Consider the following 57,671-nt stretch of genomic DNA (forward strand, 5'->3'; position numbering starts at 1 on the left):
CTGTTGTTGCGCCAGCAGCAGTGCAGGGTAGCTATGATCGGACAGGATAACCGCTGAAGGCATCTAAGCGGGAAGCCCCCCTCAAAACAAGGTATCCCTGAGGGCCGTGGAAGACCACCACGCCAATAGGCCGGAGGTGTAAGCGCAGCAATGCGTTCAGCTGACCGGTACTAATCGCCCGATAGGCTTGATTTGATCCAGTAACAGACAGTGTTACAGGAAACAGAAAGAAAACCATCCAAAACACAAAACCTGGACAACGTTGATTGTAACCGACGCAGGTTGTTCTGCCTGCCGCCAATCGGCGGTGACATAACAACCCAGCGGCAACGCGCATTTGCTTCGCAAACACGCTGCCTGCCGCTCGCCTGCCTTGCTCCGCAAGGCCGTCGGATTTGGATTTTCCTCGGTTTGGTGGCTACAGCACAAGTGAAACACCCGGTCCCATCCCGAACCCGGAAGTTAAGCACTGTCGCGCCGATGGTACTTGGGCTCAAGCCCTGGGAGAGTAGGTCACCGCCAAACCTAGTAAAATCCAAAACCTCTCTTCAACGATACAAGATTACCCGGAAAACGCGCCGATACGGCAAGTCACCGGATAATAACCGGCCTCAAGTAGCGATCCGCGCGGTAGGCCAAAAAAAGTGTCGCGGGATGGAGCAGCCAGGTAGCTCGTCAGGCTCATAACCTGAAGGTCGCAGGTTCAAATCCTGCTCCCGCAACCAACACAATTTCCTTAGAAATATCAAAGGCTTCTGGCGCGCCGCCCGAAGCCTTCTTCGTGTTCGCGCCTTCCGCACCCGTCGCCAGCCGCAGCAGTCCGGCCAGATCCCCCTCCAGGGTCAGATCCAGGCCAGTGCCGTCCGCCGTGGGCGTCAGCACGATCCGCTCAACCAGCGCCCGCAGCGCCTCCTTGGCCTCTTCCATGCCCTCGGTCGTGCCAAGGGACCTGATCAGCCGCGACACCCGTTCGCGGTAGGCCTCCGCCATCGACGGGTGAAACACCACCGGGTCCGGGGCAGGGGTGTGCGCCAGCTCCCGTTCGAGCTGCTGGCGCCGCGCGTCGAGCTCGATCATCCGGTCTTTGACCTGCTCCGCGGGCACGCCCGCGATGATCGCATCCACCAGCTTCTGATGATCCCGTTTTGCGCGGGCCAGTGCCTGTTCCTTTTCCTTGCGGCTCCCGGCGGCCGCCGCCTTCAGCCGGTTGCGCTCGGCTGTGTATTCTTCGCAGAAGACCTGCACCGCGTCCGGATCCATCAGGTGGTTCGCCAGTGCATCCAGCACCCGGGCTTCCAGGTCGGCCTGTTTGATCGTGCGCTTGTTGCTGCAGACCGCGGCCCCCTTGTTCCGCGCCGGGGAACAGCCGAAACTGTCCTTGGAGATCTTGGCAAAGCCGCCGCCGCAGCAGCCGCAGGCCATCAGGCCGGAAAACAAGGTCTTGGGGCGGCGCCGGTCCCAGACCGGCACATTGGTGCCCGCGGTCTTCAGTCCGCCCTGGCGTGCCCGGACCGCATCCCAGAGATCCTGCTCGACGATCCGCAAATGCGGAACGTCGGTGACCGTCCACTCGCTTTCCGGGTTCAGCCGCGAGATGCGCTTGCCCGTTTGGGGATCCTTCACGTAGCGCAGCCGGTTCCAGACCTGCCGGCCGATATAGAGTTCATTGTTGAGAATTCCGGTGCCGCGCTGGCGGTTGCCATGGATGGTGGAAGCGCCCCAATGGCGGCCGGACGGCGCGGGCACGCTTTCATTATTGAGCGCCTCTGCGATCTTCTTGGGGGACAATCCCTTGGCATAATCCTGGAAGATCCTGCGCACGATCTTGGCCTCTTCCGGGTGGATCTCCCGCTCGCCGCGGATCACCTCGCCGCTGGACGTGAGTTGCGGCTTCATGCGGTAGCCGTAAGCTTTGCCGCCTGCGGACTTGCCCTCCAATGCGCGCCCCTTCAGGCCGCGGTGGGTCTTCATCGCGATATCCTTGAGCTGCAGCGCATTCATCGTCCCCTTCAGCCCGATATGGATCTCTGAAATCAGCCCTTCCGAGAGGGTCTCGATGGGGAGGCCATTGAAGCAGAATTCCTGGTAGATGTGGGCGATGTCGGCTTGGTTGCGGCTTAGGCGATCGAGGGCTTCCGAGACCAGCACATCGAAGGTGCCGCCGCGCGCATCGCGGAGCAGCGACTGCATGCCGCTGCGCATAAGGCTGGCGCCCGAGATAGCGCGGTCGGAGTAGGTAGCAACGACTTCAAGCCCCTGCGCCTTGGCGTAGTCCGTGCAGCTGCGGATCTGGTCCTCGACGGAAGCGTCGCGCTGCAGATCGCTTGAATACCGGGCGTAGATGGCGGCGCGGAGTTTGGGCTGGGACATCGGTGCCTCCGAGGATTGGTTCTAATCTGGTTCTTTGCCGTCCCGGTGGTCGGCGCGGGCTGCCTCGCGGGCCAGGGCGCGCATCAACGCGTGTAGCTGCGCCTCGGTGCCGGGTACATCGGCCGGGCGGACGGTGGTTTTACCAGCGGGCGCATCGGGTGCCCGCTGGCAATTGACATAGCTCTTTTGGTCCCGTGCCATGGGCCGAGGTCTCCCGCCGCTCCCGGACACAGGCCCGGGGCGGTCTTCTGATGCTGCTGATCTGGCCGGGAACTGCCCCGGCGGCTGTTGGCTTCATCATAACGGGAGCGGGAGGGCGGCGGGCCCCGTGAAAGCGGGGAAGATGCCGACCAGGGGCGGGTTTATGTGGATAAGCCCGCTGGCGAGGCTCTTGTCTGGCGCCGCGCGGCGGTGCCGGGAGGTTTGCTTCCGGCAGGTCACCGGGCGCAAACTATTTCCGGGAAGGAGTTATCCGGAACTTGCGCCAAATGCAGTGGCTTCGTTTGAAATATCATCTCCGGTACCTTCCGGTTCATCAGCCGAAGTGCTCCTGCAGAGCAGGTCTTTGAGCCAAGACTTGATGGCTTCGCCGTCAAACTCCCTTTCCCGAACCAGAACCGAGGCCATCTCTTTGAGAAGGTTCTTGTGGGGGTACAACAAAGCACGCGCGACGTCCTCGGCATGGTCGAGCCGTTCCTGCAGGCGCTTGCGTTCTTCCGCAGTCAAACGGGCAAAGTCCGGGGTCCCAAGCCAGGCGTTGCCATGAATGCCAAGCCCGAGTTCGTAGTCCATCGCCAAGGATAGTTGCGCGGCCTGCGCGAGATCCGAGGCTGAGCCTCCGCCCGCCCCTGCGGAGATTGTCCCGAACACGAGCCGTTCCGCCGCTCGGCCTGCGAGGTGGATCGTCATCTGCCGGTCGAAATCTGCTTCCAGTCCGGTACCCGGCGGCGTTGTACGCTCGGTTAATCCTCCGGTCGGGCAGAGGCAGACACGTTTGATCTCTTCCCCGTAAAGCCATGCCGTGATGACGTGCCCGCATTCATGCACGGCAATGCGCGCGTCCAAGCGGCTTCGGTATCTCTGTCTCTGGCCGAGGATCCGCTCCAGAAATCCGGGGTCGAAGCTGCGACCCTGGCGCCGCGACTTGGCGTGAGCCTCGCGGATTTTTGCATCGATCACGGCGGGGGTTTGCCCGGCCAGTTTACGGGAAAGGGGGCGCAGATCTTGCCCGGAGTCCGGGAAGGCTTGCTCAAGCATGACCAGGATCTGTTGCCGGGTTGGAAGCGGCATCTCGTGATGCAGGTCGAAACGGCCAGGGCGCAGGATAGCCGGGTCGATTTTTCCGGGAAAATTTGTAGCGCCGATTAGCAGGATACCCTCTTCCCGGTGCAGCAGATCGATCTGCCGCAGGAACTCGTTGATCACCTGCTGGCGGTAGGCTTGGTTGCGGTCACCGGTGTCGGCGCGAGATCCGCAGCTGTCGATCTCATCAATGAACAGCACGCAAGGCTTCCGGGATTTGGCGTCCCGGAAACAGGTCAGCATGGCGGCAAGCATATCGCCAAGGTGGCCGTTGGCCTGCCAGGCGCCAAACGATCCTTGGATCAACGGGACCCCGGCTGATGCGGCGATGGCCTTGGCAAGTACGGTTTTTCCAGTTCCGGGTTCTCCGTAGATCAACAGAGATCTGGACATCTCGCTCCATTTGAGTTCACCGCGCTGCCAGCTGTGGAGATCCGCAACCAGATCTGCCGCCGCCTGGTGCGCAGGCGAGGTGCCGCCGATGTCCTTGAGGGTGAGGGCGTCGGCTCCGCCAGCGTGCCTCCTGGTCCGGGAAACTGCCGCAGCCAGGCGCTCTGCCGCGCTGCGGGCATACGGGGCGCGCAGTGCCAGCAGAAGCTCCGGGGCACCCAGTCCGGCCAGCGCACTGTTGTCAGGGAGAAGCGGTTCCACGGCCGCGCGGTCGATTTTGCCCGTGGCACTGTGACTGTGCTCCAGTTGCGTGATGAGGATGTCGCGGCTCAACGGCTCCAACTTCACTGGGTTGGGTAGGACCGTACTGAGATTGTCCGGGAGGCTTTCACCGTCCGGAAGCAAAACAAGCAGCGGGCAGGGCTGCTGCAGCGCCTCGCAAAGGTTGCGCTCCAACCGGTAGAGGTCGCCGGTTCGGGAAGACCCGGTTGACGTTGCAACTTGAAGTACCCGAAGTGTCTGATTGTGGTCCCGTCCGTCGCCCCGCGTTGTGACCTTCCAGCCCTCGGGCAAAAGACCGCAACGGCAGGCCGCCAGGATGAAATCCGCGTTTGCGGTGCGGAACCCGGAAAGGACGGTAACGGCACCCGGAGCCAACACGGTGTCCATGACATTCCGGGAGGAAATGAAGGTTGCTGCAAGCCGCAGCGCGATGAGGCTTCGGCTTCCGGGCAGGACGGTTGCAGGGCGGCTGTGCCCTTGGTCGTCCAGCGCCCATCCGTCTACTCCGCTTTCCCGGAGTTGGTCTAGCTCTGCGCTGTCCCGGTGCTGCGCTCTTGGCAGGTCGTTGAGCGCGTCCAAAAGTTTGGATTTTGGATGGTCTTGAAAAGCGGCGTCACGTTTGTTAGCGGCGCTGAGCTGATCTGAGATCATCCGGCGCAGGACCTGTTTGCCAAAGGAAACCCAGGCGGGACGGGGAGAGTGAAGCGGGAACTGTGTCATCGGTTGTCTCCGGATAAGATGCAGGCAAAGGGGCGCCGCCCTCCCCGGATTCCGGGTTCGCTGGGGCGGCACTGAGGGGGGCGGATGGAGGAGTGTCAGGCCGCGCCGTCAGTGGCGATCTCGTCCAGCATCCGGAGGATCTCCGCGGTCACGTCTGCGAAATAGATCTCGCTCCTGACATTGATGGATCCGGCGTAAAGATCGGGCGGCGCGATGCTGTCCGGGAAGGCGGTCTTGAGCCTGGTATGCAGCCGCTTCTCTGTCTGCAAGGCAAGCTGCCCGGTCGCCATCGGGACAGTCTGCAGGATCTGCGCATCCAGGTCGTGGTGCTTCAGCAGCTGATGGCGCAGGCGGGAATCCGGGTTACGGGAAAAGCCAAGCTTGACGAGGAGCAGCCCGGAGGCCAGCCGGAATTGCATGGCATAAAGATGGCTCGGTGCCGCGGGCCAGTTGTCACCGCAGTTGCCGCACCCGAAGCGGCCGGTCTGCATGTTGGCACGGGCCACCCTTTGGGTGTGCTCGCATTTAAGATGGCGGTACAGACGATAGTTCGGGTCCTCGTCCGGATCGGGGCTGATCAGCTCCCAGCCCTGGGCTTCGGCCTCGGCGTGCTCTTTCCGGCTATGGCAGAGCTCGCAGCGAACGTCGCAGATCCCCGCAGCAGCTCTCTTGACCAGTTCGAGCTGCCGCCGCAGCTGGTGACCGCAGTCTGCAATGTATAAAGCGTAGTGCCGGTCTTCCGGATCGCGGCCGACCCATTGCAGCCCGGCTGCCGCGGCGTCGGCCTGCCACCGTTCTTCAATGCAGTGCGGGCAGAGCGGCTGGTTGTTCATCAGCACAAAGAGTTTGCTTACGTGCGTTGCCCCGCACGCCCGGCACGCCAGCAGCAGGTGGTAGCGGTCCTTGACCCGCTGCAGGATGCCGAAGCCTTTGGCTTCGGCGGCCGCGCGCCAGTGGGGGTGAATGGTGAGCGGGAAGGCGGCGGGGGTGGCGGTTGATGTATGGGTCATTGAGAACTCCATTTGCGCAAAGCGGGAGAGGGGGCAGGCGCCGGATATGGGGCACCTGCCGGAAAAATCTGGAATTGGGCATGACGCGGCCGGGCGCAGGCGGAGAGATCCGCTGCGGGCCGGGTCAGGTTATGTCAGGGGGATTGGGCGGATCAGACCGGCGCGAAGTCCGGGGCTGTCACTGCCATCTCCACCACGGCGTCGACTTGCCGCGCCGCGCGGTTCAGCGCTTCGCGGACACCGGGATCATCGGTGGTGAAAAGGTCCCGGTGCTCATACATCAGATGCTGGAAGTGTAGCGCCTCGTCTGGGGTAGTGGCTTCAATGAGGAAGTGCATCAGCATGCCCATACGCTGCAGCGGCTGGTCTGATGCGGAAGAAGCCGGGGCGGAAAAGATATCGGAAGCCAAACGCAGGCAGTCTTGCCATTGGTTCTCCGCCGCCTCCGCGAAGCCGCTGCTCGAAGGATCCCAACTCATGGAATGCGACAGGTCGCGGTCCATCTCAATGGCAGCATCCACGGCTTCGATGAGCACGGTGAAAGTCCGGGAAATCGGGGTGGTACACTCCTCGGAAATCCGGCAGAGCGATGCTGGGCGCAGGTCTTTTGCCGCGCTCGAGCGCGTGATAACAGGTGCGATAGTCATGTTGGTCTCCTTAGCCGAGATCAGTGTGATTAGAGCGTAAGCAAGGGGTGGAGCCCTTGCCTACGCTCGTTATTATATGGTACCAAAAAACCAAAAATCAATACGAGATTAGCTGGCATGGCAAAAAAAACCAGAGGAAGACCGGCGGTCGATACGGAAGCTGTGAACCTGCGATTGCCGCGCGAGATGATCGAAGTTGTGGATGCTCAGAGGCGAAATGAGGAAGACCTTCCAACACGGCCAGCCATGATCCGGAGGATGCTAAAACAGTGGTGTCATGATCGTGGCATAGACGTCGAGGAATAGTCTGCCTCGGAAAAGGCGAGCGCTACATCCATCCAGATTATCGAGAAACAAAATTGCATCCACGGCCTTTGGCAGGAGGGCGTCTGGGGCAATGTCTTGTGAATGCCCGAAGGTTTTGGGCTCGTCTGGAGAAGTAAGACCAACCTTCCCGGACACCGGCAGGTGGCGGAACCAAGCCGTTCGAAACAGTCCAAATGCAAGGCCGGGAACCGGCCGCGCAAGCACCCGGAGGGCTGCTGGAGCGCCTCCCCGGCGTCAGGGGCAGACGAGGTAGCTTCAGCTACCTATAGTCTGTCCCTATGGGGAGCATCTGCGCGCGTTCGGCGCGCCATTTTATGCTGCCCCAAGTCTCAGAAAAACAATATGGCAACAGAAATCCGATGATTTACAGGGTGTTATCGGTCGGATCCGCTTTTGCGTTTTCGCTGAGGTCGCGTACTCAATGAAAAAAGGAGTACCGCGGCATGGCATATCAATTCGTCCATATCGAAACCTATTCCCGAAAGCCCCGGAAGGTGAAGGGCACGAAAGACCAGTGGAACAGCACGCAGCAGGTGTTCGAGGAAGCGCAGCGCAATCCGGACTTCTCCAAGCATGTCGAAAACCCGCGCGCGCCGTTGCCGGTTCTAAGCCGAGGGGCGATGGCCGTCAGTGATCTTCAGGCGCTGCACGATCGGCGATGCAGCGAGATCCGGGAAACCGTGACCGCGAAACCCGGAAAAACCTACAGCCGTAGCCTGCGGTCCGATGCGCCGACATTGTACACTGAGATCCACTCGCACCCGATGTCGTCGAAAAATTTCCTGGAGGATCGGGCAAAGCACAAGAAAGAGATCGCACGGTGGGCAGACCTGGTTGTGCGAGATTTCCGGAAGCGGATGCCGCAAGGGGTCGCCTTCGCTGGGGTCATTCACCTGGATGAAGCACATGTTCACATGCACATCCTTGCTGTGAATGCGGAGGACCCGCGGCTCGATGCCAACAAGCTGCACGTGGGTAAAGCGGCGGCTGCGGAATACAGGGCCGCGCATGACAAGCCGCAGACACTTTCGTCATTGCCGAAGCCTGCATTGCTGCGAAAACCGAGAAAGCCGAAGAAGCCGCGGCCCAGCAAGAACCGAGTCACCCAGAAAAAGAATATGGCAAAGCATGAAAAGGCATTGGCCGAATGGGAGGCCGCTTGCGCCGAGGTCGAGGCCGTCAATGCCAGAAAGCTCGAAGAATGGTCCGTAGATAGTGGGCGGCACCTGCATGCCGCCCGGAAGAAAAGATCCGGGAAGAACCCTGAGAAGGCTGCTTTCGCGGCGGCGATGAAAGCCTTTCAAGACCGCTACTACGAAGCGGTCGGCAGACCCTGCGGGCTTCTCCGGAAAGGGCCAGGCCACGAGCGCCTGACGACCAAGCAATACGCTGCGCGTAAAGCCGGGGCCAAAGCCCGGGCGGAGGAGCAGCTGGCCAACCTACGGTTCGAAACCAAGCTAGAGGAAAGGGAGCAGGCGCTGGAAGCGCAGGCACGCCGCGTCGCGGCGGACAAAAATTCCTTGAAGAAGAAGGAGGCAGAGGTCACGGCAAGAGAAGAAACGGTGTTGAGTAGGGAGAGGGAGGTTGAGGCGAGGGAAAGGTCATTGAAAGAAAGGGACGAACGGGCCGCGCAGCGGGAAGAACAACTGGCGGAGCGGGAAGCAGCAATTCGTGCCCGGGAAGAAGAGATCAAGTCGGCTCAGGAACGGGCAGAGGCGTTTAAACTTGGATTGGAATTGATCCGCACAGACCAGCTGCGATGGGTGCCCGATAAGAAGGACTGTAGAGGCAGGCTGGTGTATGGCCCGCGCGATGCTGCGGAACGCCCGCTGCCTCTGAAAATGCACGCCCGGCTTGAACCAGCAATGTCGCTGCTCGAAATCCTTCTGAAGATCATCGCAAAGATAATTGAGGACGCATTGCGCGAGCGCAGACGGGAAATCGCCCGGGACGCCGAGACAGTGGCGGAGTGCCGCCGCCAGCTCGGCCTTCAGAAGGATCCTCTAGTCGCCGGGATCGTGCAACGTAACAACACGGACCCAAGGTTCGACGTTTGACTTTTGCAGGCTGAATTTTGGGAGGCTAATTTGTCTCCTTACGCATGTACCCAGTTTTCAGTTCCCTGAAGCGTCACAGCTTCACCGGGTGAGGGTCACAGTTCAGACCAAGATTATCTCTGTAGAGATTGCGCCGCAATATTCCGGTACATGTCGAAGCCAGCAGCATAGGCGTCTTTCAGGTCATGGTCGGGAACAAAGGTTCTTTCGGTCTGCGGCGGCGTCAGCACCGTCTCGGCCGTGACCGCCTCGCTTGCCATCAACCCCAGACGTGCCGCGCCCAATGCCGCCCCTTGTGAGCCGCTGCCGGGCAGCTTCAGGGTGAGCCCGGTGATATCAGCGATCACCTGCAGCCAAGTCTCCGACCGGCTGCCGCCGCCTGCGACGCTGACGGTTTTGGGCAGCGAGCCCGCGGTCTCCAGCGCGGCGCAGCAATCGGCAAAAGCATATCCGACGCCTTCCATGACCGCCTGCGCCATATCGGGCAAGCCATGGTCCCTACGCAGGCCATGAAACGCCCCGACTGCATCCGGGGCGTTGTGCGGGGTTCGTTCACCCGACAGATACGGCAGGAACGTGATCGGAGACGGCGCTGTGACCGGCTCCACCATGGCTGCAAGCGCGGCCGGTGTCTTTCCGGTAATTTGACCGAACCATGCGAGAGCATCCGTGGCAGACAGGATCACTCCCATGTGATGCCAGGTACCGGGTATCGCGTGGCAAAAACTGTGAACAGCGCTTTGTGTGTTCGCCGCAAAGCGGTGGGTGACAGAGAACAAGACGCCCGACGTTCCCAAAGACAGAAATCCATCCCCCGGATTGACGGCCCCCAGCCCGCAGGCTGTTGCAGCGTTGTCGCCAGCTCCCCCGGCAACGGCAACGGACCCGACGCCCCACGCGGCCCTCAATTCGGGGCGAAGGTCACCGGCACGCGCGCTGCCTTCCACCAGACGGGGCACGTGGTCCCGGGTCAGGCCGGTGGCGGCCAAGAGCACATCTGACCAATCGCGCCGTGCAACATCCAGCCAGAGTGTGCCAGCTGCATCCGACATCTCGGACACATGCTCTCCGGTCAGCCAAAGGTTCACGTAGTCTTTCGGCAGCAAAACCTTGCGCGTGCGCGCAAAGGTGTCCGGTTCGTTCTTTTGAACCCACCTCAATTTGGGTGCAATAAAGCCCGCCATGACGATGTTGCCGCCGATTCCGCGGAAATCAGCGCGGTCTTCAAGTTCGGCACATTCCGCATGGGAGCGCCCGTCGTTCCAGAGAATGGCGGGACGCAGAGGCACGTCATTTTCGTCCAGCAAGGTAGCACCGTGCATCTGCCCTGAAACACCAATGCCGCGCAGCGCTGCAAATTCAGCGGGCGCTTGAGCGCGCACCTGTTCGATGGCCGCCGTGCAGGCGTCAATCCAGGCCTGGGGGGCCTGTTCACTCCACAACGGGCGGGGGCGGTCGGCGGTCAGCCCGCCATGGCCTTCGGCGAGGGCAGACTGTGTATCATCAATGAGGAGTGCTTTGACGCCAGAGGTCCCCAAGTCTAATCCAAGATACGTCATGGAGCCCCCGCGCAGCAAAGAATTTGGCCGTCGGCGCAATATGCCGGTGACGCGGGAAACTTAGAGCAGGCTGCCAAGATAGTAAAAGGCCAATTCGCTCTCCTGCGAGATCCGAACATAACCGTTCACAAAAGCACCAGGCTTGGGCGAGGCTCTTCATGCTGAGCGTGAGAGCTTTCAGCCCAATTTGGACGTTTGCACGATGCGCGGCGACGTCCCCGCTGCAAGAACGAAGGAACCAGCCAGATTCCACGAGAGCGGACCTTTAGGGCTGCACAGTTGACCAGGACAATGCTGCGCCCCGCTCGAAGGTCGGCGGGGCGCAGATAAATGCATTTGCAAACTCAGCCTTCTAACCATCTGAACCGGTCAATGTCACCGCGACGCAGCAAGCGTAAGCTGACATTCGCTGCAACGTACGAAACCCAGATTGAATACCGTAGCTCGTAAGCTACGTCCGAGAGGAACTACCGAGGTGTTCAAATTCGGAGAACGGTTGTCGCGGTTTGCGGTTCCAATCTCGTGTATGCGTTGAGCTTGGCTACCCTAGAACCCACGGATATTGTCTTTTACTGCGGACAAAGCCATGGATGTTCCCCTGCGATTAAGCGTCGGACCGCTTTAGCAGCCTGCTCGGGGCTGCAATCAGGAGGAGCGTTGGTTGGGTCAAACAAATCATGCGCACAATCGAAACTCGGCCCTCTGTTCGTTCGAGGCAATCCAAGCAAGTTGAGCGCCAACTCCTGCAACTGTCCATAGTCCTGAGTTTCATACACTTTGTAATCCGGTGAGAACAACTGAACCGTTGCACCATCAAGCCCGCAACAAATGTCAGATTGACTCAGCCCCTTTTTCGAGACCTGCCGCTTGATCATCTGCACGTCCAGTGGATCTCCTTCAGGGCCAAGGACATAGGATATGGTGTGGCGGAAAGTATACATATTGAAAGCGACGCCAGGCGCTCCATCTTCTAGCCAGTTGGCAAGCTCCGATAGTCGTTCAACATTCATACTGGCTCCTACCTCAACGCCCTTGCAATCCTGCCCGCACGAACTCGTAGAAATATCGCACACATTTAAGCTCTAGAGGAGCCAATCCTTTGGTCTCATGAGCGCCTGCTCGCCGCCCTGTTCGTAGAGCTCATTGAGGCGGTAGACACTATTCCGGCTGTATCCCATTACCATGTAGGCCTGCGAAACGCTGCCGAGCTGCTTGGCAAGCTCCAGCAGCTCCAGTTTCGGATTGATGATCTTATCCTGAACACTCGTCATTGATCGACACTCCTTGCTTGCGCTCCTAACGAGAAAGAATGTCAGATCAAGTCGCGTGCTCTGCATATTAGCTCACACATAGCAGACCCACGTAAAAGCACAAAATTCAGGATAGTCCCAGAAAACCAGCCTGGACCCGGACCTCGTTACCTGCACATAGGGCACTTGGCAATCGCGGCTAGCGATGCCTCTCTGGCCGCAGCGTATTTCGCAGCGAGGGCCTCGCGTTTTGCATCCTCTGCGGTTCTGCGCGCATTTTGCTCTGTCTGAACGCGCTCGAAGTGTTCACTGCTTCTGCGGTTTGCTTCCTCGGCCGCCGCCCGCTCTTCTTGACTGCAGACCCTTCGGCGGACATGATTAAGTTCTACCTCCTTACAGGCGGTTAGGCTAATAACGCCGTTGACTGATCTTTGTCTTGCGGCCTCGGCGGCATTGGCGGACGCAATGGCTTTCTGGTTCAGAACTCTGAAATATGCGTCATCCCCCATCATGCTCCGATCGAGATTTGCCATGGCAAGCTTCAGACCAGGAGAGACATTGGGCATACCTACAAGCATATTGGACATCGTGGTGGTCCCGGTGGGACTTTGCCCTGGTCCTGGCTTGTTCAGCGGATTGTCTTGGCTGAACTCATGTACCGCGATTGATGCGGCACGCGCCCAGCTTTCACGTTCTTGCTTTTGCCATCCCTTTGCTTGGCGGATCCGCGAATTGAGAACATCATCGGCTTGGGCAAAAAGCTTCATATTCCTTTCAAATTCCTTAAGCTCATGGTCAAGCGAAAGTTCTCTACGAGGCCGTTCCTCTGTGAGGAAGTTGGGGGCAAACCCGGGCGCTCGAGGCAAATTCGCCGCGACAGGCAACAACGTTCGGAGGTATTCGATTTCGGCACCGCGCCGCTCCACAAGTTCGGGTCCCGTTTTCGCCCAGCACTCCATTCTCTTTGGTGTTTCTGCCTTTGCTTTCCGGTAAAAGGAAATTGATCTCGTGTTGCTCCACTTGGGTTCCGCAAAAGGCAGCACATCTCCACATTTCGCTGCAACCCTGGAAGACAGACTATGTTCAGAGTAGTGTGGGCCATGGTCGTGTCGTTCTCTGAACACCCGAGCACCATACCCAAAGAAGTAGCGCCAAAGATCATCCGATTTCCACCGCGCAGGATTTGGGAGGTCTCCGACTTGGAAGCCCGGGCTTTCATTCCTTGTGACCGTATGAGGCAGCGTAGTCGTTTGACACGCCTGTAATATCATGGCTCCCCAAAAGGCTAGATTAAAGATAGTGGTACGCAACTCATCCTCCACTCCAAATTCGTTAGTAGACGCAGTTTTTTCACACGTCATAAATGAATAAAAATCACTACGATCCGCATAAGTTCAACCGCCAAATCTGAACCTTCTGTCTCTCAGCTTCGCTATGTCGCCCTGGGGTGGTAATCCCCCGGACCTTATGGAAATGCAGAAGTAGAGCTTTCTCGACAAGAAGACTTGTGCCATCAGCCGGGAGAGTTCCGGTGAGAACTTGCTGCGACCCTGCTATTGCAACACTGTGCCATCGAAAGGCGGCAGCCAGCCCAAAATCGGCATTCGTAACAGGCGCGGCGATGCCTCGCCACACCCGCTTCTTTAAACGAAAATGAATGCGTCTTCGCTCAAAAAGTCCGCCGAGGTTGCGTCATTGTTCAGCAACGAATCTGAATATCGAAAAGGTTGTCGTACGTATAGCGAGCCCTCAAGGCCGTTAGTACCTTTTATACGAGCTTCCAAAAAATCTCCGTCACCTCGCTCGGTATAAAATGTAATATTGTCGATACTTGTACCGGACCCCCAGACTTCCTCTTTCACTACAATGAAATCCATTTCACCATTTTGACGAAAGTCGTTCAGCCAAACAGAATTAGCTCTGTTGGTCAGAGACGGGGGATGCCATACGAAAAAATCATCTCCTGTCCCGCCGTAGACCTCGATAGCAAGACCTGGTTGAATGTCTATAATATCATCACCGCCAAAGGCCTTAATATGACCGTCGAAATATGGAGCATCTTCGCCTGCAGCCAAATTTTCCAAACCATCATTTCGAATAAAATCAGATTCGTTAGTGCCGGATAGCAAGTCATAAGAAGCCCTCCCATACCTGCCAACTTGGTACCACTCAGCAGTTGGCGTCCACTGAAGTAGTGGTAATGTACTGTCCAAATATTCGTACAGCGCTTCCGGTGTTCGGCGAGCCACGCCCTCTAATACAATCAATTCAGCATTTTCAGCTGAGTCGAACAAGATACTACGATCCCCTACTGCGTCTCCATTCAAGTCTATATCGAACCCCAAACCATCTTGACGCGACCGCATAGAAGATATGCCTCCTCCAACGAACACGTCATCCACAAAATAAGATTCAATTTCTAGTTCAGCGAGATCCAATACGTCGCCGGTTTCGACTGAACCTTTTATCTTTAGGGCTTCGCCGCCTTCCGAGCCTTTGACGATGATCGTGTCAGAGCCACGACCAGCTCTAACTATGTCACCATCAAGTCCAGCAGTAATGATATCGCTTCCCCCACCTCCGATCAGCTTGTCGCGTCCGGCACCACCAAACAGAACATCTTTGCCACTACCGCCGATAAGGTGATCTTTTCCGTCTCCGCCATAAAGAGTGTCTGCACCACCACCGCCGAAAATCGTGTCGCGCCCCGCGTCACCGTACAAGTTATCTTTACCGCCATTACCCTTCAACTGGTCTCTACCGTTCCCGCCTTTGAGAAAATCTTGTCCAACGCCGCCTCTAAGCGTGTCGTTACCCCGACCGCCAATCAATTGATCGTCTCCCGATTTCCCGATCAAAGTATCGCGGCCCATTCGACCGTCCAAGAAGTTGTCACTTGAAGAGCCAGCTAGCCTTTCGTTTGAACGGTTGCCTCGCTCCAGTGTCTCGTAACTTCCAATAATTAAACGCCAGTCTGCAGGCCCTTCGAGATCAGAATCGACTTCCAGCCATGCCGCGCCGGTATATTGTGGGCGCCAGATTGCATAGTCTGGCGCCCGTACAGTTTCCGTCGAAACTGCATTGTGAAAGCCCGCAAACATAGAAGACGGACGGCCCTCTTCATAGTCAAAGCTCGCAACATAATAACGGCCTTTTTCTACGCCGCCGACAATCTCCATCCAGTCGCGATCTCCAAATGGTTCGGCTTCGCTAATCTCATAGAATGAATCTAAAGTCCCCGAGACCCATTCCCCTATAACAACTGAACTCGGGCTAAGTCGATTGTTTCCGTGATCGTCATCAAGCGGTACGATTTCAATTTCGAACCCCCCCACCGAAAATCCACCGGTGTGATACGGGCCAACTTCCCGGTCAGGGTCAAACACGCTTTCGACTGAGACACGAACGTCAACTTCTTCACCTGGCTCAAGGTGTGGGTCTCCAAAGTTGTCTCCGATACGCACAGACGTAATTGTCTGCTCGACGTTACCGATGGACATTTGGTCAATATCAGACTCGAGGCTCCAAGAGCTTGCACCACCAACTTCACTCACGGTCACCCTGAAAGTTTCAGGAATTTCACCCGACTGCGCGCCGGTTGTGCCGCGCACTACGACGTCGTAGTGGAAACCTGCACGAAGGGTGAATATATAGTCGTCAATATCGGCGACACCGTCGAGGTCTTCGAGTTCACCAACGGTCAGAGCTGCGTTTTCGGGTGCCACAGGAACAGCGTCATTCCCAGTTCCCACTAAGTCAATTTGTTGCTTCGTCCCCGCAACATCACCTTCAACGACCCGAAGGAAAAACCTTCGATCCGAAGCGGGTAGATCTGAAAAGTCTTCGCCACTTGAATACTCTTGTGCCCAGCCGTCAAAGCGTACGGCCATGCGAACGAGGCCACCTTCGTTTAAAGTGGTTACCAGTCTATCACCTGGATCCCAATTACGTACAGAATAGCCATTTTCAAGCGTAACCATGCTTCCGGCAGGAGCTGTGAAGCCGAACTGAGAATCGTATCCCGGCCAAGTCGGCGACGGAAGCCATAGGGCTCCGTCGACCAAATCATCGCCAGCCAAGACCTGTACCGTGTAAGTTGTGAACGGCTTGGCCAAGAACTCGAAATAGTCATACTCCGGGTTGCCAAAGGTTCCTGCCGAATCAAGTTCAGCCTGTGTTAGTGAAAATTCGTGCGGGCTACCGACTTCAAGAAAAATGGCTGTTCCTGCAGTATCAGCTACCGAATCATAAATCGTTGGCATGACATTCCCTAAACAAAAAAAGACTCAACCAAGTACATCTACTATACGATATCCTCCAATTCCCCGAGCTCTTTTCTCAAGCCTAGCCTGTAAGAGTTGGACACCATACAGCCACCGGTTTGATTTACCCCATGAGCATCTACGGTTTGACTTTGGCTAGCGAAGGTCCAACCCACGACGGGGGGATCGATATTGTCAACAACGCCCGTGTCATCTCTACCTTCACAAGTGGAAAACAAGAAAATCATAGCTGGTTCCGCCATGTGGTTGCCTATTGTCTACCTACGGCAAAGCCTAGCTGCGAAGTCGCCGCGGCCCTGCTACGGCACAAACGCAAGTCAGGTCGGATCCCAAACTGTTGAATGCTGCCCTCGGCGAGAATACGTCGGGTTCCTGCGCTTAGTGGCCTCTGGTGCTGACCGTAGTGTCAGTCTAACCGACCACCGCCTGCCCGATGGCGGCTTTTGGGACGTTGGTCCACAAACGTCGCACCTGCAGCATTTCTGGCGCGAAACTCCATTTCGATGGCAGCTTCGGGCTGGCTGATGTCATCTGGCATCGGGCGCGAGGTGCAGTATCCCTGTACCCCGATGCCGCGCCGCCGAGGCGGCAGTGAGCCCATTGCGGCTACAGCCGGGGAGAACAATTTCGCGAGTACAGCAAGACGCGCATCACCTCGAACGGCCCATTTCGGTTATTCGCGACGGCTTTTTCGAACAGCTGCTATGCGGGCAAAGCCGTTATGTTGTAACTCAATCTCAATAGGCGGGAACGGTCCTACGCAGTCACTCATCTACTTTTGTCGAAAGATCCGTTTCTGTGCGAGACCTTGGGAAGCAAGTCGGGTGCAACTGCAATATTCTGTATGTCATTCGCCTTAAACAATCTTGCCCGGGTTCATGATGTTTGCGGGATCCACGGCTTGCTTAACCTTTGCCATGAGTTCGTAGGCGGCTCCGTGTTCCTCAGCCATGTACCGTTTCTTGCCAGTTCCAACACCGTGCTCACCAGTGACCGTCCCCCCGAAGGACAGGGCCGCGCGATTGACTGCAGAGGCAAGGGCCTTGGCGCGCGACATTTCTTTCTCGTTTCCTGGTTCTACGAGGATCAAAAGGTGGAAATTGCCATCACCAACATGGCCGACGATTGGCGCGATCAGCCCCGACTCAGCGATGAGTTGCTTGGTCCGGCCGATACAGCCAGCCAGCGCAGAGATCGGCACACAGCAATCGGTCACGACACCTTCACAGCCTTTGCGTAGAGACTTTCCAGCGTAATAAGCGTTGTGGCGCGCCTGCCAAAGGCGGTTGCGATCTTCAACTTTTGTGGCCCAGTCGAAATCCGAAACACCGAATTCCTCACCCACGCTTTGGAACATGTCGACCTGTTCCCTCACACTCGCCTCGGAGCCGTGGAATTCAAGGAAGAGATGCGGCTTTTCCGGCAGGTTCAGATCGGGATTGTAGATATTCATGCCCTGCATCTGCACCTCGTCAAGTAGCTCGATCCGCGCCATGGGAATGCCCATCTGGATCGCCAAGATTACGGTGTTCACTGCATCCTCGATCGTATTGAATGCACAGGTCGCGGCCAGGATCGACTCGGGCTGGCCAAACAGGCGCACTGTCAGTTCGGTGATGATGCCCAAGGTTCCTTCGGAACCGACAAACAAGTGTGTAAGGTCGTACCCTGCAGCGGATTTGCGTGCCCGTGAGCCGGTTTCTATTACTGTGCCATCCGGCAGCACGACCTCAAGCGCCAGGACGTTTTCGCGCATGGTGCCGTAGCGAACCGTGTTGGTCCCCGATGCCCGCGTCGCTGCCATCCCGCCAAGGGTTGCATCCGCGCCTGGATCAACCGTGAACATCAAGCCGGTGGCCCGCAACTCCTCGTTCAGCTGGGTGCGCGATACGCCCGGCTGCACGACGGCGTCTAGATCACTTTCGTTAACTTTGAGCACCCTGTTCATCCGGCTGGTGTCAACACTGATCCCACCATGAATCGGGATTACATGCCCCTCAAGCGAGGTGCCGATGCCGAAGGGCACAACCGGCACGTGATGCGCCGAACATATTCTCATGATGTTCGAAACTTCTTCGGTGTTTTCGGGGAAGGCGACGGCATCCGGTAATGCGGGTTCCGAGTAGGCTTCGTCCCGTCCATGGATCTCGCGTATGGAGATACCAGTGGACAGCCGGTCACCCAGCAGAGACTGCAACTCGGAAATGGCAATGGCGATGTTGTCTTGCGTCATTACAGTTCCTCAGTTCTTGTCTTGATAAAACCCACTCAGGTTTTCGGCGGGGGCGTCGAAGAGGGGGCGCCCAAGGTCGCGGCGATATCTCTGCCGCCATGGAACTCGATCAGCGCGTCCTGATCCCGGAAGGCCTGATCGTTAACGGTCTCGGGGTCACAGATTTTGCGCAGCTCGGCCTGCATCGCAGCAAGACGGTCTGCGTAGGCTGGGTTCTGTGCTTGGTTGGTGGTTTCTTCAGGGTCCGCAGCCAGATCGAAGAGCTCTGGCTCGAAGCCAACATATTCGATGAGTTTGAGATCCCCCTTACGCACCATAAAGGCTCCCGACACTGCGCCTATCGCGTGGTATTCGCTGAATACGGCACGGTCCAGGTCTTCTCGGGTCATCGCGATTTCATAGAGAGATTTTCCAGGCCGTTCTCCGGGCAGGCTGGCATCGAAATGATCGATGATCGTTTCCGAAATGTCGAGTAGACTGGCCGCGGTCCCAACCTTCTCAGGGAAGACAACCTCCGAAGATGGCGCAGGCGCCACAATGAGCGGGATCGCTGCGGATTCCTCGTACATGTTCATCTTGCCCCAGAGACCGCGAACCCCAAGGTTTTCGCCATGGTCACTGGAGTAGATAATCGTGGTGTTATCGTACTGCCCGGTTGCTTTCAGCGCTTCGACAATCCGTCCGACGTTGTGGTCCAAATAACTGGTCAGGCCATAGTAGGACGCGATGGCGACGCGGCGTTCTTCTTCGTCTTTCCAGCCTTCTTCACCCACCATCGCGTCCGCAGTTTTTTCGATCCAAGGGTGCTGTTTGTATCCATCCCGTGGCCGCAGCTTGTCTGGAGGCAATTTGTCCAGCGGGTACAGGTCGTAGAATTCTTGGGGGGCAATCAACGGGTGATGAGGAGCTACCAGTCCGACATACAGGCACCAAGGCGCCTCGCTCCCTTTGACCTCAGCAAGCCAATCACAGGTGCGATCGGTCACCGCCTGATCATAGCGCGTGTAGCTGCTTTCGCCGGGGCCGACCGTGTCTCCCATCATGCGGACATGTTTGTTGTAGACCCGTTCGCCCTCTCGGCGAATGGAGCCCCAAACCATGCCAACACCGTCCGCGACGTGCATCGGAATATGCTGAACGTCAAATCCTGTGTCATCGCCGTCGTTGCGATAATGCAGCTTACCGATGGATTCGACGCGCACCCCCTTGTCCTGCAAGGCATGCCCCCATCCGCGCGGGGTTCCCGTGTAGGGCATCGCGTTGTCCCACAGACTGATATCATGAACGTATTGCCCGGTCGCAAAGGAAGCCCGCGCCGGAACGCAGATCGGCGACGGGGTATATGCATTTGTGAAGCGCGTTCCGCGTTCAGCGAGCGCATCAAGGTTCGGGGTCCGGACGACAGGGTGACCAGCGCAGGACATAGCGCGGGCCTGGTGCTGGTCTGATAGAATGACCAGAAGGTTGGGGCGTTTGCTCATGCGTTAAATATCCTCTGGGGCTTCTGCGGATGGAGAGAAGTCGATTGTCTGCGCGGCTTTGGCCAGTGCTCTGATCGCACCGTGAATCATTTCCCTTTCTTCAGGGCTCAAAGCTCCAAGCAAGTGCTGTTGCCGCGCGTCCAGTTCAGGGCCAAGCTTGTCGTGCGCGTTATGTCCCTTATCCGTGAGTTTGATCAGATGCTGGCGCTTGTCATTAGGATAGGGCAGAACCTTGACATACCCTTCCGCGGCTAACGCGCTCAGCATTTTGCTGAACTGGCTTTTGTCCAAGCCGGCCGCCTTGCGCACCGAGGTTGTCGTGTCAGCGATTCCCCAAGCGACAAGGCGCAGGATACGCCATTGAGCAAGATTCAGGGTTCCATGCTTTGCAATGATTGCCTTGGCCTGCGCGTTTAACGCCGAATGCAACTGCGCAATCTGGAATGCCAAGGGCAGACCCAGATCAATTGCTGTATCAGCTTCGGATTTCTTCATGACATCTCCATTTCAATTTCACACTCTCAGCAAACAGGTGGAAATGTCAACCTTTTCGTTGACTTTTCCACTTACATCAGGAATCGTCATGCCTCAGAGGAGGACCAACATGCAAAGTTTCCTGAAATCCTGTGCTGTTCTGGCAGCAGCAGCGCTCGCTCCTGTTTCGGCAATGGCAGACGACTGGACGCCACCCGGACCCATCAAGCTCATGATCGGGTTTAGTGCCGGTGGCGGCGCGGACACCCAAGCGCGCCTGATTGCCGAAGCCATCGAAGACAAAACCGGCTGGAACATTCTACCTGAACAAGTCACCGGGAACAGCGGCCTTAACCTGCTTGCAGCCTTAAGCAAAGAGCCGGGGGACGGCTCCGCTATTGGCATGATCGTGTCCGAAACACTCGCCTACAACCTCGTCGCTGCACCAGAAAGCGGGCTGAAAGCCAATGACTTCACGCCATTGGCGACGACAGCGGCCTTTCAACTCGGCCTGGTGGCTATGGCCGGTGGCGAGTTCGACAGCTGGGAAAAAATTCAAACGGCAGCCGCCGCCGGAAAGACAGTGCGTTTCGGGACAGCAACTACCCGTCAAGGCGATGTGGCCTACCACCTTGGAAAAGGCGCCGGGATTGACTTCAACATCGTTTCAGTGAAGGGCGGCAAAGCGATCATGAACGGGATGCGGGCCGGCGATCTCGATATCGGCTGGGTTGCCGGAGCGCAGGCCAAACCCGTGGCGCAAGGCGAAATGGTCAACGTCGCACGCGCCATTCCGACTCCTCTTCGGGAAACGCCCGATGCACCCTCAATCACGGATCTGGGCAGCAAGTTTTATCTCGACGGCTATTTTATGTTCGTTGCTCCCCAAGGCCTTAACCCTGAGGCACGTGAAGCCATTGCCGGTGCTATCGAAGACGTTTTGAGCGATAGTGAAACCGATGCTGCCAAGTTGGTAAACCGCGCCTTCGGCGGCCCGACCGTGATTACTGGTGATGACTTGGACGCCATGCTTGCCAAGGCGGCCGAAGACTCCCGAGCTCTACTTGAGGATGTGGCAGAGTAATTTTAGCAGAAAAGCTGCGGGAGGGTATTGATGGGGTTCCTTGGTAGACCGAATACCTTGATTGGCCTTCTTGCCATCGTCTTTGGCATTGTCGCCATCACCGTGTGGATCCCCTTGGACACGGGTTCAGGCATCGTCGAAAAAATGCGGGGAAAATATCGTGTGGGCGATGCCCTTGCCCCCACGATGGCCTTCGTCATGCTGATCTTTTCCGGGCTGCTGTTGCTTTTGGAATCCCGCCATACTGCCGATCAGCCGACCATTTCCCGCGGCCATCTGACTTTTGCTGCAATGGCATTTCTTGTCTTCGTCACATCCATAGTACTCATGCGATGGAGCGGCCCGGTTGCCGTCACTCTTACGGGATTCGGTACCGGGCTGGAGGTGAGTTACCGCGAATTGCGAGACACAGTGCCGTGGAAGTATCTCGGCTTCCTTTTGGGAGGAAGTTTTCTTGTCGGAACCTTCATTTGCATCTCATCGCACGAGCGCAAGGTGTTTTTCTTCGTAATCGGGTTGCTAGCCGCCCTGCTGATGATTGCACTTTATGATCTGGCCTTCGACGACCTCCTTCTTCCCCCGAATGGTGATGTATGAACGAAGCTCTTACTTATATCTGGCTTGGAGTCCTCGCTGTTTTTGATGGGCCTGCATTGTTCAGCCTTGGTGGCATCAGCATTCCTGTCGCCTTAGTCATGCTGCTGTTTGGGTTACTGACAGGGATTGCCGTTGGCGCCACCCCCGGTCTGGCCGGGCCCATGGCGATGGCCGTCTCCCTGCCAATCCTGATCTCGGTCTTCGGTGTTTCCGCCGATGCGCTGTTGCCGGTCTTTGCCTTCCTGATCGGAATTATGAAGGGTGCGACCGTAGGGGGGGCGGTCCCGGCCATTCTCTTCAATACACCGGGCACTCCGGATGCGTTCATGACCACGCTTGACGGTCACCCAATGACGCAGCGCGGCACACCCAATCGCGCATTGAAGATCGCGCATTTCTCTTCGGTTTCAGGAGACACGATTTCCGACATCGTCCTGTTTGTATGTGCCCCATTCCTTGCGGTCATGGTCGAGTCCGTATTGGACCTCCCTGAAAAAACCGCACTTATCATCCTGTCACTTTCATTCATTGCCGCGGTCATGGGCGGCTCTGTGGCAAAAGGGCTGATTTCTGTGAGCTTGGGGATGCTGGCCGCCTTTGTCGCCACCGGGCAGGATTTTCACCCGCGGTTGACGCTAGGTGTAGAGGCACTCGCCGATGGCTTCCCCCTCATTGCCGCCGTGCTTGGTGTTCTCATTCTGGGAGAGGTTTTCAAGTCGATCTATGACATGTGGCTGGGAGTTTCCAGAGATCCTTCCTCAATTGGCCCAAACGAGCATCACAAAGATGGCCTTCAGCCTGGCGACATTCGCCGCATCCTACCTGTCATCGGGCGTTCTTCTATGATCGGCTGCATAGTCGGCTCTTTGCCAGGTGTCGGCTCGACATTGGCTGCGACGCTTGGGTATTCCTTGGGTAAGCAGCGTCACGAGACAAGAAAACCGGCCGGTGCCAAATCCTTTGGCGAAGGGATCCCGGAGGGTATTGCAGCAACAGAGGCCGCGAACTCCGCGGTGTCCGGTGCAAACCTAATCCCCGTGCTTTCACTGGGAATCCCCGGAAATGCTGCGGCAGTCTTTCTGATCCTGGCAGCAGACAGCATCGGCGGGTTCAACCCCGGGCCCTCCGTTTTCAATTTCACGGCCCCTGAAATCAATCCCGAATTGGTCGTCGCGTTCGGCATCTTCACGCTGATGGCCGTTGGAAACATCCTAAACTGGACCATCGGCGGTCTGTTTATGCGCTCCATGGGCGTCATGGCCAAGGTGCCGAACAGAATTCTACTCCCCATCGTCCTTTTGGTCACGCTGACAGCAATTTACGTGCAGGAAACCAGTTTGACAGCACTATGGATCGCAATCGGCTTCGGGTTCCTGGGCTTCCTTTTTAGGGTGCTGAAAATCTCGGTTCTGCCTTTCGTGATCGCATTCATCTTGGCAGCCCCCCTTGAGAACACTGCGAGGCAAGCATTCTCGGCAGCCGGTGGAGATCCGTTTTTTCTGTTTCACAGCAAAATTGCCACCGGCATGCTGGTGGTCACGGTGATGTTGGTCATGTGGCTATCTCGAAAACGAAGAGCAACTTAGCTTGTTCCGATGGCCAGTTTTCAGGTCGATTTATCCGGAGTCGGCACCCGGAATAGAAATAGCCCCTTTCTTTCCTGAGGCAGTACAATCATGCAACCCAGCCCTTTCAACATAATGTCCAAGCCGATCGGCCCCCGTTGCAACATAGATTGCAAGTATTGCTACTACCTTGAGAAAGAGAAGCTATTCCCGAGCGAAAAAAAATTCCGCATGTCTGACGAGGTGCTGGAGAGTTATATTAGACAGACCATCGAGTGCTCTTTGATGGCTGGCATGTCCGAGGTGAGTTTCGCTTGGCAAGGCGGCGAGCCAACTATGCTCGGGGTCAACTATTTCCGGAAGATTGTTGATCTTCAAAAGCAGCTTTTGCCTTCAGGCATGAAGGCCACCAATGCCTTTCAGACAAACGGTATGCTACTCAATGATGATTGGGGGCGTTTTCTGCACGACAACCACTTTCTTGTCGGTATCAGTATCGATGGCCCCAAGAAAATCCATGATCGCTACCGAGTCGACCGGGCGGGTCGCCCCACTTATGATGCGGTGATGCGCGGGCTCGATATTCTGAAAAAGCACAATATCCAGCACAACGCTTTATGCACTGTCCACAGGGCGAATGGCGGCAAGGGCAAGGAGATCTACAAGTTTCTGACGGGGTTGGGCATCGACTTCATACAATTCATTCCAATTGCCGAGCGGAAAGGGACAGATGGGCTCGCAAGCGCACCGCAAGTGGATCAGGATCCAGGTAATAGCGTTACCGAATGGAGTGTTGCACCACGAGCCTACGGCAAGTTTCTCTGCGACGTGTTCGATACTTGGTATCGAAACGACATCGGAAAAATCTTTGTGCAGTTCTTCGATGTGCAGGTCGGTCTATGGATGGGTCGTCCATCCACCCTCTGCGTCTTCGCCGAGACCTGTGGCAATGGCCTCGCTCTGGAACACGACGGAAGTCTTTATTCCTGTGATCACTACGTCTATCCGGAATACCGCCTCGGCAACATCACCGAGGAACCGATGGAAAAGTTGCTTTGGAACGATCGACAGGAATCCTTTGGCTACGCAAAAAAAGGAGATCTCACTGCGCAGTGCCAGTCCTGCGACTTCCGTTTTGCCTGCAACGGCGGGTGCCCAAAGCACAGGTTTTCAAAGTCGAAAAACGGTGAACTCGGGCACAATTATTTCTGTGAAAGCTACACGATGTTCTTTCGCCACGCCGGCAATAGGCTGAATGACATCGCGCACCGGCTCGCCCAACAGGCCAGCCGTAAGTGATCCGCCGCACTTTCAAGAATTGACAGCACTTCAGTACCGGCCATTCGCACAAGCCTCAGCGAAAGTCTGCAATCCGCCCGCCCCCCGAGAAACCTGCGCAGACGCAGCGAAAACCAAGCAAGTGCAACGAACGGCAACAAAGGTCCACTAAGCGGACCATAGAAGTTATCGGACAGCTGCAGGTGCGGCGACCGGCGGCTTCTTTCGGTGCTCTTGCAGCGTGGGACCGCCGCCCAGTTCGTCGAAACCAAGACTTTGTAAACGCCACTAACTGCGCTCCTCCGACCTTCGAGCGGGGCGCAGCATCGTCCTGGTCAACTGTGCAGCCCTGGAGGTCTGCTCTCGGCCCATACCGGACTTTCGCCAAACTCTCAGACTCCGCACTGCAGCTTCACCGAAACGGTCATTCGCCGTAAGTGCGAGCTTGGCAACTCACGGATGGGCGCGCCGTTGGGGGCCGCTGACTTGCTCGTCTATGGCGACTTTGGGCCTAAAGGTTTTCCCACATCTGTGTATCGACCACAGGAGCACTGCTTCTGAGCCATGACACGAAGCTGTCAGCTGCCGTTCCCGCGCGTGTGCTGTTTGGTAAAGCAACCGTATACCATACGCATTCGATTTGCCGCGGATCGAGCTTTACCAGCGCTCCGGACTGTAAGGCCTTGGCGCATAAAACTTCATCCGCGAGAACTACTCCTTCACCGTCTACAGCCGCCTCAATTGCGAGTGATAAGTCAGAGTAGACCCGCCCTTCCTGCCAGCACAGGGATGACGGCTCATGCGCGGAAAACCACTTGTGCCAGATCTCCCTGCCATTGTCGTGGACCAGCGGCACACTGTTCCAGTTACAAGGCCCGTCAGCCAGCAACCGGTTGTACAGTTCGGGAGTGCAAGCTGGAAAGCCGATGATGGGAAACAACCTTAGCTGTTGCTTCTCGCCAGCCGATTGCCGCGTCTCGAAATGGATAACCACATCCGCATGGCCTTTACCCAGCTGAGGGGGCTGCCAAGCGGGGCGCAGATCAATGTCGATCTTGGGATACTCTTCGCAGAATTCAGTGATCCGCTTGCGTAACCACAATGAGGCCAACGCCGGTTCCGCACTGACTACCAGCGTGCCGCTCCGTGTCATGCGAAGCATTCCGTCGCAGGCGTCGTTCAGGATCTGAAAACCGTTGGAAACCTGCGGCAGCAAGGCACGGCCGTCCTCGCTCAATTCTACGCGGTTGCCGAGTCGGCGGAACAAGGCCGTGCTCAACCATTGTTCCAAGGTTTTGATATGCTGACTGATTACGCTGTGGCTCACGTTCAGTTCCGCGGCAGCTTTAGCAAAACTGCTGTGGCGGGCGGCGGCCTCAAAGGCGCGCAGAGCGTTCAAATGGCGGAGTGAACCAAGCATAACTCACCGTATGAAAAAGCGACGCTGAGGGCAAGATTTACCCGTTTTTCGAATTTGCCACCCGCCGCTACCGTTTTGGAACGCAAGGCACACAGAGGAAAACGGAGGGCCGCATGGCCGATCAGCAAGCAAAACTGAATACCGGCCTATCGCTTCGGGTGGCGGATCTCCACAAGTCCTACGGTGCGCTGGAAGTTCTGAAAGGTGTCTCGCTCGAGGCGCGCGAGGGCGATGTGATTTCTATGCTGGGCTCATCCGGGTCGGGCAAGAGCACTTTCCTGCGCTGCATCAACCTTTTGGAAACGCCCAATGCCGGCACGATCACCGTGCATGGCGAGGACATCAGAATGAGCACCGACCGGCACGGTGTGTTCAAGCCGACGGACGCCAAACAGGTAGAGCGCATCAGGTCGCGCCTGGCCATGGTCTTCCAATCTTTCAACCTGTGGTCGCACATGACGATACTGGAAAACGTCATCGCGGCTCCGCTCCACGTTCTGAAACAATCCCGTGCCGAAGCCACCGAAAAGGCTGAAGCCATGCTTGAACGCGTCGGCATGTATGAACGGCGCGACTACTATCCCTCACATATCTCTGGCGGCCAACGGCAGCGTGCGGCAATCGCCCGCGCCCTGGCGATGGAGCCTGAGGTGATGCTCTTCGACGAGCCGACCTCCGCATTGGACCCGGAGTTGGTAGGCGAGGTCCTAAAGGTGATCCGCTCGCTGGCGGAAGAGGGGCGCACCATGGTCGTGGTGACGCATGAGATGGCCTTTGCCCGGGATGTGTCCAAAAAGGTCATCTTTCTGCACCAAGGCCTGATCGAGGAGCAGGGCCACCCCTCCCAGATGTTCAGCAACCCGAATACGGAGCGGTTCAGAGACTTCCTCTCAAATACCCGGAATTGACTGCGCCGGAGATGCGAATTCACAACAAGCAACAGGGAACCATCCGCATGACTTTCAAGAAAACCATCCTTGCCGCTACTGCGGCAGCCATGACCCTGATGGGCAGCACTGCTATAGCCGAGGCTCTGCGCGTCGGCGTCGAAGGCGCCTACGCACCTTTCTCCAAGAAAGAAGCCGACGGAACTCTCTCCGGCTTCGATATCGACATAGCCTATGCGCTTTGCGAACAGCTGGAGCGCGAATGCGTGCTGGTTGAGCAGGAATGGGATGGCATGATCCCGGCGCTGATCGCCAACAAATACGACGCCATCGTCGCCTCAATGTCGATCACCGAGGACCGCAAGAAGAGGGTCAGCTTTTCCGAGAAATACTACGACAACCTGTCGCGCTTTGTTGCAAAGGACGGAGCCGAATTCGAAATGACCGCCGAAGGCACAAAAGACGTGAAGATCGGCGTTCTGCGCGGCACGACCCTGCAGTGCTATGTCGAAAAACATTTTCCTGAGGCTGACATCAGGCTCTACAACACGCAGGAAGACGTTTTCGCGGACCTTACTGCCGGGCGTTTAGATCTTCAGCTGAGCAACACTCTTGGCGCACTTGATGGGTTCTTGAACACTCCGCAGGGTGAAGGTTTCTCTTTCTACGGCGAAGATCTGGATGATCCAGCCTGCTTGGGTGAAGGCGTTGGTATCGCTGTGCGCAAGGGTGACCCGCTGGCAGCTGAGCTAAGTGCAGCAATCAAGGAAATCCGCGCAGACGGCACCTACAAGAGCATCAACGACAAGTACTTCCCCGTCGACATCTACGGGAACTGACCCCGCAAGGTGCGCCTTGGCGGCGGAGCCCGCGTCACCGCCGCCCTTTCAATTTCCCACTAACACCGCAAGGGACAGAGGCACATGCAGCTGATTTACGAATACCGGCAGATACTTCTGGAAGGCGCCGGCGTCACCGTCTCGCTTGCAATTCTGTCGCTGGTCTTGTCGGTGATCTGCGGACTTGCAGGCGCCTTTGCCAAGCTGTCTCAGTCCCGCGGCATCCGCCGGGCCGGCAATACTTACACCACCTTCGTGCGCAGCGTGCCGGACTTGGTGCTGATGATGCTGATTTTCTACGGTGGCCAGGTGATGCTGAACGATATCGGACGCATTACCGGCCTCTGGGGTTATGTGGACGTCAATCAGTTCATTGCGGGTGTACTGACATTGGGCTTCATCTTCGGCGCCTATATGGCCGAAACCTTCCGCGGCGCGATCCTTGCTATCCCGCGCGGGCAGATCGAAGCGGCGATGTCGGTGGGCATGAGCCCGCGCCAGATCTTCCGGCTGGTAACCTGGCCGCAGATGGTACGCTATGCTCTGCCGAGCTTCACCAACAACTGGCTGGTGCTAATCAAATCCACCGCACTGGTGTCGGTGATCGGGCTGCACGATCTGGTCTGGAACGCCTTTGCTGCGGGCCGTTCCACACACAAGCTGTTCACTTTCATGATTGCGGTGCTGGTCATCTACCTGGTGATCACCGGCATCTCCGATCTTCTGCTGCGCTGGGTCGACCGTCGCTACAGCACTGGCGTGAAAAGGGCCTGACGATATGGAAACCGAACGCACTTTCCTTGAGTACCTCCGCCACATCAGCGAGAACCGCGCGCCGCTGGATTTCCTGCTGATCTGTGACAACCTCGGTAAATTCTTCGAGGGCGCGCTGGTCACCCTGCAGCTGACATTCCTGGCGCTGTTCCTGGGCGGCCTCCTGGCAATTCCCATGGCCATTGCGCGCGCCTACCGCAAGCCGGGGTGGAGCCAGGCGATCTGGGGCTATACCTACGCTTTCCGCGGCACGCCCCTGCTGGTGCAGACATATCTTTTCTACTTTGGCCTTGGCCAGTTCGAGGTAGTACGCAACTCGTTCCTTTGGGGACCGGTCCTGAGCGATCCATGGTGGTGCGTGCTGATAGCTTTCACACTGAACACCGCCGCTTATACGACAGAGTTCCTGAAAGGTGCGATTGAAACCACCCCTGAGGGCGAGATTGAAGCCTCCAAGGCTTGCGGCATGTCCTCCTTCACCCGGATGCGGCTGGTGGTGCTGCCGAGTGCATTCCGCCGGGCGCTGCCCGCCTATTCCAACGAAGTAATCTTCACTCTGCACGGATCGGTAATTGCCAGCACCGTAACCCTTCAGGACCTTCTAGGCGTCGGACGCTGGCTGAACGGGCGCTACTACCTAGCTTACGAGGGCTTCATCACGGCGATGGTCTTCTACATGGGCATCGTCTTCCTGATCTCCCTTGCCTTCCGCATGGCTGAGAAACGCTACCTGCGCCACTTGCGTCCGCGTGAGGCCAACCCCTCAAACCAGGCCGAAGCCACCGCTTGAATTTCTCTTCTTTAGCCAAGCCCTTTCGCGCTGGCGCACCCCAAAAAAATCGACTGTCGAAAGGTACCCCGATGACTAATGCTACTCCAAAGAAACGCGAGCTGATCGAAGGCCGCGCCGCAGTGATCGTCATTGATATCCAGAAATCAACCTTCGCTCCGATCCCCGACGAAGAACGCTCCATCGCTCATATGCCTGACTATGCGGAGCGAATGGCGCGCACCAAGGCGGTGATCGACAAGGCGCGAGAAAAGGACATCCCCATTATCTTCATTCAGGAGATCCACCGCGCCAATCTGATAGATTTCGGCCGCGAGCTGGACGGGGACGAGACGGTGCATTGCCTTGACAGCAATCCGCTCACGGATTTTGCGGAAGAGGAATTGGGAATGCGCCCCGACGACTATCGCATCTCCAAGCGGCGTTACTCGGCCTTCTACGGAACCGACCTTGAAATCCTGCTGCGCGGTCTGAAAACCGAAACCCTGATCCTGACCGGCGGTCTGACGGACGTCTGCGTGCATTACACTTTCGTGGACGGTCACCAAGGCGACTACTTCTGCCGTGTGGTGGAAGATTGCGTGGCAGGATCCAGTATCGAAGCTCACAACGCTTCTCTGAAGGCGATGGAATACCTCCAGCACGGTGCGGTCCGTTCCATTGATGAGGTTCTGTGCGCCATGGATCAAGCTGGCGGCTGACCCCAGGGCAAGGACGACGAAAATGCAGACCAACAGCAACATCGCAGCCGCAGGACTGGCGATGACCGCCTCTGCCATCCTCAGCTTCATCGACAACTTCGTCATTGAGGTCGCTCAAGAGGCGGGGCTCTGGCAGTTCCAGCTGTTCCGCACTCTCTTTGCAGTGCCCATGCTAATGATCGGTGCGCATCTGCTGAGCCAGCCGCTGCGGGTGGTGAGCCTGCCGAGGCTATCGCTGCGCAGCGCGGCCGTCTCCATTGGATTGCTGATTTACTTTGCCGCCCTTGGCACACTGCCGGTTGCCCAGGCCGGTGCGGGACTGTTCAGCGCGCCGATCTGGGTTCTGCTACTGTCAGTGCTCCTGTTCGGCACGCGGCTGAGCGGTCTGCAGCTGCTGGCGATTCTGACAGGTTTCGGCGGTGCGCTTATGCTGCTTCAGCCAGACTTCGCGGCGCTGACCCCTGCTGCGCTGATGCCGCTCGCCTCGGGGCTATTCTATGGACTTGGCATGCTGCTCACCCGCCACATATGCGCAACCGAAAGCGCCCCGGCACTGGCAATGGGGATCTTCCTTTTTATCGGCGCAGCAGGCATTGTCATGCTGGCCGTCGTCAGCCTGATGCCCGATTCCGACACCACCGGGCCCTTCCTGACCCGCGCCTGGGTCACGCCCAGCACGCGCTTTCTATGGCTAACCCTGTTCCAGGCCGCCGGGGCCGTGATGGCCGTCTCGCTCATCGCGCAGGCTTACCGGATCGGCACGCCGACTTTTGTATCGGTCTTCGAATACTCCTTCCTCATCTTCGCCTGCCTCTGGGGCTTTCTGCTCTGGGGTGTGGCGGCCACCAACCTCGCTTGGGCCGGGATTGCAGTGATCATCGCCTCAGGCCTGGCCATGTCCCTCCTTCAGAAAAGAGATGCCTGATGCCCCCGCTTCCTTCAAATCTTGCCATGGTGCCGTTTGTCTCTGTTGAACACATGATGGGTCTTGTTCACCACATTGGCATCGAACGGCTGCTGCAAGAACTGGCTGCCGAGATCGAGAGCGATTTCAAACGCTGGGAGAGCTTCGACAAGACCCCGCGCGTGGCCTCCCATTCGCCCGTCGGTGTCATCGAGTTGATGCCCACATCAGACGGCGAGATGTACGGGTTCAAATACGTGAACGGCCACCCCAAGAACACCAAGGAGGGGCTGCAAACCGTCACCGCATTCGGCCTTCTGGCGGATGTCGACACTGGCTATCCGAAATTGCTGACCGAAATGACGCTGCTCACCGCGCTGCGCACTGCGGCGACCTCAGCCATGGCGGCGAAACACCTGGCCGCCGAGGGCGCGAAATGTATGGCGATGATCGGCAACGGCGCGCAAGCGGAGTTCCAGTGCCTCGCCTTTAAGGCCGTTTGCGGCATTAACACCGTGCGGCTTTACGATATCGACCCGGTCGCCACCGAAAAGGCTGTCGGCAACCTCGCGGGCAGCGGCCTCACCGTGGTTGCCTGCAAGAGCAGTGAAGAGGCAATGGAAGGTGCAGAAATCATCACCACCTGCACCGCCGACAAGCAGTATGCCACGATCCTTACCGACAACATGGTCGGCCCCGGTGTCCACATCAACGCTATCGGCGGTGACTGCCCAGGAAAGACAGAGCTGCACCGCGACATCCTGCTGCGTTCGGAAATCTTCGTAGAATACCCGCCGCAGACCTGGATCGAAGGCGAGATCCAGCAGTTGGAGCAGGGCCACCCTACCACCGAGCTGTGGCAGGTGATCACCGGCCAGCAGGAGGGCCGCAAGAACGCGCGCCAAATCACGCTGTTTGACAGTGTGGGCTTTGCGATCGAGGATTTCAGCGCTCTGCGCTATGTCCATCGCGCAATTCAAGGCACCGCGTTCTACGCTGATCTGGACCTTCTGGCCGACCCGGATGATCCCCGCGACCTGTACGGCATGCTAACCAGAGCGAAAGGATGACCCCTTTGACCTCAGTTCACGCCGGATCCTCGATCGTCTTGTAACCTTCGCTACCGTCAGCAGCGAAAGTCGCCTCGCGCAGGTAGACTTCGTCGAAGTCTACCTGCGGTCGCATGGGGTGGCGCCTGTGGGGCGCTTTGCCTCTCCCCATTGCAAAGATCGACAGCTTCCCGCTCCAATGTCGATCACCCCGGAACCAGCGGAGTGGACCTGCCGGAGTGTCCGTTTCTGAGGTGTGTTCGGGGTGCGTTCGCTCCTGCGGCGAACTTTCAAAATCCGCCCGACCTGCTGGGGGCTTCTCGTCCCGCGGTGCTAAACGAATGTCTTGTTTGGGCTGCCTCGAGCCGATCACGGTTAGCCAGGAACGCTATCGCGGCGGGCCGCTTGGTGCTGCACCGCCCCAAGGCAGCATAGAGCCCATACCTGAAGTCTGCCATAGTCACCGCATGCGCTCGCAACACAAGAACTTTGGCACGTGCTTAAGTATAGGCATTCGGATGCATCAAGAAAACCGGACATTGATAGCGGCCTCTGACCGAAGCGGTCATCTAAAAGCTCACAAACACAGCCCGCCTTTCTAGTTAGGCCGAGTCGATCAGCATCCACCATTCGAAAACGTTTCGCGCGGCTTTCGTACGTCTGGCGATTTGGATGCGGCTGCAAGCTGACAAAAAATGGCGGCTTCATACGCCATAAGGACACAACATCCGATCCGCCGCGAGGTGATCGATGAGTCGGCGTACGCGTGTCGTGAGGTGCCGGTTTTGGGGAAAGAGCGCGGCTACAACATACGGCGTAACACGGTACTCGGCGAATAGTTCGACCAGCTCACCGGATTTCAGGGCATCCGCGACTGTGTAGGCCGGGCATCGCGCGATTGCCGCGCCCGCTGCGGCGATGCGGGCGGATCCTGCCGGTGCGCTCATGCGAAAGCGCCCATTTACCTGAACTGCTGCTTCTTGGCCGTCGATGTCAAATCTCCAGACGGAGGGCTCGGTCATATTGCCATCAAGAATACACTCGTGGGTGGCTAATGTGCGGGGATGGGTGGGCGTTCCTGCGCGCTCTAGATAGGCGGGTGATGCGCAGACGACCAAAGGCATGCGCCCAAGTTGCCGCATTTTGAGTGAGCTGTCGCGCATGGGCCCGATCCGGATCGCAAGGTCGATCCCCTCTTCGACGATAGAGACCTTTCGGTCCGAGAATTGCAGATCAAGTTCCACATTCGGGTGTTTCGCGGCAAATCGTGCGAGCGAGGACGCCAGCCGTAATGTGCCGAACCCCGTCGGCGCAGAGATGTGGATCACGCCGCGCAAAGACATCTGTTCATTCCTGACGCGTTCCTCAAGCTCATCAAACCCGTCGAGGAGCGGCTCGCAAAGGGCTAAGTATGTCGCGCCCGCATCCGTCAATGCCACGCTGCGCGTTGTACGGTTGAGCAGTTGCACACCGAGAGCATTTTCCAAATCGGCCACGTATTTGCTGACCAAACGCGAAGAGCGCCCCATCCGCTGCGCCGCGACGGTGAATGACGCGTGCTTGGCGACCAACGCGAATGCGCGCATGCGATCTATCTTGTCCATGTTATTGCGCCCTTTCAGGGCCCAAACTTGCACCAAAATAGGCGATTATCGCAATCCCATGTAGCAGCTATCTCTCCCCAAGGCGCTCAAAATGACTGGAGACACCAATGCCAAACGCCGTTCGCATTCACCATTTCGCCAAATCAGGGCACGCACATCGTGCCTTGGTCTTTGCCAAACTTGCCGGGATCGCCCATGAGGCCGTGCCTGTTGATCTGGCCGCTGGCGCGCATAAGTCGCCCGAATTTCTGGCCATGAACCCGAATGGGCAGGTCCCGGTTCTGGAAGATGGCGATGTGGTTGTGCCGGATTCCAATGCGATCCTTGTCTATCTTGCGCGGGCTTACGCGCCCGACTGGATTCCCGACACGCCAATAGGCGAGGCAGAGGTTCAGCGCTGGCTTACGCTTGCGGCGGGTGAAATTGCCTTTGGGTCCTGTGCCGCGCGTTTGATCACCGTGTTTGGTGCGCCACTGGATGCGGAGTTCGCGGCCGAAACCGCTGCAAAGGCAATGCAGAAACTGGAACAGGGGCTTGAAGGGCGCGACTGGCTTGTTGGGGACCGCCCGACAATCGCCGACGTCGCGGCCTATTCCTATACCGCGCATGCGCCGGAGGGGAACGTCTCTTTGGATCCCTATCCAGACGTGCGTGCTTGGCTTGCCCGTTTCGAAGCCTTGCCCGGATTCGAGGCGATGCCAACGACCGCAGTCGGTCTGTTGGCCGAATAAGGAGGGAGCGAAATGACAGTCGACGCCCCCGCCATCCACTGCCGCCTTTCACCAAGCAAGCGGCCATCGAAAAGGTGCGCCTTGCCGAAGACGGATGGAACGGCCGTGACCCCGCCAAGGTCGCACTGGCCTATACCCCTGACAGCAAGTGGCGCAAACGGGCGGAGTTCCCACAGGGCCGCGCCCAAATCGAGTATTTTCTGACCTGCAAATGGGCCAAAGAACTGGTCTATCGGTTGATCAAAGAGTTGTGGGCCCACAACGGCAATCGCATCGCGGTGCGTTACGCCTATGAGTACCACGATCATAGCGGCAACTGGTTCGGCGCCTATGGGAATGAAAACTGGGAGTTTGACGAAAACGGGTACATGGAACGCCGCTACGCCAATATCAACGAACACCCGATCGCAGAGGCGGATCGCAAGTTCCGCTGGCCGCAGGGGCGTCGCCCGGACGACCACCCAGGCCTGAGCGACTTAGGCCTCTGATCCAGTCGTCGGGGGCATCATATCGCCCCCGACTCCAACAATAACCGCGGAAAGGTCAGTTCATGACGCAAGTTCACAGATCGCATAAGGGGGAGTTGCTGCTGCAGAAACGGCGCAATACGCCCCAAGAGCTTTCGGATGGAATTCCGCATTACATCAGCCATGACATGCCGCAGCAGCATGCGGATTTCTTCGCGGGCCTGCCCTACCTTCCTTTGGCAACGCTCGACCAGCGGGGGCGGCCTTGGGTCAGTCTTTTGGTGACGGCGTCGGAGGGTGATCCATCGCTCGGCACCACGGTGTCGGAAGGCAACACAACGGATGTCTTGGCAGAGACCAACCCGTTTGATCCGTTCGCACGGGCATTGCAGCAAGCGCCCGCGACTAGCGGTGAAAAGCGTCTATTTGCGGGGGTTGGCATTGATTTCAGCAATCGTCGGCGCAACAAGATCGCGGGTTCCATCAGCGAGGCCCGCATTGAAGAGACGGGCAAGGTCCGCCTTCGGCTTCACTCTGATCAGCACCTTGGGAATTGCCCGAAATACATTACTGTGCGCAGGTTGGCGCACATACAACGCAGGGCCGAACTGTCGTTTGACAGCTTTGATAGGATCACATCCGCCCTGCCTGGGGACGCCAAAACCGTGGTTGAGCGTGCAAGCTCCGTCTTTCTCGCCACCAAGCACATCACGCAGGGTGATGCCTCGGGCGTTCAAACCGACATGGGCGTAAACCATCGTGGCGGCGCGCCGGGCTTTACCCGCATCTACGAACAACAAGATGGCGAGCAGATCACGACCTATCTGGTTTTGCCGGATTATTCCGGCAATCGCTTCTATCAGTCTTTGGGCAATATCGAGACAGACCCGCAGGTCGGGCTCGTGTTCCCCGATTTTGCTACAGGCGATGTGCTTTACATCACTGGCGAGGCTGAAAACCTGCTCGACAATGAAGCCGAGATCCTGATGCCACGCTCCAATCTACTGACGCGTATCAAGGTGACGGGGGCAGTTCTGGTCAAAGAAGGGCTGAACCTGAAACTGACCTCCGAGGAGCAGCTCTCGCCCTATAATCCGCCCGTCAGGCTGTTGCGGCAAGAACTGGAACAGAGGGGGCACGCCCCATTAGCCGATGGCAAGTCCGCGCTCTCTGCAGCGTTCGTTTCAACGCAAACTCTTTCCGGCAGCATCAAGACATTCAACTTCAAGCTTTCTTCACCCACCAATGCGCCCTTACCCGGGGGCTTTGGTGTCTTTGATTTCTCAGGCCTGCTGAATCGCGGCTACAGCCACATGAACGAGGCCAATCCCCAGCTGGTGAACGAGGATTTCGTCCGGACATGGACGCTTTCCAGCGCGCCCAAGTTTGACCCGAATACGAACGTGTTCCGGTCAACCGACAAGGTCAGCGTAACCGTGAAACGCAAACCGGGCGGTTTATTGTCAAATGTCCTGCACGACAATGCCGGTGCGCTTGTCGCCAACAATCTGCTCGTCGCCTTCAAGGGAACCGGCGCAGGGTTCACCTGTTTCGAAGAAGGCCCTGACGGCACGGCCCCAGCTGTCCCGCCAAAGATGCTTTGGATCGCAGGTGGCGTTGGCATTACACCTTTTATGTCGATGTGGGACGGTATACTTCAAGTTGCAAAAGCACATCCGGATCAGATGTCGACCGACATCGTGCTTCTGTTTGCCGGACGTGATGACGATATCAATGTCTTGAAACACTTCGGCCTTCCTCAGGGCGCGCGGCCCGATCACGTGGCGTTTCGCATATCTGCGTTTCAGAGCGTGGGCGGACCTGCATTCGCTGCATCTACCGCGCGGGACGGTCTGCGTGAAACGCTCTCCGACAACGTGCTGAAAATCGAGGAGCGACGCATGGATATGGGTGACATATCAACCGTCTCAGACCTGAACGAACGGGAGGTGTATTTGTGCGGACCCGATGGCCTAATGAACGGAGTCGAGGCCATGCTGACCCAATTGGGCATTGAGGAAAGCCGCCGACATCGCGAGGCGTTTGCCTTTTGATATCGTTCTCTCAGGTCGCCACCCTGTCATAGGCCTCCACAATCGCAGAAGCACGAACTTCGACGTCTTGGCTCGTGAAACCTTCTGTCAATCGGCACGGAACTTTGACCCCCTGTAGGCATCCAAAATTGACCCCCTGTTTGACGTGCGGTTAGCTGGCCCGATGCGGCGCAGCCTCCACACAGCGAAGCCGTATCGGGCCAGCGTCGGCTCGACTATTCTCGGATTTTGAAGTGCCAGCTCTTGTTGCCTGTTTCGACGATGTCGCAATGGTGGGTAAGGCGTTCGAGCAGTGCAGTGGTCATTTTGGCGTCGCCGAAGACCGAGTGCCATTCGCCGAAGTCGAAGTTGGTCGTCACAATGATCGTTGTGCGCTCGTAGAGGCGACTGATGAGATGGAACATTAGCTGACCACCGGTTTGTGCGAAGGGGAGATAGCCAAGCTCGTCGAGGATCAGGAAGTCGAGGCCGCACAGCAGATCTGCCGTGCGTCCCTGTCGGTCGGTGCGGGCTTCCGTATCGAGTTTGTTCACCAGGTCCACGACGTTGAAGAAGCGCCCCCGTCTGCCGCGGCGGATGCACGCCCGGGCGATGCTGACGGCCAGGTGGGACTTACCGGTCCCTGTGCCGCCGATCAGCACGACATTGCGTTGCTGCGCCAGAAACTCTCCGGTCGCCAGATCACGGACCAGCGCCTCGTTGACCGGCGTGCCTTCGAAGTTGGACTCATCGACTTCTTTCGCCAGGGGCAGCTTGGCAATCGTCATCTGGTATTTGATCGAGCGCGCCTGCTTCTCACTGATCTCGGCGTTTAGCAGATCGCCGATGATTTGTTGCGGTTCGTGCTGAAGCTTCACCGACGTGGCGATGGTCTCATCGTAGGCGGCCTTCATGCCGTAGAGCTTCAGCTGGCTCATCGCGTCCAGCACCTGTGATCTTTCCATGGATGTGTCTCCTTAGGCTGTCCTAGCGTTTGCAGTCGGCCACAGGCTCACAGGTCAGTCGCAGCGCGTCGGGCGTATCGATGGTCAGCGGCGGCGGCGGCTCACGATGCCGGGCCAGAATGTTGATGACGACCGAGGCCGCGGGAAGCCTTTCGTTCAGCGCTTCGGCACAGGCAGCATCCACTGCATCCAGCCCATCGGTGGGGATCATGCTCAGGATCTGGACCATCTGTCGGTCGCCATTGGGCACCTTGCCCAGTTTGCGCTGAATGCGCCTGATCGCTGATGGCAGCTCCCAGTCCTTGAAGGGAGCCCCATTCTTGAGGGCGCCAGGCTTGTGGGCCAGCACCGGGATGTAGTGCAGCGGATCGTAGATGGTCTTGTCGCGCCCGAAGGCTCGATCATGCCGCCCTACGATCTTGCCGTCCTGCCAGAACTCGACCCGTTCGGCATAGGCGCGGATCTCGATTGGCCGGCCGACGGCGCGGCCATCCACCGAACAGCGGTTCTTGTCGAACCGGACGAGACAGGTCTTCGAGACTGACGCCGGAACAGCGTGGAATCCATCAAAGGGGCCGACACATGGCACCAGACTCGCCCGCTCGCCCTCGAAGACCTCCCAGATCGTGCGGTCTCGAAGCTCCTGATGCGGATGAGATTTGGCCCAAGCAACGCAGCGGTCCTCGAGCCAGGCGTTTAGTTCGGCGTAGCTCTTAAACTTGGGCCTGAGCACGAAGAAGCGACGCGGGGCAACGCCGACCTGGTTCTCGACCTGCCCTTTCTCCCAGCCAGACGCCGGTGTGCAGGCAACGGGATCGATAAGATAGTGTCCGCACATGTGCTGGAAGCGCCGATTGTAGGACCGGTCGCGGCCCACGAAGATCGTGTCTACCGCCGTCTTCGCGTCCATTGTCCTCGGATCAATGGCGGATCAATGAACGCTGTCGTAGATCCCGCGCGTGCAGGCTCCGCCGAAGAAGGCGAAGGCCTTGTCATGGGCATCGAAAACCATCTTTTGCGTCTCGCGCGGATAAGCCCGGACAAACAGCATGCGGCTGTGGCAAAGCCGGACATGCGCCACCTTCACAGTGGTGGTCGCGCCGTCGATCACCACAATCTCGTGGCTCCAATCGAATTGGTAGACCTCGCCCGGATCGAAGATCAGCGGGACATAGGTCGCCGCGGAGGCCTCTTGTTCTTCCTTGGACCACGCGGCCGCGTAACGCGGGACAGCATCATAGCCGCCGTCATATCCAAGGGCTCTCAGTTCTTCGAATATCCGGATGCAGGTTAACCGCTCGGGCTTTGGCTTCCTCGCATTCGCCGCCAACATTTCTTCGAGCTTGTCTTTCCATGGCCCGATCTTTGGCAGAGGCTGAACGCGGCGGTTGTAGGTTGCTTCCGTCACACCAGATCGGATCACCTTTCGCACCGTATTCCGCGATACCCGCAGTTCCCGGCAGATTTGCTTGATCGGCTTCCTGTCCTGAAAATACGCCCGCCGGATCTTTGCTATCGTCTCCACGACCAGCATCCCAATCTGTGCTCCCCGATAACCTCGGGGGCATGATTCACATCAGTGTAAGGGGGGCATTTTGGGACGCCTATTTCCCCGCTACGGGGTCAAAATTGCATGCTTGTTCACACAATGTATCCAGAACCTAAGGTAAACCAAATCTACAAGAAGACGGGTAACCTTCGAGCAATCCAGCTGCTGTTGGGCCACACCAAGATGAACGGCACCGTCAGATACCTAGGTGCTGAGCTTGAAGTTGCTCTGGCCATTGCCGAAGCTAGCGAAATCTAAAGGCATGGGCGTCTTCACGGACGGTCTATCCTCGCCGTTAAACTGCGGCAATGATCGCCTCGCCAGGATATGCTGCCCGCTTGCTCGCCGTCTGCTCCTTGCGCAACTCGGTCCGCGTTTTCATCCGGCATCGGGAGTGAGCGCGGGTGCATCGCCCTCTGACAGCAGGCCTGACAGCCGTAGCGCCGCGTCTTTGAGACGATCGACATGGGCGATAGCGTCGCTCATGGACAGGCGCTGCGCCGGTGCATGGAAGGACAGGGTGGACACCAACCGCCCGTTGCCGTCAAGGATTGGGACGGCCACGGCGATCATGTCTTCCATGAATTCTGCGTTGTCAGTGGAATAACCCCGTTCGCGGGCCTCAAGTGCTTCCTCAATCAATGCGTCGGGATCAGTGATCGTGGTCGGTGTGCGTGCGTCCAGTTGTGTTGCCAGCGCGTAGTTGCGCAGGTGGCGTCGGTCGAGGCTGCTGAGGTACATCTTGCCGCTGGCGGTGCAATAGAACGGCACACGGGTGCCGACGGGAAGCTGGATGCGCAGCGGCCATTTTGTTTCGACCCGATCGAGATAGACCATCGCATCACGGTCGGCGATCGCGATGTTGCTGGTTTCGCCGATATCTTCGGCCAGCTTGGCAAGGATGGCAACCCGCGCGGTCCGGATACGCAGCGATGACAGGATGCCGGTGGACATGCGGCGCATGCGACGGCCGGGGGAATAGCCCCGGCCGTCGATCTCGCGTTGGATGAAGCCCTCGTTCTCCAGCGTGGTGAACAGCCGGTGGATCGTGGGCTTGGGTAGGCCGAGGCTCTGGTTCACCTCGGTCGGGGTTACAGGCACCCCGGCCTCCGCCATTTCCTCAAGGACAAGCAGCAGCCGCAGGTTCGTCGGTATCGCGCCGTCTTTTCCCCTGTCGTCTGTCATGGATGTGCCTTGTTACCGAATCGTCATGCCACGTTTACCTGCCCGGGATCAGGAATGTCGAGAGACCAGGCACGAGTGCTACGATGATCCAGACCGACAACAACGCAAACAAGTAGGGCACCGTATAGCGCAGCAGTCGGAAATACGGTACGCCGGTCACGCCCGACGCGACATAGAGGTTGAGACCGTAGGGCGGCGTGATGAAGCCGATGGAGGCCCCGACAAGGAAGATCACTCCGAATTGCACCGGCTCGACCCCCACCGAATGCGCGATGGGCGCAAGGATCGGAGCGAGGATTATGGTCACCGGCAGGCTTTCCAGCACCATCCCGGCAACAAAGACGATGGCCATCGAGGTGAACAGTACCGCGTAGTAGCCGCCCATGCCGCGCACGAAATCGCCGATGATGTCTTGGGCACCGAGCACAGAGAGTATCTGTTGCATCACCACAGACACTGCGATCAGCGGCGCTAGGATGCCGGTAATCTGGGCGGAGCGCATGGTGATCGAAGGCAGTTCTAACGGGCCAAAGCCCTGCACCACTAGGTATTCGGAGATGCTGCGTTCACGGAATTCTCGGTCCTCTGAGGGGCGGCCCATCATGGCGTGGACCGGGAGGCTGAGAAAACCGACGATGATGCAAAAGCCCACGGTCACGCCCGCGGCTTCGGTGGGCGAGAACTTGCCTGTATAGATGCCCCAGAGCACCAGGCCGATGGCAAAGAAGCCCAGCCATGCGCCGATACCGGTTTTCACCACCCGGGCCAGCTCCAGCCGGATCAGGTGGCCCCAGCCGTTCCTCGTGCAGATGAGGAAGGCCACCAGCATCATGCCGCCGACCATCATGGCGCCGGGGATGATGCCGGCGACGAAGAGCTCAGAGATCGGCAGGTTCATGAGGAAGCCGTAAACGATGAAGATGATTGAAGGCGGGATGATTATGCCCACTGTGCCGCCTGCCGCCGCGGTAGCCGCCGAAAAGCGTTCGTCATAGCCCCCCTTGACCATCTCGGGGTGCAGCATGGAACCGATGGTCGCTGTGGTGGCCGAATTCGAGCCGGAGATCGCGGCAAACAGACCGCACGCTCCCAGCGAGGCCATCGCCAGCCCGCCGCGCAGCCAGCCCAGACAGGCGTAGGCGAAATCTGACAGCCTCCGGGCGATGCCTGATCGATTGATAAGGTCGCCGGTCAGGATGAAGAGCGGCATCGCCAGCAAGGCGAAGCCATCGGTGAACACATCCGCCAGCGCCGCGCCGGTGTTTATCAGTGGCAAGCCGAGCACAAGGCTCATGCCGATCACCCAGTAGCCGATGACCAGGAAGACAGGCACCCCCAGCATGAACAGGAAGGTGACCGCTATTGAGACGAGAATGGTCCAGGATCCGTCAGTCATATAATTTACTTCCTCAGTTCGCGCCGATGGCGACGGGCGCAATCAAATCGCCGCCTTTGCGGAAGTTTCCGAAGTCTTCCAGCCAGTTCTCCATCGCCCGCGCTGCGATCAGGAGGAAGCTAAGTGGGACGGAGACCAGGAACCACCATTGTAGCACGTTGTCGGTGCCCAGCAGGATCTGGAAGTTGGAGGCAGAGTTGGCGGCCACCTGTGTCGAGGTCACTATGATAATCCAGGAAAACCCGATCCACAGCACCGCATCCAGCGTCAAGCACAGGAACTGCAACCCACGCGGCATATTGCTGCGAAACTCGGCAAAGGCCAAGTGGGTCCGAAGCTTCACGTTATAGGCACAGCCGGCCCAGGTCATGATCAGGAACATGAACGGTGGCAGCGTGGTTGACCACGGGGCCTGGACATTCAAAACAAAGCGGCGGAATACTTCGACAAAAATGATGGCGCCGATCAACAAGTAGGTGGACACCATGACCGTGGCTTCGAACTTGCGTTCGATCCAAGGCGCGAAGTGATAGACGACAAGGAACAACGCGCCTCCCAGTAGGGTGACAACCCCGCCCAGGACCCACGCGGCCTGTGTCTTCAGGGCTTCGCTGATCATCCAGGCATCGTTGGACAGGACAGCGCTGAAAATATCGGCGATATCGCTCACAATAGTAGACATTCCGTCTCCTCCTCGGGACAGGCTTGGGCGTTCGTTTTTTGCTTTATGGGTAAAGGTCGCGACGCCCGGTAGGCAACCGGGCGTCGCGACGGCAAAGTCCTAGCCTTTCCACCAACGGCGGGGTTCGACGTTTTCGGGCTTCATGTGGGCGGGTACCTGGCGAGCGACACGATGCAGCTCGGTATAGGTGTCGATGCCACCGGCCCATTTGTTCAGCCGGTCTCGCCATTGCGCCCAGGGTTCGGGGTTGTACTCGGGCGAACACATCTCCTCGGCCATCTTGATCTGATCGTCGGCGAGGAAGGCAGGGCGCACATTGTGTTCGTCAAACAGTGTGCCGGGCAGCACCGGGTCCGAGAAACCGACCGTCTTGACCAGTGCCGCCTCGTTTGCCGCCTGAACGTGGACCTGAGCCAGGTAGGCGGATTCCATGACCGCATCTTGGAGGTGGCCGTCGAGGCTGTCAAAGACCTTGGCTGACATTGAGGTGTGCTCGGTGCCGCAGAAGAACTTCAGGTCGACCGACTGCGAGACCACGGGCGACATGTTGGCATAACCCACTGCCGATGCCCAGGTTTCCGCGCCGTCGATCAGGCCGGTCTTAAGCCCGTCGAGTGTTTCTTCCCAGGCCACGGGCACCGGGTTGAGGTTCAGCTGCTGCATCGCAATACGGCCCAGCTGGGTGCCCGTGACGCGGTTCTTGGTGCCGAAAAGCTCTTCAAGCTTGGTGACGGTCGGTCTGTCTTCGAAGGTTTTACCCATCTGCAATCCGCGCAATTCGCAGTGGCTGAACAGGAATTTCAATCCGTGTCGCTTTTCCAGCGGCTCGCGCAAGATGGCGTTGGATTCGGGGCTGTAGAGGAAGTGGTACTGCGACGCCCGCCCCGGGAAGACATAGGCATAATCCAGCACGTTCAGGTAGGGCGCACCGCCGGCTGAGTTCTGGGTCGAGGCGGCATAGATGTCGACGATGCCGTTCTGAGTCTTCTCGACACAGGAAAGCTGACCGCAAATCTGGTTGTCGCCGATGAATTCAACACGAATTTCGCCATCTGTGCGCTCTTCCAGGTCGCGGGCGAACTCAAGGCAGCCGGCGCGCTCAATCAACAGGTTACGTGCATTAAAGCCCGAAGCTCCGAACTTCAGCGTGTGTCTGGCTTCTTTTTTGTAGCGCTTCTCATAGGTCGATTCTGCCGCAGCCGCCAGCGTGGGCAGTGACACCGCCCCCGTCAGGCTTCCCAGCCCCAACACGGTCGAAGACAGGCCGTAACGCCCAGCCACCTTGAAAAAATCTCGGCGCGAAACGCCCCTTAACTTTTCGGAAATCTTCATGAACTTCTCCTCCCGTGTTCATAAATTGTCTTTTTTGAGACTTGCAGTATCATTTTTAAGATCATATGGATGTTGACGCAAGGAAAACTTGCACTCCGATTTCCTGGGACTGGGAGGACCCGCTCGATGCAGACAAAGCAGGCCGATTACATTGTTGTGGGTGGGGGGTCCGCCGGATGCGTGCTGGCGAATCGTCTGAGCAAGGACCCGGCGAATCGCGTCATCCTGCTGGAAGCCGGCCCACGCGACTGGAACCCGTGGATCCACGTGCCAGTTGGCTACTTCAAGACGATGCACAACCCGAGCGTCGATTGGTGTTACCGAACCGAGAAGGACGACGGCCTGAATGGCCGCTCGATCGACTGGCCGCGCGGAAAAGTGCTGGGCGGGTCATCTTCTCTCAACGGTTTGCTCTATGTGCGCGGTCAGGCCGAGGATTACGACCGCTGGCGCCAGATGGGTAACGAGGGCTGGGGTTGGGACGATGTCCTGCCGCTGTTCAAACGCTCCGAGAATCAGGAGCGCGGTCCAGACGAGTTTCACGGCACCGAGGGCGAGCTTTCGGTCTCGAACATGCGACTGCAACGCCCGATCTGCGATGCCTGGGTCGCGGCGGCTCAGAACGCGGGCTACCCATACAACCCCGATTACAACGGCGCGACGCAGGAGGGCGTAGGGTATTTCCAGTTGACCACACGAAATGGTCGCCGTTGCAGCTCTGCCGTGGCTTTCCTCAACCCGGCGCGCAAGCGGCCCAACCTGGAAATAATCACCAATGCCCAGGTCAGCCGCGTCGTCATCGACGAAGGCCGCGCCACCGGTGTGACCTATTTAGACGGTTCGGGGCAGGAACAGACTGTCAATTGCACCCGCGAAGTGGTGCTGTCCTCGGGTGCTATCGGCTCGCCGCAGATCCTGATGCTGTCGGGTATCGGCGAAGCCGATCAGCTGAAGGACAACGGTATCAAGGTGATCCGAGATCTGCCCGCAGTGGGCAAGAACATGCAAGACCACCTGCAGGCTCGGCTGGTCTTCAAGTGCAACGAGCCGACACTGAACGACGAGGTACGTTCGCTTTTCAACCAGGCGCGGATCGCGGCGAAATACGCGCTTTTCCGTTCCGGCCCGATGACAATGGCAGCCAGCCTCGCGGTGGGTTTCATGAAAACCGGCCCGCACGTGGAAACGCCGGACATTCAGTTCCACGTTCAGCCTTGGTCGGCGGACAGTCCCGGCGAAGGCGTACACCCCTTCTCAGCCTTCACGGTTTCAGTCTGCCAGCTCAGGCCCGAAAGCCGGGGCGAGATCGTGCTAGATGGCAATGATCCGCGCAGCCATCCGAAAATATACCCCAACTACCTCGCGACTGAATTAGACTGCCGCACTATCGTCGAAGGCGTCAAAATCGCTCGACGGATCGCGCGGGAAGAGCCGCTGAACGCCAAGATTGCCGAAGAGTTCCGCCCTACCAGGGACCTCGACCTTGACGACTACGACGGTACGCTGGATTGGGCGCGCAACCATTCATCCTCAATCTATCACCCCACCGGCACCTGCAAGATGGGACAGGGGCCGGGAACGGTGGTGGATGCGCGGCTTCGGGTGCATGGCATCCGCGGTCTGCGCGTGGCTGATTGCTCCATCATGCCTGAAATTGTCAGCGGCAATACCAACGCGCCCGCCATCATGATCGGCGAAAAAGCCAGCGACATGATCCTTGAAGATAGCGGCTAAGCCGCCCTCACACGTTCCCCCCAAACATATCACTCAGGAGAAACGCCATGAAAATGACGACTGAAGAAGCTTTCGTGAAAGTGCTGCAGATGCACGGTATCGAAAAAGCCTTTGGGATCATCGGTTCGGCCATGATGCCGATTTCCGATCTATTCCCGGCGGCTGGGATCCAGTTTTTTGACTGCGCCCACGAATGCAACGCCGGGATGATCGCCGATGGCTATACCCGGTCCACCGGTAAGATGTCGATGATGGTGGCGCAGAATGGACCCGGGATTACGTCTCTGGTGACGCCGATCAAGACGGCCTACTGGAACCACACCCCGCTTTTGATTGTGACGCCCCAGGCGGCGAACAAGACGCTTGGGCAAGGCGGTTTCCAAGAAGTTGAGCAGATGGCACTGCTAGAAGACATGGTTGCTTACCAAGAAGAGGTGCGTGATCCCTCGCGCATGGCCGAGGTTCTGAACCGTGTGATCTTGCAGGCCAAACGCGCCAGCGCTCCGGCTCAGATAAACATTCCGCGTGACTACTGGACCCAAGTGATCGACATCGACCTGCCCGCCATTGTCGAGTTCGAACGCCCCTCGGGCGGAGAGGAGGCCGTGACCCGCGCGGCGGAGCTTCTGTCTTCGGCCAAGTTCCCGGTCATATTGAACGGTGCGGGCGTGGTGATCGGTGGCGCAATCAATGACTCCAAGGCCCTGGCTGAACGGCTGGATGCCCCGGTCTGCTGTGGATACCAGCACAACGACGCTTTCCCCGGCTCGGATCCGCTGTCGGTTGGTCCGCTTGGCTACAACGGGTCGAAGGCAGCGATGGAGCTGATTGCCAAGGCCGATGTGGTGCTAGCATTGGGCACCCGGCTCAACCCGTTCTCGACCCTGCCGGGCTATGGCATCGACTACTGGCCGAAGGATGCCAAGATCATCCAGGTCGACATCAACCCCGACCGTATCGGCCTGACCAAGCCTGTTTCGGTGGGCATCGTCGGTGATGCGAAGAAGGTGGCCAACGGCATTCTTGCGCAACTGTCTGAAGACGCTGGCGATGCGGGCCGGGCCGAGCGCAAGACGCTGATTTCGGAAACCAAGTCGCGGTGGGCGCAGGAGCTAACCTCGATGGACCACGAGGAGGACGACCCGGGCACCACCTGGAACGAGCGAGCGCGCGGCCGCGAGCCCGAAAAGATGTCACCGCGCATGGCTTGGCGTGCTATCCAGCAGGCGCTACCGAAAGAGGCGATCATCTCCTCCGACATAGGTAACAACTGCGCCATCGGCAATGCTTATCCGACCTTCGAGGAAGGCCGCAAGTATCTGGCGCCGGGCCTCTTCGGGCCCTGTGGCTATGGCTTCCCGGCCATCATCGGGGCCAAGATCGGTCGCCCGGATTTACCGGTGGTGGGCTTCGCTGGTGACGGTGCTTTCGGCATTTCGATGAACGAGATGGTCTCGGTCAGCCGCGACGACTGGCCGCCGATCACCATGGTGATCTTCCGCAACTACCAGTGGGGCGCCGAAAAGCGCAACACGACGCTGTGGTTCGACGACAACTTCGTAGGCACCGAACTCGCACAGGACGTGAACTACGCGGCCATCGCCCGCGGCTGCGGCGTCGAGGGCGTGCAGGTCTCGACGATGGAGGAGCTGACTGAGGCATTAAACTCTGCCGTTCAGGCGCAGATGAAGGAGGGCAAGACGACCTTCATCGAAGTTCTGCTGAACCAGGAATTGGGTGAGCCTTTCCGCCGCGATGCGATGAAAAAGCCGGTGTCGGTAGCGGGCATCAACCGCGACGACATGCGTCCTCAGCCGATGGCCTGCTGACGAACTCGGGACCCGGGGCGCAGCTGGTGCTGTCCCGGCCTCCGCGTCCACCTAGGCTGTCCTTCCGCCCGGGTGGGCGCTTTCAGAAAGGGAATTATGATGCAAGTGACAAGCGCATCCAAACTGTCGATGGCCGGTTTGGGGGATTTCGTGCGTGGCAATGTCCAGGGTTTCTTGGTGTCCGTGGTGGTCGCCGTATCGGCACAGTTCCTGTCGGAACACTACGGCGCTCCGGCGATGCTGATGGCGCTGCTCCTAGGGATCGCGTTCCACTTCCTGTCCGAAGAAGGTGCCTGCAAGCCGGGTATCGAGTTCACTGCCCGCACCGTCCTGCGGTTCGGCGTGGCACTTTTAGGCGCCCGAATCTCGGTCGAGTTGATGGTGGGGCTTGGGCCGCAACTGGTCGTCGTTGTTATTGCCGCGGTGATTCTGACAATACTCTTTGGCTTCCTTGCTGCCCGCCTTCTGGGCCGGGGGTGGCGTTTTGGTATTCTGACCGGAGGATCTGTGGCAATCTGTGGTGCATCCGCGGCAATGGCGATCTCGGCGGTGCTGCCTAGGAATGAGCAATCCGAGCGAAACCTGATTTTCACGGTGCTCTCGGTCACCGTCTTGTCGACCTTAGCGATGATTGCCTATCCTATTCTTACCGAGGTTTTCGAATTCAACGACGAGGTGTCGGGCGTTTTCCTTGGCGGTACCATCCATGATGTGGCCCAGGTGGTCGGTGCGGGCTTTTCCGTGTCCGAGGAGGTCGGCGAGGTCGCGACTCTTGTAAAGCTGATCCGTGTGGCGATGCTGGCCCCTGTAGTGCTGGTGATCTCGGTGCTGGTGCGGCGTAACTTTGCCGACGAGATGGACGGCAAGCGGCCGCCGATCATGCCGTTCTTTGTCATCGGCTTCCTTATCTTTGCGACGTTCAATTCTTTCGGTCTTATCCCCGGCGTGATTGTCGAATTCCTGTCGTCGCTCAGCCGCTGGGCGCTGCTTATCTCAATCGCCGCGGTGGGCATGAAGACCTCGCTTAGGCGCATTCTTGACGTGGGCGGCCAAGCGATTGCGCTGATTTTAGCCGAAACCGCTTTCATAGCCGCCTTCGTTCTGTTGGGCGTTGCCTTCCTTGGTCACTGATAGGAATCGTCATGAAACCTCTTGAATTGCTTCTGCAAAACGCGGCTCGCTCGCAAAAGAAAATCGTGCTGAGCGAAGGCGATGACCCGCGTGCCGTCCAAGCCGCCATCGAAGCTCGTAGACAGGGGATCGCCCGGGTCGTGATGATCGGACCTGAAGTCGTAATCCGCGCGCGTTTCGCGGCGCTTGGCGCTGTGCCCGACGCAGGTGTCGAGATCCATGACCCCGCAACTTCGCCCCTATTCGAAGAGCTGGCCGAGGCGTTTCATCAGCGACGTAAGCACAAAGGCGTGACAGCCGAGCAGGCCCGCGAAGCCGCCCGGTCGCCTCATGTCTTCGCGGCGCTGCTGGTGCATACGGGCCATGCTCATGGCACCGTTGGCGGCGCGGCAGCGACCACAGCAGAAATCGTGCGCACCGCAATCCAGGTCATTGGCCCGGCGCCGGGGACCAGCCTGGTGTCGAGTTTCTTTCTGATGTTGTTTTGTCAGTCGCATCACATGAAGAAGGGCGCGCATGTCTTTGCCGACAGCGGCTTGGTCGTGGACCCGGATGCCGAGGAAATGGCCCGGATTGCTCTGGCTTCGGCGCGGTCCTATAACGTGTTGACCGGTGATGTGCCACGAGTGGCGATGTTGTCCTTTTCGACGCGAGGTAGCGCAAGCCATACCTCGGTGTCGAAAGTGGTGGCCGCGACCGAGATTGCCCGGGCCGCCGATCCCAAACTTTTGATTGACGGCGAGTTGCAGTTCGACGCAGCCTTCGTGCCCGATGTCGCGGCCTCAAAGGCGGGAGATTCGACGTTGGGTGGCAATGCCAATGTCTTCGTCTTCCCAAACCTCGAAAGTGGCAACATCGCCTACAAGATTGCGCAGCGCGTGGGCGGAGCGGTGGCCATCGGACCGATCCTCCAAGGCCTCGCCAAGCCGGCCAATGACCTGTCGCGAGGTTGTTCATCTGAGGACATCCTGCACATGATCGCTGTCACCGCCGCGCAGGCGGAGCATGGCATCTAAGCGATTAACTACGTGTACTATTTGCGAATTGCGGCGGCTACTGTGATCAGCTCCACCTGAGTGGTCCGGTTTGATTGTAAATGCATGGCCGACCTCTGGTCTATCGGGACGATTGTTCCCGGGGTCGGCGGGCGATAGCGCAGGGCTCTGTGTGGTCTCTTTGTGTTGTAGTGTCTCCTCCATTGTTCGATCAGGATCTGTGTCTCGCGCAGGCTGTAGAAGATTTCACCGTTGAGCAGTTTGTCCCTCGTCAGGGATTTTGGGACAGATGGCAGCCTGATCTAAGAGAGGGCTTGGCGCATCTTGTTGGTCTGATTATGCGGCGGATTTGCGGTGAAGCAACCGCCGGGTTTCGAGGGTCCTTCGTTTGATCCTTTCTCGCTGTTTCAGGATGGTCTGGCCGCGCCCGAAATAGACATCCGCCGGAGTGAGGTTTTGCAGGCTCTGGTGATAGCGCCGGTGGTTGTCGTGGTCGACAAAGGCGTCGATCTGTTGCCTGAGATCACCGGGCAGGTCGTAGTTTTCCAGCAAGATGCGGTTCTTTAGGGTCTGGTGCCATCGCTCGATCTTGCCCTGGGTTTGCGGATGATATGGGGCACCGCGGACATGATCCATCTGCGGTCTTCCAGCCAGTCGGCTAGTTCACCCGAGATGTAACTCGACCCGTTGTCCGAGAGCAGGCGCGGCTTGTGCAGGACGGTTGCCTGGTCACACCCCGAAGCCTGCAGCGCCAAGTCGAGGGTGTCGGTGACATCGCCTGACTTCATTGTCGTGCCAAGCTTCCAGGCGATGATGTAGCGGCTGTAGTCATCAAGGATGGTCGACAGATAGCACCGGCCCCAGCCGATAACCCTCAGGTAGGTGAAGTCAGTTTGCCAAAGCTGGTTCGGACGCGTTATCTTGTCTTTGAACGCGTCTGCCGCCGCCAGAACCACATAGGTCGGGCTGGTGATCAGATCGCAGGATTTGAGGATGCGGTAGACCGAAGCCTCTGACACAAAATACTTCTCCGTGTCAGTGAACTGAACGGCCAGCTCGCGCGGCGACAGATCGCTTTCCTTCAGGGTCAGATCCTTGACCTTCTCGCGAACAGGCTCGGGTATACGGTTCCAGACCCGGGACGGCTTGGGGCTGCGGTCCTCAAGCGCCTCAGGACCGCCGGATTGATACCGTTCATACCAACGATAGAAAGTGGTCCTAAGGATGCCCAGCTTGTCCAGCGTGCGTTTGGTCGGGAGATGCGACCCTTCGACGAAGCGGATAATCTCCAGTTTCTCAGATGCGGGATATCTCATTCGTCGTCGTCCCCATCCGCGATCATGCTTTTTTTGAGCAGTCGCAGTTCAAGGGCCTGCTCCGCAACCACTTCCTTCAGATCGCGTGCCTCACGGCGCAGATCTTTGACCTCGGTCGATGTCGCTGCACGCGCCGTATCACCCGCCAGGTGCTTCTTCCCAGCCTCAAGGAACTCCTTGGAGCAGCTGTAGTAGAGGTTCTGTGTGACCTGCCCCCCGCGAGTCCCTCGCTCATGACGAGAGTCTGCGGGTTTGTGCTCTGCTACCCAACCTTGGACCGCCGGAAGCTGGATTTTTCCGGCTGTTTCACGATGACGGGCTGGTGACGCCATCGGGATAGTGCATGGCGATCGGTACGTTTTATCCGATCGCACTGCGACGTCTGTCCTCGTTATAGTGTCTACGCCAAGCCTGCCGCACCCGTCTCACTCAGAAGGATTTCGCTGCATATGCGGCGTTGAGCGGGGGCCGGTTCAGCACGGGGCTTCCGGAAGGTTTACTTCAAGCCGGTCACAGGTCCGGTGCGGAAGGAAAATACTCCGGCCGGGCGCCTGCCTTGGCAAGCAGATCCATCACCTCGTTTTTCCAGCCGTCCTTGATCTGCAGCGCGAGCTGCGACAGCGGGCGGAACACCGGGGAGATGATGGTGTATTCGTAGCGGAAGCCGCCTTCCATCTGGCGGAAGACCACGCGGCCGCCGGTGATATCGACCTCGTGCTCGGTCACCGCGGTCAGCGGGTCCACAACTGACAGGCAGCGCCCGGCGCTGATGAAGGGCATCATCGGCAGAAAGAACTGGCTGTCGAGGACGACATTAGGTGTTGCGCCGACATTGCGCAGTTCGGCGACGGTTTTCTGGTGGGTGATATGGGTGCTTTGCAGCAGCCCCAGCGGCACGTTGTCGAGATCTCTCCAGGCGATTACCTGTTTTTGCGCCAAGGGGTGGTCCTGCGAGATGGCGCAAAAGCAATCGGCGGCAATGGTCTCCTGCCGGAAGGTTTGCGCCGAAGCTTCGCGGCCGATCATGTCGGCAAAGCCGAAGTCGAAGCCCTGGGTTGCGGCCAGTTCGCGGATCTGCGGAGAGGTCCGCGATGACAACGAGATGCGGATACTGGGGTTGCTGCCGACAACGCGGCTAATGTAGCGCGGGAAGAGGAAGATGGACGGTCCCGGCATCGAGGCCACGTTCAGGCTGCCGCTCTGGCCGGCGGTCAGGCTTTTCATGGTGCCTGCGACATTGCTGAGCCGGTCCAGGATGTCGCTGGTTTCGGCGTGCAGGTAATGTGCTTCGGGTACCGGCACCAGCTGGCGGCCGCGCCGTTCGAACAGCTTGAGGCCCAGCGATTCTTCCAATGACCGGACCGCCAGGCTGACGGCGGGCTGGGTGCGGCCCAATTTCTCGGCAGCGGCAGAGAGCGAAGATGCTTCCATCACCGCGCGGAACGCCGTCATTTGCGAAAGATTCATGCAGAAAAATCCCGTCTTATGAGTTCGGCTTCGCGCCTGTTATATATAAGCTCAACTTTGGATAACTGAAAGTATTAAAATTTGTATTTATTCAATATCTGCCTCATCCTCTTGCAGCAGCATTCCCCGGAGCAAAACCCGGGCCAGACCAACAGGAGAGTTAAGATGACCATGATGACACGGCTGAGCGGGGTAATCTTGGCAGCGTCGCTGGTGGCGGGTGCCGCCGCGGCCCAGAGCCCGACCTTTTTCCGCATCGGCACCGGCAGCGCCGGCGGCACCTATTTCCCGATCGGCGGCACCATTGCCAACGGCATTTCCGCGCCTCCAGGCTCGCGCCCCTGCGACGAGGGCGGCCAGTGCGGCGTGCCGGGGCTGATCGCCATCGCGCAGTCCACCACCGCGTCGGTGTTCAACAACACCGCGGTGCAGAACGGCGAGCTGGAGGCCGGCATGGCCGCTGCGGATGTCACCCGCTCGATGTACCTGGGCGAGGGCAAGTTCGACGGCAAGCCGCATGAGAAGCTGCGCATCGTTGCCAACCTCTATCCAGAAGACCTGCACCTTGTGCTACCCAAGGGCCAGTCGCTCAACGACCTTGGCGACCTTGCGGGCAAGCGGGTGGGCATTGCGCAGGCGGGCTCCGGCACCCAGGTTGCGGTGCTGCAGATGCTGGACGCCTGGGGCGTGACCCGCGACAACATGGACGAGGCCGAACTGAACAACAGCCAGTCGGCGGAGCGCCTGGCCGACGGGCAGCTTGACGGCTATTTCTACGCCGCAGGCTGGCCGGTGTCGGCGATGGTCCAGCTGGCCACCACCAAGGGCATGGAGCTGCACAGCTTCACCGACGAGGACCTGGCCAAGATCAATGAGATCATCCCGGCCTACATCCCGTCGAAAATCCCCGCCAATGTTTATGACGGCGTGGATTACGAGGTGAAGACCCCGGCGGTTTCGGCGCTGCTGGTTGTCTCCTCCGATCTGCCGGACGAACTAGTCTACGGCATCACCGAAGCGATGTGGAACAAGAACACCCGCAACCTGCTGGATAACGGCCATGCCAAGGGCAAGCAGATCACGCTAGAGACCGCGCTGGACGGGATCGGGTCGCTGGGCGTGCCGCTGCATCCCGGTGCTGAGAAGTTCTACAAGGAAGCCGGGCTTCTGAACTGATCCGGCCTCTCTCCCCCGGATCAAACCCAGCGGGCGGCCTACCAACGCGGGCACGCCGCCCGGATTGTCTTTCACGTTACTCAGAGCAGGAAGGTACGCTATGAGCGACGCGCCTCAGCAGACCAGCCCCGAACTCACGGCCGAGGAACTGGCCGCGATCGAGAAGAAATACGACGAAGGCGCCGCCACGCGCGAGGTCTCCACCCGGTTCAGCGCCTTCCTGCGCTATGTCGCGCTGGCCTTTGCAGGCTATCACTACCTCACCGCCGGCTTTGCGCTGCCGCCGGACTATTGGCACATGGGCTGGCACCTGTCGGGGCTGTTCATCCTGATCTATGCGCTGTTCCCGCATCTGAAGAGCAAGACCGCCTTTGACCTGAAAACAGGCGCCTTTCACCTGGGCGGGGTGCCGTTCCTGGATGTGCTACTGATGGTGCTGGGCACCGCCTCGGCGCTCTATCTCGGCTTTGCCTGGCACGGCATCCCGATGCTGGGCATCGAAGAGCAGACCTTCCGGATGGGAAACCCCAACAGCTATGACATGGTGTTCGGCTGCATCCTGATTGTGCTGGTGCTGGACATCGCCCGGCGCACGCTGGGCTGGATCCTGCCGCTGATCATCTGCGTGTTCATCGCCTATGCGCTGTTCGGGCCGGTGTTTCCGGGCATCCTGCAGCATCCGGGCGTCAAGTTCCGCACCTTCGTGTCGTCGATGTATTTCCCGCAGGAAGGCATCTTCGGGGTGACGCTGTGGGTGGTATCGACCATCGTCTTCCACTTCGTGCTGTTCGGCGTCATCGCGCAGCGCACCGGGCTGGGGCAGCTGTTCATCGACAACGCCACCATCTTGGCGGGCCGCTACACCGGCGGGCCGGCCAAGGTCTCGGTGGTGTCCTCTGCCTTTTTTGGTACCATTTCCGGCTCCTCGGTGGCCAACACCGTCTCTACCGGCGCGCTCACCATCCCCAACATGAAACGGCTAGGCTACCCGGGTCATTTCGCGGGCGGGGTTGAGGCGGCGGCATCGGCCGGGGGCCAGATCACCCCGCCGATCATGGGGGCCGCGGCCTTCATAATGGCGGAATTTCTGGAGGTGCCCTACACCACCATCGTGATCGCGGCGATCTTCCCGGCGCTGCTGCATTACACCGGCGTCTTTGCCGTGGTGCATCTGATGGCGCGCCGCCTGGGCCTGAAGGGCATGTCCAAGGACATGCTGCCCAAGCTGGGCGCGGTCTGGTGCGACGGCTGGGCTAACCTGGTGCCGCTGGTCGGCCTGCTGACGGTGCTGTTCTCCGGTTACACGCCCTATATGTCCGCCTTCTGCGGCATATCGCTGGCGCTGATTGCAGGCATGAGCCGGATGAAGGCGCCGCTGACCCTGGCCTATCCGACCGCCTTCATTGCCTTTGTGCTGTGGAAATACGTCGGCGGCGGTTTCGATCTGCCGATGTCGCTCTTGCTGATGGGCGGCGCGGTGCTGGCCTGTTTCAACCCGCAGGAGCGCACCACCATGCCGGAGATGGCGGACACGCTGGAGACCGGTGTTAAATACGCGTTGGCGGTCGGCGCGGCCTCGGCGGCGGTCGGCATCGTGATCGGGGTGATCAACACCACCGGCGTCGGCTTCCGCATCGGCTTCATGGTGACGCAGGCGGCGGCCAATCTGGGCGGCGATCTGCACGGTCTGTTCAGCATCGGCAGCTTCGAGCTGTTCAGCGTCGAGGACCTGACCCTGTTCATCAGCCTTGTCTTCATCGCCATCGCCTGCATCCTGATGGGGGCCGGGGTGCCGACCACGGCGCTGTACATCATGCTGGTGTCGGTGGCGCAGCCCGCGCTGGCGCAGCTCGGCATTCCGCCGATCGCCAGCCATATGTTCGTGCTCTACTACGGGGTGGTGGCGGAGATCACGCCGCCGGTCTGCACCTCGGCCTATGCGGCGGCGGCGATTGCCAACTCCAACCCGTTCCGCACCGGCCTGTCGGCGTTCTCGCTGGGGCTGGGCAAGGTGGTGGCGCCGATGGCCTTTGTCTATGCGCCGGTGCTGCTGTTCGTCTCCTCTACCGGCTTCGACTTTGTTGAGTTCACCTACACAGCGGCGAGCTGCATCGCCGGGGTGGTGGCGCTGTCGGCGGCGGTTGTCGGCTACTGGCTGGCCCCGATGGGCATGGTGTTCCGTATCCTGCTGGCGCTGGCCGGGCTGATCTTCATCGCGCCGTCTCTGCAGGCGGATTTGGCAGCGCTGGTGGTTGCCAGCCCGGCTATCATCAGCCAGCTGCTGCATGCGCTGCAGGCCAAGGCGGAGGCGGCCTGAACACCATGAATGATCAAGTCACGATCCTGGGCGCCGGTGCAGTCGGCCTCTGCACCGCGCTCTCCCTGGCCGGGCGCGGTGTGCCGGTGCGGCTCATCGACCGCGGCGAACCGGGGCAGGAAACCTCCTCGGGCAACGCGGGGGTGATCTCGCCCTGGTCCTTCATCCCGCAGTCGCTGCCGGGGATCTGGAAGAAGCTGCCGGACCTGATGTTCGGCGCCTATCAGCCGCTGAGCGTGAGGGCCGGCTATTGGCCGCGGATGGTGCCCTGGGGGCTTTCGTTCCTGCGCAACAGCTCGGCGCAGCGGGTGCAGGAGATCGCGGATGCGATGGAACCGCTGTGCATGCCCTCGGTGGATCTGTACCGGCGGCACCTGGAGGGCACCGGGCAGGAGCATCTGGTGCAGGACTGCGCCTATGTGCATGCCTACCGGAAGGACGGCAGGAATCTGCTGCAGGCGATCGACTACCGCATCCGGGCCGACAAGGGCGCCCGGCTGGAGCTGGTCGGGCAGGACGAGCTGCGGCGCATCGAGCCGGCCCTGTCGCCCGGCTTCAAGTCGGCGGTGCTGATCCACGGCCAGGCGCGGGCGCTGTCGCCAGGGCAGATCATGGCGGCGCTGGCGGCAAAGGCGGAGCGGCTGGGCATCGAGATCCTGCAGGCGCCGGTTGACGGGCTGCGGCGCGGCGAGGGCGGCTGGCGGATCACCTGCGGCGCGCAGACCTACGCGGCGCGGCGGGTGGTGGTTGCCATGGGGGCCTGGTCGGCGGAGCTGCTGAAGCCGCTGGGCATCGCGGTGCCGCTGGCCAGCGAGCGCGGCTATCACATCGAGTTTCCCGAGGCGGGCATCGAGTTGAACAATTCGGTCATGGATACGGATGCGAAATTCGTCGCCAGCTCAATGACGGGCGGGCTGCGGGTGGCCGGGCAAGCGGAGTTTGCGGCAATCGACGCGCCGCAGGACAGCCGCAAGCAGGCGCGGATGCAGGCGCAGGCCAAGGCGGCGTTTCCCGATCTGGTGACCGCGTCGCCGAAATTCTGGATGGGCCGCCGCCCGTCGTTTCCTGACACGCTGCCGATGATCGGTGAATTCGGCGGGCACGCGGGGCTTTACGCGGGTTTCGGCCATTCCCACTACGGCCTGATGATGGCCCCCAAAACCGGCGAGCTGCTGGCCGACATGCTGACCGGGCGGACCCCGAACATTGATTGCGGCCCTTATGCCACAGGGCGGTTCTGAGGTCGGAAAGGATTTTCTGTTATGATCAGTCAACCGGACAGCGCTCCCATCGGCCTTTTGTGCCTGGACACCCATTTTGCTAAGCCGCCGGGCCATATCCGCTGCACCAGCAGCCTGCCGTTCCCGGTACTTAAGGCGGTGGTCAAGGGCACCACCATCGCCGAGTTGCTGGAGCGCCCCAGCCTGGAGTTCTTTGCGCCGTTCCTGGTTGCCGCGCGGGAGTTGGAGCAAGCGGGATGCGCCGCAAT

At 58.8% G+C, this 57,671-nt stretch carries 43 protein-coding genes, 1 tRNA gene, 1 rRNA gene, 5 pseudogenes and 1 other annotated feature (1 of these 51 running past the window's edge); of the genes and pseudogenes, 26 read left to right on the forward strand and 24 right to left on the reverse strand.

From position 1 onward, the window contains the following. Window positions 1–195 (forward strand) — a sequence feature (23S ribosomal RNA rRNA prediction is too short). Window positions 196–410: 215 nt separating this feature from the next. Together rrf and ACZ52D_RS18975 are read left to right on the forward strand one after the other, a co-directional pair. Continuing rightward, a 5S ribosomal RNA gene (gene rrf, locus ACZ52D_RS18970) occupies window positions 411–525 on the forward strand. Between the two features lie 123 nt (window positions 526–648). After that, window positions 649–725, forward strand: a tRNA-Met gene (locus ACZ52D_RS18975). On the opposite strand, the gene ACZ52D_RS18980 is transcribed toward ACZ52D_RS18975, so the two are convergent. From ACZ52D_RS18980 to ACZ52D_RS19000, 5 genes are all read right to left on the reverse strand, one after another. Beyond that, window positions 682–2,370 carry a recombinase family protein gene (locus tag ACZ52D_RS18980; RefSeq protein WP_464443750.1) on the reverse strand — a complete coding sequence of 563 codons (1,689 nt, stop codon included), beginning with the start codon at window positions 2,368–2,370 and terminating at the stop codon, window positions 682–684. The genes ACZ52D_RS18975 and ACZ52D_RS18980 overlap by 44 nt on opposite strands. Window positions 2,371–2,391: 21 nt before the next feature. Then, window positions 2,392–2,571 carry a hypothetical protein gene (locus tag ACZ52D_RS18985; RefSeq protein ID WP_464443668.1) on the reverse strand — a complete coding sequence of 60 codons (180 nt, stop codon included), beginning with the start codon at window positions 2,569–2,571 and terminating at the stop codon, window positions 2,392–2,394. Between the two features lie 267 nt (window positions 2,572–2,838). Beyond that, entirely contained in the window at window positions 2,839–5,064 is a 2,226-nt protein-coding gene (locus tag ACZ52D_RS18990; RefSeq protein ID WP_464443669.1) for an AAA family ATPase, read from the reverse strand. A gap of 95 nt (window positions 5,065–5,159) precedes the next feature. Beyond that, window positions 5,160–6,074, reverse strand: coding sequence for a GIY-YIG nuclease family protein (locus ACZ52D_RS18995; protein ID WP_464443670.1), 915 nt, complete (start codon window positions 6,072–6,074; stop codon window positions 5,160–5,162). A gap of 152 nt (window positions 6,075–6,226) precedes the next feature. Continuing rightward, window positions 6,227–6,721: a hypothetical protein gene (locus tag ACZ52D_RS19000; RefSeq protein ID WP_464443671.1), complete on the reverse strand. Its 495-nt coding sequence runs from the start codon at window positions 6,719–6,721 to the stop codon at window positions 6,227–6,229. A gap of 770 nt (window positions 6,722–7,491) precedes the next feature. Here ACZ52D_RS19000 and ACZ52D_RS19005 point away from each other — a divergent pair. Beyond that, the gene (locus ACZ52D_RS19005; protein ID WP_464443672.1) at window positions 7,492–9,105 is read left to right on the forward strand and encodes a plasmid recombination protein; all 1,614 of its coding nucleotides are present in this window, start codon (window positions 7,492–7,494) and stop codon (window positions 9,103–9,105) included. 113 nt (window positions 9,106–9,218) lie between these two features. Here the strand turns inward: ACZ52D_RS19005 and xylB are convergent, their stop codons facing one another. The 8 genes and pseudogenes from xylB to ACZ52D_RS19045 all read right to left on the reverse strand — a co-directional run bounded on the left by xylB (window position 9,219) and on the right by ACZ52D_RS19045 (window position 20,406). Further along, a complete protein-coding gene (xylB, locus tag ACZ52D_RS19010) occupies window positions 9,219–10,664 on the reverse strand; it encodes a xylulokinase (RefSeq protein WP_464443673.1) in 1,446 nt (481 codons plus the stop codon). Between the two features lie 569 nt (window positions 10,665–11,233). Next, window positions 11,234–11,674 (reverse strand): hypothetical protein, encoded by a 441-nt coding sequence (locus ACZ52D_RS19015; protein ID WP_464443674.1) that lies wholly within the window; start codon window positions 11,672–11,674, stop codon window positions 11,234–11,236. A gap of 99 nt (window positions 11,675–11,773) precedes the next feature. Beyond that, a pseudogene (locus ACZ52D_RS19020) lies at window positions 11,774–11,935 on the reverse strand (helix-turn-helix domain-containing protein); the annotation flags it as partial. A 146-nt stretch (window positions 11,936–12,081) separates the two neighbouring features. Continuing rightward, a complete protein-coding gene (locus tag ACZ52D_RS19025) occupies window positions 12,082–12,681 on the reverse strand; it encodes a hypothetical protein (RefSeq protein WP_464443675.1) in 600 nt (199 codons plus the stop codon). A gap of 876 nt (window positions 12,682–13,557) precedes the next feature. Next, window positions 13,558–16,176: a calcium-binding protein gene (locus ACZ52D_RS19030; RefSeq protein WP_464443676.1), complete on the reverse strand. Its 2,619-nt coding sequence runs from the start codon at window positions 16,174–16,176 to the stop codon at window positions 13,558–13,560. Window positions 16,177–17,053: 877 nt separating this feature from the next. Further along, entirely contained in the window at window positions 17,054–18,430 is a 1,377-nt protein-coding gene (locus ACZ52D_RS19035; protein ID WP_464443677.1) for an FAD-binding oxidoreductase, read from the reverse strand. A gap of 35 nt (window positions 18,431–18,465) precedes the next feature. Next, a complete protein-coding gene (locus ACZ52D_RS19040; protein ID WP_464443678.1) occupies window positions 18,466–19,911 on the reverse strand; it encodes a sulfatase-like hydrolase/transferase in 1,446 nt (481 codons plus the stop codon). 3 nt (window positions 19,912–19,914) lie between these two features. Next, window positions 19,915–20,406, reverse strand: a complete 492-nt coding sequence (locus ACZ52D_RS19045) for a MarR family winged helix-turn-helix transcriptional regulator (RefSeq protein ID WP_464443679.1) — start codon at window positions 20,404–20,406, stop codon at window positions 19,915–19,917. A gap of 109 nt (window positions 20,407–20,515) precedes the next feature. Here ACZ52D_RS19045 and ACZ52D_RS19050 point away from each other — a divergent pair, with 109 nt between their 5' ends. The 4 genes from ACZ52D_RS19050 to ACZ52D_RS19065 all read left to right on the forward strand — a co-directional run bounded on the left by ACZ52D_RS19050 (window position 20,516) and on the right by ACZ52D_RS19065 (window position 24,930). Beyond that, window positions 20,516–21,469 (forward strand): type 2 periplasmic-binding domain-containing protein, encoded by a 954-nt coding sequence (locus tag ACZ52D_RS19050; protein WP_464443680.1) that lies wholly within the window; start codon window positions 20,516–20,518, stop codon window positions 21,467–21,469. Between the two features lie 30 nt (window positions 21,470–21,499). Continuing rightward, the gene (locus ACZ52D_RS19055) at window positions 21,500–22,066 is read left to right on the forward strand and encodes a hypothetical protein (RefSeq protein ID WP_464443681.1); all 567 of its coding nucleotides are present in this window, start codon (window positions 21,500–21,502) and stop codon (window positions 22,064–22,066) included. Continuing rightward, complete coding sequence (locus tag ACZ52D_RS19060; protein ID WP_464443682.1) at window positions 22,063–23,652, forward strand: tripartite tricarboxylate transporter permease; 1,590 nt, start codon at window positions 22,063–22,065, stop codon at window positions 23,650–23,652. Before ACZ52D_RS19055 ends, ACZ52D_RS19060 begins: the two co-directional genes overlap by 4 nt. A 114-nt stretch (window positions 23,653–23,766) precedes the next feature. After that, window positions 23,767–24,930 carry an anaerobic sulfatase maturase gene (locus ACZ52D_RS19065; RefSeq protein WP_464443683.1) on the forward strand — a complete coding sequence of 388 codons (1,164 nt, stop codon included), beginning with the start codon at window positions 23,767–23,769 and terminating at the stop codon, window positions 24,928–24,930. A gap of 490 nt (window positions 24,931–25,420) precedes the next feature. On the opposite strand, the gene ACZ52D_RS19070 is transcribed toward ACZ52D_RS19065, so the two are convergent. Beyond that, window positions 25,421–26,329 carry a LysR family transcriptional regulator gene (locus ACZ52D_RS19070; protein WP_464443684.1) on the reverse strand — a complete coding sequence of 303 codons (909 nt, stop codon included), beginning with the start codon at window positions 26,327–26,329 and terminating at the stop codon, window positions 25,421–25,423. Between the two features lie 113 nt (window positions 26,330–26,442). Here ACZ52D_RS19070 and ACZ52D_RS19075 point away from each other — a divergent pair, with 113 nt between their 5' ends. From ACZ52D_RS19075 to ACZ52D_RS19105, 7 genes are all read left to right on the forward strand, one after another. Continuing rightward, a complete protein-coding gene (locus tag ACZ52D_RS19075) occupies window positions 26,443–27,237 on the forward strand; it encodes an ABC transporter ATP-binding protein (RefSeq protein WP_464443685.1) in 795 nt (264 codons plus the stop codon). 47 nt (window positions 27,238–27,284) lie between these two features. Then, on the forward strand, window positions 27,285–28,055 hold the full coding sequence (locus ACZ52D_RS19080; protein ID WP_464443686.1) for a transporter substrate-binding domain-containing protein: 771 nt from the start codon (window positions 27,285–27,287) through the stop codon (window positions 28,053–28,055). A gap of 90 nt (window positions 28,056–28,145) precedes the next feature. Further along, window positions 28,146–28,829 carry an ABC transporter permease gene (locus tag ACZ52D_RS19085; RefSeq protein ID WP_464443751.1) on the forward strand — a complete coding sequence of 228 codons (684 nt, stop codon included), beginning with the start codon at window positions 28,146–28,148 and terminating at the stop codon, window positions 28,827–28,829. A 4-nt stretch (window positions 28,830–28,833) separates the two neighbouring features. After that, entirely contained in the window at window positions 28,834–29,619 is a 786-nt protein-coding gene (locus tag ACZ52D_RS19090; RefSeq protein WP_464443687.1) for an ABC transporter permease, read from the forward strand. A gap of 71 nt (window positions 29,620–29,690) precedes the next feature. After that, a complete protein-coding gene (locus tag ACZ52D_RS19095; RefSeq protein ID WP_464443752.1) occupies window positions 29,691–30,320 on the forward strand; it encodes a cysteine hydrolase family protein in 630 nt (209 codons plus the stop codon). A 22-nt stretch (window positions 30,321–30,342) separates the two neighbouring features. Further along, window positions 30,343–31,245, forward strand: coding sequence for a DMT family transporter (locus ACZ52D_RS19100; RefSeq protein WP_464443688.1), 903 nt, complete (start codon window positions 30,343–30,345; stop codon window positions 31,243–31,245). Beyond that, window positions 31,242–32,294, forward strand: a complete 1,053-nt coding sequence (locus ACZ52D_RS19105; protein ID WP_464443753.1) for an ornithine cyclodeaminase — start codon at window positions 31,242–31,244, stop codon at window positions 32,292–32,294. Before ACZ52D_RS19100 ends, ACZ52D_RS19105 begins: the two co-directional genes overlap by 4 nt. 683 nt (window positions 32,295–32,977) lie before the next feature. Here ACZ52D_RS19105 and ACZ52D_RS19110 read toward each other — a convergent pair. After that, on the reverse strand, window positions 32,978–33,877 hold the full coding sequence (locus ACZ52D_RS19110; RefSeq protein WP_464443689.1) for a LysR family transcriptional regulator: 900 nt from the start codon (window positions 33,875–33,877) through the stop codon (window positions 32,978–32,980). Window positions 33,878–33,984: 107 nt separating this feature from the next. On the opposite strand from ACZ52D_RS19110, the gene ACZ52D_RS19115 reads away from it, so the two are divergent. From ACZ52D_RS19115 to ACZ52D_RS19125, 3 genes are all read left to right on the forward strand, one after another. Continuing rightward, window positions 33,985–34,608: a glutathione S-transferase family protein gene (locus ACZ52D_RS19115; RefSeq protein ID WP_464443690.1), complete on the forward strand. Its 624-nt coding sequence runs from the start codon at window positions 33,985–33,987 to the stop codon at window positions 34,606–34,608. Next, complete coding sequence (locus ACZ52D_RS19120; protein ID WP_464443754.1) at window positions 34,605–35,096, forward strand: nuclear transport factor 2 family protein; 492 nt, start codon at window positions 34,605–34,607, stop codon at window positions 35,094–35,096. Before ACZ52D_RS19115 ends, ACZ52D_RS19120 begins: the two co-directional genes overlap by 4 nt. 62 nt (window positions 35,097–35,158) lie before the next feature. Next, a complete protein-coding gene (locus tag ACZ52D_RS19125; RefSeq protein WP_464443691.1) occupies window positions 35,159–37,129 on the forward strand; it encodes a pyridoxamine 5'-phosphate oxidase family protein in 1,971 nt (656 codons plus the stop codon). Window positions 37,130–37,344: 215 nt separating this feature from the next. Here the strand turns inward: ACZ52D_RS19125 and istB are convergent, their stop codons facing one another. Beyond that, the gene (gene istB, locus ACZ52D_RS19130) at window positions 37,345–38,073 is read right to left on the reverse strand and encodes an IS21-like element helper ATPase IstB (RefSeq protein ID WP_464443692.1); all 729 of its coding nucleotides are present in this window, start codon (window positions 38,071–38,073) and stop codon (window positions 37,345–37,347) included. Continuing rightward, window positions 38,003–39,607 (reverse strand): annotated as a pseudogene (istA, locus tag ACZ52D_RS19135) (IS21 family transposase). Before istA ends, istB begins: the two are co-directional and overlap by 71 nt. A gap of 129 nt (window positions 39,608–39,736) precedes the next feature. Here istA and ACZ52D_RS19140 point away from each other — a divergent pair. Then, window positions 39,737–39,880: pseudogene (locus tag ACZ52D_RS19140) on the forward strand (integrase); the annotation flags it as partial. Window positions 39,881–40,000: 120 nt separating this feature from the next. Here ACZ52D_RS19140 and ACZ52D_RS19145 read toward each other — a convergent pair. The 4 genes from ACZ52D_RS19145 to ACZ52D_RS19160 form a co-directional block, all read right to left on the reverse strand. Then, entirely contained in the window at window positions 40,001–40,807 is an 807-nt protein-coding gene (locus tag ACZ52D_RS19145) for an IclR family transcriptional regulator (RefSeq protein ID WP_464443693.1), read from the reverse strand. 34 nt (window positions 40,808–40,841) lie between these two features. Beyond that, a complete protein-coding gene (locus tag ACZ52D_RS19150; protein WP_464443694.1) occupies window positions 40,842–42,203 on the reverse strand; it encodes a TRAP transporter large permease in 1,362 nt (453 codons plus the stop codon). Between the two features lie 13 nt (window positions 42,204–42,216). Beyond that, window positions 42,217–42,885 carry a TRAP transporter small permease gene (locus tag ACZ52D_RS19155; RefSeq protein WP_464443695.1) on the reverse strand — a complete coding sequence of 223 codons (669 nt, stop codon included), beginning with the start codon at window positions 42,883–42,885 and terminating at the stop codon, window positions 42,217–42,219. A 99-nt stretch (window positions 42,886–42,984) separates the two neighbouring features. Next, a complete protein-coding gene (locus ACZ52D_RS19160; RefSeq protein ID WP_464443696.1) occupies window positions 42,985–44,217 on the reverse strand; it encodes a TRAP transporter substrate-binding protein in 1,233 nt (410 codons plus the stop codon). Between the two features lie 126 nt (window positions 44,218–44,343). Here ACZ52D_RS19160 and ACZ52D_RS19165 point away from each other — a divergent pair, with 126 nt between their 5' ends. From ACZ52D_RS19165 to pta, 4 genes are all read left to right on the forward strand, one after another. Then, on the forward strand, window positions 44,344–45,951 hold the full coding sequence (locus tag ACZ52D_RS19165) for a GMC family oxidoreductase (RefSeq protein WP_464443697.1): 1,608 nt from the start codon (window positions 44,344–44,346) through the stop codon (window positions 45,949–45,951). Window positions 45,952–45,998: 47 nt separating this feature from the next. Further along, window positions 45,999–47,780 (forward strand): sulfoacetaldehyde acetyltransferase, encoded by a 1,782-nt coding sequence (xsc, locus tag ACZ52D_RS19170; RefSeq protein WP_464443698.1) that lies wholly within the window; start codon window positions 45,999–46,001, stop codon window positions 47,778–47,780. Window positions 47,781–47,909: 129 nt separating this feature from the next. Then, window positions 47,910–48,911, forward strand: coding sequence for a YeiH family protein (locus ACZ52D_RS19175; protein WP_464443755.1), 1,002 nt, complete (start codon window positions 47,910–47,912; stop codon window positions 48,909–48,911). Between the two features lie 11 nt (window positions 48,912–48,922). After that, the gene (pta, locus tag ACZ52D_RS19180) at window positions 48,923–49,927 is read left to right on the forward strand and encodes a phosphate acetyltransferase (protein ID WP_464443699.1); all 1,005 of its coding nucleotides are present in this window, start codon (window positions 48,923–48,925) and stop codon (window positions 49,925–49,927) included. A 17-nt stretch (window positions 49,928–49,944) separates the two neighbouring features. Here pta and ACZ52D_RS19185 read toward each other — a convergent pair. The 3 genes and pseudogenes from ACZ52D_RS19185 to ACZ52D_RS19195 all read right to left on the reverse strand — a co-directional run. Beyond that, window positions 49,945–50,175 (reverse strand): annotated as a pseudogene (locus tag ACZ52D_RS19185) (integrase core domain-containing protein); the annotation flags it as partial. A 67-nt stretch (window positions 50,176–50,242) separates the two neighbouring features. After that, window positions 50,243–51,425 (reverse strand): annotated as a pseudogene (locus ACZ52D_RS19190) (IS3 family transposase); the annotation flags it as partial. Between the two features lie 307 nt (window positions 51,426–51,732). After that, complete coding sequence (locus tag ACZ52D_RS19195) at window positions 51,733–52,689, reverse strand: LysR family transcriptional regulator (protein ID WP_464443700.1); 957 nt, start codon at window positions 52,687–52,689, stop codon at window positions 51,733–51,735. A gap of 165 nt (window positions 52,690–52,854) precedes the next feature. Between ACZ52D_RS19195 and ACZ52D_RS19200 the strand changes: the two genes are divergently transcribed. The 4 genes from ACZ52D_RS19200 to ACZ52D_RS19215 all read left to right on the forward strand — a co-directional run. Further along, window positions 52,855–53,865, forward strand: coding sequence for a TAXI family TRAP transporter solute-binding subunit (locus tag ACZ52D_RS19200; protein WP_464443701.1), 1,011 nt, complete (start codon window positions 52,855–52,857; stop codon window positions 53,863–53,865). Window positions 53,866–53,965: 100 nt separating this feature from the next. Further along, complete coding sequence (locus tag ACZ52D_RS19205; protein ID WP_464443702.1) at window positions 53,966–56,182, forward strand: TRAP transporter permease; 2,217 nt, start codon at window positions 53,966–53,968, stop codon at window positions 56,180–56,182. A gap of 5 nt (window positions 56,183–56,187) precedes the next feature. Continuing rightward, window positions 56,188–57,423: an NAD(P)/FAD-dependent oxidoreductase gene (locus tag ACZ52D_RS19210; RefSeq protein WP_464443703.1), complete on the forward strand. Its 1,236-nt coding sequence runs from the start codon at window positions 56,188–56,190 to the stop codon at window positions 57,421–57,423. Window positions 57,424–57,444: 21 nt separating this feature from the next. Then, window positions 57,445–57,671, forward strand: partial view of an aspartate/glutamate racemase family protein gene (locus tag ACZ52D_RS19215; RefSeq protein WP_464443704.1) — the beginning only. 499 nt of this gene lie beyond the right edge of the window; the window shows 227 of its 726 coding nt (coding positions 1–227); the start codon lies at window positions 57,445–57,447; its stop codon lies off the right edge, out of view.

This window comes from Leisingera sp. S2M4 (assembly GCF_055398055.1).

Coding starts and splice junctions, on each gene's coding strand:
- ACZ52D_RS18980 (WP_464443750.1), bottom strand. CDS start 2,370: ATGTCCCAGCCCAAACTCCGCGCCGCCATCTACGCCCGGTATTCAAGC.
- ACZ52D_RS18985 (WP_464443668.1), bottom strand. CDS start 2,571: ATGGCACGGGACCAAAAGAGCTATGTCAATTGCCAGCGGGCACCCGAT.
- ACZ52D_RS18990 (WP_464443669.1), bottom strand. CDS start 5,064: ATGACACAGTTCCCGCTTCACTCTCCCCGTCCCGCCTGGGTTTCCTTT.
- ACZ52D_RS18995 (WP_464443670.1), bottom strand. CDS start 6,074: ATGACCCATACATCAACCGCCACCCCCGCCGCCTTCCCGCTCACCATT.
- ACZ52D_RS19000 (WP_464443671.1), bottom strand. CDS start 6,721: ATGACTATCGCACCTGTTATCACGCGCTCGAGCGCGGCAAAAGACCTG.
- ACZ52D_RS19005 (WP_464443672.1), top strand. CDS start 7,492: ATGGCATATCAATTCGTCCATATCGAAACCTATTCCCGAAAGCCCCGG.
- xylB (WP_464443673.1), bottom strand. CDS start 10,664: ATGACGTATCTTGGATTAGACTTGGGGACCTCTGGCGTCAAAGCACTC.
- ACZ52D_RS19015 (WP_464443674.1), bottom strand. CDS start 11,674: ATGAATGTTGAACGACTATCGGAGCTTGCCAACTGGCTAGAAGATGGA.
- ACZ52D_RS19025 (WP_464443675.1), bottom strand. CDS start 12,681: ATGAAGCTTTTTGCCCAAGCCGATGATGTTCTCAATTCGCGGATCCGC.
- ACZ52D_RS19030 (WP_464443676.1), bottom strand. CDS start 16,176: ATGCCAACGATTTATGATTCGGTAGCTGATACTGCAGGAACAGCCATT.
- ACZ52D_RS19035 (WP_464443677.1), bottom strand. CDS start 18,430: ATGACGCAAGACAACATCGCCATTGCCATTTCCGAGTTGCAGTCTCTG.
- ACZ52D_RS19040 (WP_464443678.1), bottom strand. CDS start 19,911: ATGAGCAAACGCCCCAACCTTCTGGTCATTCTATCAGACCAGCACCAG.
- ACZ52D_RS19045 (WP_464443679.1), bottom strand. CDS start 20,406: ATGAAGAAATCCGAAGCTGATACAGCAATTGATCTGGGTCTGCCCTTG.
- ACZ52D_RS19050 (WP_464443680.1), top strand. CDS start 20,516: ATGCAAAGTTTCCTGAAATCCTGTGCTGTTCTGGCAGCAGCAGCGCTC.
- ACZ52D_RS19055 (WP_464443681.1), top strand. CDS start 21,500: ATGGGGTTCCTTGGTAGACCGAATACCTTGATTGGCCTTCTTGCCATC.
- ACZ52D_RS19060 (WP_464443682.1), top strand. CDS start 22,063: ATGAACGAAGCTCTTACTTATATCTGGCTTGGAGTCCTCGCTGTTTTT.
- ACZ52D_RS19065 (WP_464443683.1), top strand. CDS start 23,767: ATGTCCAAGCCGATCGGCCCCCGTTGCAACATAGATTGCAAGTATTGC.
- ACZ52D_RS19070 (WP_464443684.1), bottom strand. CDS start 26,329: ATGCTTGGTTCACTCCGCCATTTGAACGCTCTGCGCGCCTTTGAGGCC.
- ACZ52D_RS19075 (WP_464443685.1), top strand. CDS start 26,443: ATGGCCGATCAGCAAGCAAAACTGAATACCGGCCTATCGCTTCGGGTG.
- ACZ52D_RS19080 (WP_464443686.1), top strand. CDS start 27,285: ATGACTTTCAAGAAAACCATCCTTGCCGCTACTGCGGCAGCCATGACC.
- ACZ52D_RS19090 (WP_464443687.1), top strand. CDS start 28,834: ATGGAAACCGAACGCACTTTCCTTGAGTACCTCCGCCACATCAGCGAG.
- ACZ52D_RS19095 (WP_464443752.1), top strand. CDS start 29,691: ATGACTAATGCTACTCCAAAGAAACGCGAGCTGATCGAAGGCCGCGCC.
- ACZ52D_RS19100 (WP_464443688.1), top strand. CDS start 30,343: ATGCAGACCAACAGCAACATCGCAGCCGCAGGACTGGCGATGACCGCC.
- ACZ52D_RS19110 (WP_464443689.1), bottom strand. CDS start 33,877: ATGGACAAGATAGATCGCATGCGCGCATTCGCGTTGGTCGCCAAGCAC.
- ACZ52D_RS19115 (WP_464443690.1), top strand. CDS start 33,985: ATGCCAAACGCCGTTCGCATTCACCATTTCGCCAAATCAGGGCACGCA.
- ACZ52D_RS19125 (WP_464443691.1), top strand. CDS start 35,159: ATGACGCAAGTTCACAGATCGCATAAGGGGGAGTTGCTGCTGCAGAAA.
- istB (WP_464443692.1), bottom strand. CDS start 38,073: ATGGAAAGATCACAGGTGCTGGACGCGATGAGCCAGCTGAAGCTCTAC.
- ACZ52D_RS19145 (WP_464443693.1), bottom strand. CDS start 40,807: ATGACAGACGACAGGGGAAAAGACGGCGCGATACCGACGAACCTGCGG.
- ACZ52D_RS19150 (WP_464443694.1), bottom strand. CDS start 42,203: ATGACTGACGGATCCTGGACCATTCTCGTCTCAATAGCGGTCACCTTC.
- ACZ52D_RS19155 (WP_464443695.1), bottom strand. CDS start 42,885: ATGTCTACTATTGTGAGCGATATCGCCGATATTTTCAGCGCTGTCCTG.
- ACZ52D_RS19160 (WP_464443696.1), bottom strand. CDS start 44,217: ATGAAGATTTCCGAAAAGTTAAGGGGCGTTTCGCGCCGAGATTTTTTC.
- ACZ52D_RS19165 (WP_464443697.1), top strand. CDS start 44,344: ATGCAGACAAAGCAGGCCGATTACATTGTTGTGGGTGGGGGGTCCGCC.
- xsc (WP_464443698.1), top strand. CDS start 45,999: ATGAAAATGACGACTGAAGAAGCTTTCGTGAAAGTGCTGCAGATGCAC.
- ACZ52D_RS19175 (WP_464443755.1), top strand. CDS start 47,910: ATGGCCGGTTTGGGGGATTTCGTGCGTGGCAATGTCCAGGGTTTCTTG.
- pta (WP_464443699.1), top strand. CDS start 48,923: ATGAAACCTCTTGAATTGCTTCTGCAAAACGCGGCTCGCTCGCAAAAG.
- ACZ52D_RS19195 (WP_464443700.1), bottom strand. CDS start 52,689: ATGAATCTTTCGCAAATGACGGCGTTCCGCGCGGTGATGGAAGCATCT.
- ACZ52D_RS19200 (WP_464443701.1), top strand. CDS start 52,855: ATGACCATGATGACACGGCTGAGCGGGGTAATCTTGGCAGCGTCGCTG.
- ACZ52D_RS19205 (WP_464443702.1), top strand. CDS start 53,966: ATGAGCGACGCGCCTCAGCAGACCAGCCCCGAACTCACGGCCGAGGAA.
- ACZ52D_RS19210 (WP_464443703.1), top strand. CDS start 56,188: ATGAATGATCAAGTCACGATCCTGGGCGCCGGTGCAGTCGGCCTCTGC.